This window comes from Aquabacterium sp., assembly GCF_035476535.1.
Taxonomy (GTDB): domain Bacteria; phylum Pseudomonadota; class Gammaproteobacteria; order Burkholderiales; family Burkholderiaceae_C; genus Pseudaquabacterium.
This window is the reverse complement of record NZ_DATILJ010000325.1, coordinates 1-55351: the sequence shown is the minus strand read 5'-3', so window position 1 is coordinate 55351 and position 55351 is coordinate 1. Positions and strand designations below refer to the sequence as shown.

General features: G+C 69.1%; 46 protein-coding genes and 1 pseudogene. 18 read left to right on the top strand and 29 right to left on the bottom strand.

The features are described from left to right. The 5 genes and pseudogenes from VLK61_RS31220 to VLK61_RS31200 form a co-directional block, all read right to left on the bottom strand. A partial coding sequence (locus VLK61_RS31220) for an urease accessory protein UreF (RefSeq protein WP_414636893.1) occupies positions 1-225 on the bottom strand: 225 nt, incomplete at its 3' end. Next, positions 212-706 (bottom strand): annotated as a pseudogene (gene ureE / locus VLK61_RS31215) (urease accessory protein UreE); the annotation flags it as partial. The pseudogene ureE and the gene VLK61_RS31220, both read right to left, overlap by 14 nt. Before the next feature lie 9 nt (positions 707-715). After that, on the bottom strand, positions 716-2443 hold the full coding sequence (gene ureC / locus VLK61_RS31210; protein ID WP_325427483.1) for an urease subunit alpha: 1728 nt from the start codon (positions 2441-2443) through the stop codon (positions 716-718). A gap of 1 nt (position 2444) precedes the next feature. Beyond that, positions 2445-2750, bottom strand: coding sequence for an urease subunit beta (locus VLK61_RS31205; protein ID WP_325427480.1), 306 nt, complete (start codon positions 2748-2750; stop codon positions 2445-2447). 21 nt (positions 2751-2771) lie between these two features. Further along, entirely contained in the window at positions 2772-3074 is a 303-nt protein-coding gene (locus tag VLK61_RS31200) for an urease subunit gamma (protein WP_325427478.1), read from the bottom strand. A gap of 160 nt (positions 3075-3234) precedes the next feature. Here VLK61_RS31200 and VLK61_RS31195 point away from each other — a divergent pair, with 160 nt between their 5' ends. From VLK61_RS31195 to VLK61_RS31170, 6 genes are all read left to right on the top strand, one after another. Further along, positions 3235-6723, top strand: coding sequence for an ATP-binding protein (locus VLK61_RS31195; RefSeq protein WP_325427476.1), 3489 nt, complete (start codon positions 3235-3237; stop codon positions 6721-6723). Continuing rightward, the gene (locus tag VLK61_RS31190; RefSeq protein WP_325427474.1) at positions 6716-7672 is read left to right on the top strand and encodes a response regulator transcription factor; all 957 of its coding nucleotides are present in this window, start codon (positions 6716-6718) and stop codon (positions 7670-7672) included. Before VLK61_RS31195 ends, VLK61_RS31190 begins: the two co-directional genes overlap by 8 nt. Before the next feature lie 207 nt (positions 7673-7879). Beyond that, complete coding sequence (locus VLK61_RS31185) at positions 7880-8695, top strand: DUF72 domain-containing protein (protein ID WP_325427472.1); 816 nt, start codon at positions 7880-7882, stop codon at positions 8693-8695. A gap of 250 nt (positions 8696-8945) precedes the next feature. Continuing rightward, positions 8946-10769: a GspE/PulE family protein gene (locus VLK61_RS31180; RefSeq protein WP_325427470.1), complete on the top strand. Its 1824-nt coding sequence runs from the start codon at positions 8946-8948 to the stop codon at positions 10767-10769. A 117-nt stretch (positions 10770-10886) separates the two neighbouring features. Next, positions 10887-11351 (top strand): tripartite tricarboxylate transporter TctB family protein, encoded by a 465-nt coding sequence (locus tag VLK61_RS31175; RefSeq protein ID WP_325427468.1) that lies wholly within the window; start codon positions 10887-10889, stop codon positions 11349-11351. Positions 11352-11361: 10 nt separating this feature from the next. Next, positions 11362-12867: a tripartite tricarboxylate transporter permease gene (locus VLK61_RS31170; RefSeq protein WP_325427466.1), complete on the top strand. Its 1506-nt coding sequence runs from the start codon at positions 11362-11364 to the stop codon at positions 12865-12867. A gap of 3 nt (positions 12868-12870) precedes the next feature. Here VLK61_RS31170 and VLK61_RS31165 read toward each other — a convergent pair whose 3' ends face one another. Beyond that, entirely contained in the window at positions 12871-13749 is an 879-nt protein-coding gene (locus VLK61_RS31165) for a LysR family transcriptional regulator (protein WP_325427464.1), read from the bottom strand. 118 nt (positions 13750-13867) lie between these two features. Here VLK61_RS31165 and VLK61_RS31160 point away from each other — a divergent pair, with 118 nt between their 5' ends. Beyond that, complete coding sequence (locus tag VLK61_RS31160; protein WP_325427462.1) at positions 13868-15514, top strand: gamma-glutamyltransferase family protein; 1647 nt, start codon at positions 13868-13870, stop codon at positions 15512-15514. Positions 15515-15560: 46 nt separating this feature from the next. Here the strand turns inward: VLK61_RS31160 and VLK61_RS31155 are convergent, their stop codons facing one another. Beyond that, positions 15561-17966 (bottom strand): response regulator, encoded by a 2406-nt coding sequence (locus VLK61_RS31155; RefSeq protein ID WP_325427460.1) that lies wholly within the window; start codon positions 17964-17966, stop codon positions 15561-15563. A 148-nt stretch (positions 17967-18114) separates the two neighbouring features. Here VLK61_RS31155 and VLK61_RS31150 point away from each other — a divergent pair, with 148 nt between their 5' ends. From VLK61_RS31150 to VLK61_RS31130, 5 genes are all read left to right on the top strand, one after another. Next, positions 18115-19035: a DMT family transporter gene (locus VLK61_RS31150; protein ID WP_325427458.1), complete on the top strand. Its 921-nt coding sequence runs from the start codon at positions 18115-18117 to the stop codon at positions 19033-19035. A 22-nt stretch (positions 19036-19057) separates the two neighbouring features. After that, complete coding sequence (locus tag VLK61_RS31145; RefSeq protein WP_325427456.1) at positions 19058-19846, top strand: SDR family oxidoreductase; 789 nt, start codon at positions 19058-19060, stop codon at positions 19844-19846. A 210-nt stretch (positions 19847-20056) separates the two neighbouring features. After that, the gene (locus VLK61_RS31140; protein ID WP_325427454.1) at positions 20057-21208 is read left to right on the top strand and encodes a tetratricopeptide repeat protein; all 1152 of its coding nucleotides are present in this window, start codon (positions 20057-20059) and stop codon (positions 21206-21208) included. A 106-nt stretch (positions 21209-21314) separates the two neighbouring features. Further along, positions 21315-22184 carry an archaetidylserine decarboxylase gene (gene asd / locus VLK61_RS31135; protein ID WP_325427452.1) on the top strand — a complete coding sequence of 290 codons (870 nt, stop codon included), beginning with the start codon at positions 21315-21317 and terminating at the stop codon, positions 22182-22184. A 9-nt stretch (positions 22185-22193) separates the two neighbouring features. Then, positions 22194-22832: a glutathione S-transferase family protein gene (locus tag VLK61_RS31130; protein WP_325427450.1), complete on the top strand. Its 639-nt coding sequence runs from the start codon at positions 22194-22196 to the stop codon at positions 22830-22832. 72 nt (positions 22833-22904) lie between these two features. Here the strand turns inward: VLK61_RS31130 and VLK61_RS31125 are convergent, their stop codons facing one another. Next, positions 22905-23519 (bottom strand): histidine phosphatase family protein, encoded by a 615-nt coding sequence (locus VLK61_RS31125; protein WP_325427448.1) that lies wholly within the window; start codon positions 23517-23519, stop codon positions 22905-22907. A gap of 140 nt (positions 23520-23659) precedes the next feature. Next, the gene (locus VLK61_RS31120) at positions 23660-24424 is read right to left on the bottom strand and encodes an SDR family oxidoreductase (protein ID WP_325427446.1); all 765 of its coding nucleotides are present in this window, start codon (positions 24422-24424) and stop codon (positions 23660-23662) included. Positions 24425-24600: 176 nt separating this feature from the next. Between VLK61_RS31120 and VLK61_RS31115 the strand changes: the two genes are divergently transcribed. After that, positions 24601-25584: a quinone oxidoreductase family protein gene (locus VLK61_RS31115; protein ID WP_325427444.1), complete on the top strand. Its 984-nt coding sequence runs from the start codon at positions 24601-24603 to the stop codon at positions 25582-25584. A 17-nt stretch (positions 25585-25601) separates the two neighbouring features. On the opposite strand, the gene VLK61_RS31110 is transcribed toward VLK61_RS31115, so the two are convergent. The 6 genes from VLK61_RS31110 to ileS all read right to left on the bottom strand — a co-directional run bounded on the left by VLK61_RS31110 (position 25602) and on the right by ileS (position 34984). Continuing rightward, positions 25602-26321 (bottom strand): glutathione S-transferase N-terminal domain-containing protein, encoded by a 720-nt coding sequence (locus VLK61_RS31110; protein WP_325427484.1) that lies wholly within the window; start codon positions 26319-26321, stop codon positions 25602-25604. A gap of 115 nt (positions 26322-26436) precedes the next feature. Continuing rightward, entirely contained in the window at positions 26437-27951 is a 1515-nt protein-coding gene (locus VLK61_RS31105) for a hybrid sensor histidine kinase/response regulator (RefSeq protein ID WP_325427442.1), read from the bottom strand. Between the two features lie 81 nt (positions 27952-28032). Further along, positions 28033-29718, bottom strand: a complete 1686-nt coding sequence (locus VLK61_RS31100; protein WP_325427440.1) for an ABC1 kinase family protein — start codon at positions 29716-29718, stop codon at positions 28033-28035. A 24-nt stretch (positions 29719-29742) separates the two neighbouring features. Then, positions 29743-30255 carry a signal peptidase II gene (lspA, locus tag VLK61_RS31095; protein WP_325427438.1) on the bottom strand — a complete coding sequence of 171 codons (513 nt, stop codon included), beginning with the start codon at positions 30253-30255 and terminating at the stop codon, positions 29743-29745. Between the two features lie 38 nt (positions 30256-30293). After that, positions 30294-32123, bottom strand: coding sequence for an ATP-binding protein (locus tag VLK61_RS31090; protein ID WP_325427436.1), 1830 nt, complete (start codon positions 32121-32123; stop codon positions 30294-30296). An 8-nt stretch (positions 32124-32131) separates the two neighbouring features. Continuing rightward, the gene (gene ileS, locus VLK61_RS31085; protein ID WP_325427434.1) at positions 32132-34984 is read right to left on the bottom strand and encodes an isoleucine--tRNA ligase; all 2853 of its coding nucleotides are present in this window, start codon (positions 34982-34984) and stop codon (positions 32132-32134) included. A 198-nt stretch (positions 34985-35182) separates the two neighbouring features. Between ileS and VLK61_RS31080 the strand changes: the two genes are divergently transcribed. After that, the gene (locus VLK61_RS31080; RefSeq protein ID WP_325427432.1) at positions 35183-36037 is read left to right on the top strand and encodes a MipA/OmpV family protein; all 855 of its coding nucleotides are present in this window, start codon (positions 35183-35185) and stop codon (positions 36035-36037) included. Here VLK61_RS31080 and VLK61_RS31075 read toward each other — a convergent pair. The 8 genes from VLK61_RS31075 to VLK61_RS31040 form a co-directional block, all read right to left on the bottom strand. Next, positions 36034-36996 carry a bifunctional riboflavin kinase/FAD synthetase gene (locus tag VLK61_RS31075; protein WP_325427430.1) on the bottom strand — a complete coding sequence of 321 codons (963 nt, stop codon included), beginning with the start codon at positions 36994-36996 and terminating at the stop codon, positions 36034-36036. The genes VLK61_RS31080 and VLK61_RS31075 overlap by 4 nt on opposite strands. Before the next feature lie 28 nt (positions 36997-37024). Further along, complete coding sequence (locus tag VLK61_RS31070) at positions 37025-37741, bottom strand: pseudouridine synthase (RefSeq protein ID WP_325427428.1); 717 nt, start codon at positions 37739-37741, stop codon at positions 37025-37027. Continuing rightward, positions 37738-39102, bottom strand: coding sequence for a twin-arginine translocation pathway signal (locus VLK61_RS31065; protein WP_325427426.1), 1365 nt, complete (start codon positions 39100-39102; stop codon positions 37738-37740). Before VLK61_RS31065 ends, VLK61_RS31070 begins: the two co-directional genes overlap by 4 nt. Positions 39103-39127: 25 nt before the next feature. Then, the gene (locus VLK61_RS31060) at positions 39128-40108 is read right to left on the bottom strand and encodes a P1 family peptidase (RefSeq protein ID WP_325427424.1); all 981 of its coding nucleotides are present in this window, start codon (positions 40106-40108) and stop codon (positions 39128-39130) included. 119 nt (positions 40109-40227) lie between these two features. After that, positions 40228-41349, bottom strand: a complete 1122-nt coding sequence (locus VLK61_RS31055) for an acyl-CoA dehydrogenase family protein (protein ID WP_325427422.1) — start codon at positions 41347-41349, stop codon at positions 40228-40230. Positions 41350-41351: 2 nt separating this feature from the next. Further along, positions 41352-42533 carry an acyl-CoA dehydrogenase family protein gene (locus VLK61_RS31050; protein WP_325427420.1) on the bottom strand — a complete coding sequence of 394 codons (1182 nt, stop codon included), beginning with the start codon at positions 42531-42533 and terminating at the stop codon, positions 41352-41354. Positions 42534-42723: 190 nt separating this feature from the next. Further along, positions 42724-43386: a retropepsin-like aspartic protease family protein gene (locus VLK61_RS31045; RefSeq protein WP_325427418.1), complete on the bottom strand. Its 663-nt coding sequence runs from the start codon at positions 43384-43386 to the stop codon at positions 42724-42726. A gap of 2 nt (positions 43387-43388) precedes the next feature. Next, positions 43389-43889 (bottom strand): YajQ family cyclic di-GMP-binding protein, encoded by a 501-nt coding sequence (locus VLK61_RS31040; protein WP_325427416.1) that lies wholly within the window; start codon positions 43887-43889, stop codon positions 43389-43391. 100 nt (positions 43890-43989) lie between these two features. Here VLK61_RS31040 and murB point away from each other — a divergent pair, with 100 nt between their 5' ends. After that, positions 43990-45039 (top strand): UDP-N-acetylmuramate dehydrogenase, encoded by a 1050-nt coding sequence (murB, locus tag VLK61_RS31035; protein WP_325427414.1) that lies wholly within the window; start codon positions 43990-43992, stop codon positions 45037-45039. A gap of 53 nt (positions 45040-45092) precedes the next feature. Here the strand turns inward: murB and VLK61_RS31030 are convergent, their stop codons facing one another. Both VLK61_RS31030 and VLK61_RS31025 read right to left on the bottom strand, forming a co-directional pair. Continuing rightward, entirely contained in the window at positions 45093-47387 is a 2295-nt protein-coding gene (locus tag VLK61_RS31030) for an ATP-binding protein (protein ID WP_325427412.1), read from the bottom strand. Positions 47388-47505: 118 nt separating this feature from the next. Then, complete coding sequence (locus VLK61_RS31025) at positions 47506-48018, bottom strand: hypothetical protein (RefSeq protein ID WP_325427410.1); 513 nt, start codon at positions 48016-48018, stop codon at positions 47506-47508. A 137-nt stretch (positions 48019-48155) separates the two neighbouring features. On the opposite strand from VLK61_RS31025, the gene VLK61_RS31020 reads away from it, so the two are divergent. The 3 genes from VLK61_RS31020 (at position 48156) to VLK61_RS31010 (ending at position 52336) form a co-directional block, all read left to right on the top strand. Continuing rightward, positions 48156-50144 (top strand): serine/threonine protein kinase, encoded by a 1989-nt coding sequence (locus VLK61_RS31020; protein WP_325427408.1) that lies wholly within the window; start codon positions 48156-48158, stop codon positions 50142-50144. Positions 50145-50286: 142 nt separating this feature from the next. After that, positions 50287-51981: a long-chain fatty acid--CoA ligase gene (locus tag VLK61_RS31015; protein WP_325427406.1), complete on the top strand. Its 1695-nt coding sequence runs from the start codon at positions 50287-50289 to the stop codon at positions 51979-51981. Between the two features lie 100 nt (positions 51982-52081). After that, positions 52082-52336, top strand: coding sequence for a cysteine rich repeat-containing protein (locus tag VLK61_RS31010; protein WP_325427405.1), 255 nt, complete (start codon positions 52082-52084; stop codon positions 52334-52336). A gap of 65 nt (positions 52337-52401) precedes the next feature. Here the strand turns inward: VLK61_RS31010 and VLK61_RS31005 are convergent, their stop codons facing one another. The 4 genes from VLK61_RS31005 to VLK61_RS30990 form a co-directional block, all read right to left on the bottom strand. After that, positions 52402-52863 carry a VOC family protein gene (locus tag VLK61_RS31005; protein WP_325427403.1) on the bottom strand — a complete coding sequence of 154 codons (462 nt, stop codon included), beginning with the start codon at positions 52861-52863 and terminating at the stop codon, positions 52402-52404. A gap of 91 nt (positions 52864-52954) precedes the next feature. Continuing rightward, on the bottom strand, positions 52955-53788 hold the full coding sequence (locus VLK61_RS31000; RefSeq protein WP_325427401.1) for a DUF6597 domain-containing transcriptional factor: 834 nt from the start codon (positions 53786-53788) through the stop codon (positions 52955-52957). A gap of 5 nt (positions 53789-53793) precedes the next feature. Further along, entirely contained in the window at positions 53794-54402 is a 609-nt protein-coding gene (locus tag VLK61_RS30995; protein ID WP_325427399.1) for a DUF924 family protein, read from the bottom strand. Positions 54403-54436: 34 nt separating this feature from the next. Beyond that, a partial coding sequence (locus VLK61_RS30990; protein WP_325427397.1) for a prolyl oligopeptidase family serine peptidase occupies positions 54437-55351 on the bottom strand: 915 nt, incomplete at its 5' end.

Sequence of the window (55351 nt, the reverse complement as noted above, 5' to 3'; positions counted from 1 at the left end):
GCGCCAGGCGGCAATGGCCTGCGCCATCACGGCGAGGTCGGCCCGCGACCAGGTCAGGTGCAATTGCTCGACAAGCCAGTGGGCGGCGGTTTGCTCGTCGCTGATGAAGCCGCGATCCACGGCAGCCTCCAGGCCTTCGGAGTATGAGAAGCCTCCCACGGGCAAGGCCGGCGACGCCAGCCATACCAGGCCCAGGAGGTCCGCATCAGTGATGGTCGTGCCCATCATGTGAATGCCCGCCATGCGCGCCGTGCCCGCCATAGGCCCCGCCTTCGGGCTCGAACGGGCCTCTCGTTTCCCGGACGATCAGGTGCATGTTGCGCAGCATCTGCGCCAGCACGTGATCGGGTTCTATCTTCAGGTGGTCGGCCTTGAGCTCGATGGCCACATGCCGGTTGCCCAGGTGATAGGCAGCACGTGTCAGATCGAAGAGTGTGCCGTGCTCCTTGCAATGCGTGATCACCAGCACCGGCTGCGGAGCGGCGATCACCTTGATCAGCGAGCCATCTTCCGCCACCAGCACGTCGCCGCCGCGCACCACGGTGCCGCGCGGCAGGAACACGCCGAGATGGCGGCCTTGCGAATCGCTGCAATCGAAGCGGCTCTTCTGGCGAACGTCCCAGTCCAGTTCCACCGTGGCCGCGCGCTTGAGCAAAACCGGCGCGAGACCGTGGCCGCCGGCCAGGAGTTTGGAAACCTGCAGCATGGGACGGCCCTAGAAGAGGAAGTAGCGCTGCGACATCGGCAGCACGGTCGCCGGCTCGCAGGTCAGCAATTGACCATCGGCCCGAACCGCATAGGTCTGCGGGTCGATCTCCATCTTGGGCAGGTAGCTGTTGTGGACCAGGTCGCCCTTGCGCACATTGCGGATGTTCTTCACCGCGCTGAGGTTCTTCGCGAGGCCAAAGCGCTCCTTGATGCCGGCTGCCAGCCCGGCTTGCGATACGAAGGTCAGAGAGCCGCGCGCGACGGCACTGCCGAAGCTGCCGAACATAGGACGGTAGTGCACCGGCTGCGGCGTCGGGATGGATGCGTTCGGGTCGCCCATCGCCGCCATGGCGATGAAACCGCCCTTGAGGATCAGCGCCGGCTTGACGCCGAAGAATGCTGGCTTCCAGACCACGAGGTCGGCCCACTTGCCCTGCTCGATGCTGCCCACCTCGTGGCTGATGCCGTGCGAGATGGCGGGGTTGATCGTGTACTTGGCAATGTAGCGCTTGGTGCGGAAGTTGTCGTGGCGTTCACCGTCGCCGGGCAGTTTACCGCGCTGCAGCTTCATCTTGTGCGCGGTCTGCCAGGTGCGCATGATGACCTCGCCGACGCGGCCCATGGCCTGGCTGTCGCTGGACATCATGCTGATGGCGCCCAGGTCATGCAGGATGTCCTCGGCGGCGATGGTTTCGCGGCGGATGCGGCTCTCGGCGAAGGCCAGGTCCTCGGCGACGCTGGCGTCCAGGTGGTGGCAGACCATCAGCATGTCCAGGTGCTCGTCCACCGTGTTGACGGTGTAGGGCATCGTCGGGTTGGTCGACGAGGGCAGGAAGTTCGGTTCGCCGACCACGCGCATGATGTCCGGCGCGTGGCCGCCGCCAGCGCCCTCGGTGTGGAAGGCGCAGAGCGTGCGGCCCTTCGTTGCGGCGACGGTGTCTTCGACGAAGCCGCTCTCGTTCAGCGTGTCGCTGTGGATCGAGACCTGCACGTCGTGTTGTTCGGCGACGTCCAGGCAGGTGTCGATCGCCGCCGGCGTGGTGCCCCAGTCCTCGTGCAGCTTGAGCCCGATCGCACCGGCTTCGACCTGCTGCTGCAGTGCCTCGGGCCGGCTGGCGTTGCCTTTGCCGAGAAAGCCCAGGTTCATCGGGAAAGCATCGGCGGCCTGCAGCATCAGCCGCAGGTTCGTCGGCCCGGGCGTGCAGGTGGTGGCCAAGGTGCCGGTGGCCGGGCCGGTGCCGCCGCCCAGCATGGTCGTTACGCCGGACATCAGCGCCTCTTCGATCTGCTGCGGGCAGATGAAGTGCACATGCGTGTCGATGCCGCCGGCGGTGACGATCAAACCCTCGGCCGAGAGGATCTCGGTGCCCGGGCCGATGGGGATGTCCACGCCCGGCTGCACGTCCGGATTGCCGGCCTTGCCGATGGCCACGATGCGGTGGCTCTTGATGCCGATGTCGGCCTTGACGATGCCCCAGTGGTCGACGATCACCGCGTTGGTGATGACCAGGTCGGCGGCTTCGTGGGCGCCGGGGCCGTTGGGCAGCTGGCTCTGGCCCATGCCGTCGCGGATGGTCTTGCCGCCGCCGAACTTCACCTCTTCGCCATAGCCGCCGGCGCGCAGCGTGTAGTCGTCTTCGATCTCCAGCACCAGGGCGGTGTCGGCCAGCCGCAGCCGGTCGCCGACCGTGGGGCCGAACATCTCGGCGTAGGCACGTTTGCCAATGACAGCCATGTCAGAGTTTCCCTTGCACGAGGCCGCGGAAGCCCCAGACTTCACGGCCGCCGGCGTAGTCCACCAGTTCGATGGTGCGCTGCTGGCCGGGCTCGAAGCGCACGGCGGTGCCGCTGGCGATGTTCAGCCGCATGCCGCGCGCGGCCGCGCGGTCGAAGCGCAGGCCGGCATTGGTTTCGGCGAAGTGGTAGTGCGAGCCGACCTGGATCGGCCGGTCGCCGGTGTTCTCGACCACCAGCGTGGTGGTGCGGCGGCCTGGGTTCAGCGGCAGGTCGCCGGCATCGGTGAACAGTTCACCTGGAATCATGTTGGTGCGTCCCGGTTGTTGTCATGGGATGGGTTGGTGCACGGTCACCAGTTTGGTGCCGTCCGGGAAGGTGGCTTCGACCTGGATCTCCGGGATCAGCTCGGCAATGCCCTCCATCACATCGGCGCGCGTCAACACCGTCTTGCCTTCGCTCATCAGCGCGGCGACGGTCTTGCCGTCGCGAGCGCCTTCCATGATGGCCGCGGTGATCAGCGCCACCGCCTCGGGGTAGTTGAGCTTCAGGCCACGGGCCTTGCGGCGCTCGGCCAGCAAGGCCGCGGTGAAGATCAGCAGCTTGTCTTTTTCGCGCGGTGTCAGGTCCATGCGGTCGATTCTGGCGCAGCGGTGGGCACCGGGGCCCTGGGGCAAGTGCCGTGCCGGCGCACGATGCGCTGCGGCGACACTGGTGCCTCCGCTCGCGCCCAAGCCCTGCAACAACGGCGCCGCATCGCCTTGGTGCGTTTCTTGAACAGCAAGACCCTTGATGTCCACGCCTGCCGTCACGCCGCCTTCGCCCGCCATGCCGCAATCACCGCCGCAGCGGGTGGTCACCTTTCGCCGTGACTACAACAGCTGGGTGGCGCGCGAGACGATGGAAGACTACGCGCTGCGCTTCACGCCGCGCACCTTCCGCAAGTGGTCGGAATGGCGGGTGGCCAACACCGCGTTCGGGGCTGCGTCGTTCCTGATCCTCGAAGCGGTGGGCGCCACGCTGCTGGTGCAGCACGGTTTCACCAATGCCGCGCTGGCGATCCTGGCGACCGGGCTGATCATCTTTCTGGCCGGCCTGCCGATCAGCGTTTACGCCGCACGCCACGGCGTCGACATGGACCTGCTGACGCGCGGCGCTGGCTTCGGCTACCTCGGCTCGACCATCACCTCGCTGATCTACGCCAGCTTCACCTTCATCTTCTTCGCGCTCGAAGCCGCGGTGATGGCCTATGCGCTGGAACTGGCCTTCGACATCCCGCCGGCCTGGGGCTATGGTTTGTGTGCGCTGGTGGTGATTCCGCTGGTGACGCACGGTGTCACGGCGATCAGCCGGCTGCAGGTGTGGACGCAACCGCTGTGGCTGGTGCTGCTGGTGTTGCCGTTCATCTTCGTGCTGTGGAAGAGCCCGGGCGAACTGGCCGGCTTGACGAGCTATGGCGGCACCAGCGGCCAGTTCAAGGGCTTCAACCTGCATGCCTTCGGCGCCGCTTTGACCGTCGGCATCGCGCTGATCACGCAGATGGGCGAGCAGGCGGACTATCTGCGCTTCATGCCCGAAATGAAACCCGGCCATCGTGCCCGCTGGTGGGCTGGCACCTTGCTCGGTGGCCCCGGCTGGGTGCTGGTGGGCGTGGCCAAGATGATGGCCGGCGTGGTACTGGCCTACCTGGCGCTGACGCACATGGTGCCGCCGGAGCGCGCGGTGGACCCGAACCAGATGTACCTGGCGGCCTGGGAATACGTGTTCCCGAACTACAGCCTGGCGGTGGCGGCCACGGCGCTGTTCGTCGTCGTCTCGCAGCTGAAGATCAATGTCACCAATGCCTATGCCGGATCGCTGGCCTGGAGCAATTTCTTCTCGCGGCTGACGCACAGCCACCCGGGACGCGTCGTTTGGGTGGTATTCAATACGCTGATCGCGCTGGTGCTGATGGAGATGAATGTTTTCCAGGCGCTGGGCCATGTGCTGGGCTTGTACAGCAACATCGCCATCGCCTGGATGATGGCCGTGGTGGCCGACCTGGTGATCAACAAGCCGCTGGGCTTGTCGCCGCCGGGCATCGAATTCCGCCGGGCGCACCTGTACGACATCAACCCGGTCGGCGTGGGTGCGATGGGCATTGCCTCGGTGCTGTCGGTGGCGGCGCACCTGGGGGCGTTCGGCGATACGGCGCAGGCCTTTTCGGCCATGATCGCGCTGGTCACCGCGATGCTGGCCTCGCCCTTGATTGCCTGGCTCACCGGTGGCCGCTATTACCTGGCGCGCCGCACCGCCGAGGACGAATCGGTCGGCCGCTACCTCGGGGCCGACAACGGCGCGCGCATGGTGCGCCGCTGCGTGATCTGCGAGCGTGAGTACGAGCAGGAAGACATGGCCTCCTGCCCGGCCTATGGCGGGCCGATCTGTTCGTTGTGCTGCACGCTCGATGCGCGCTGCGACGACTTGTGCAAGCCCGATGCGCGGCTGTCGGCGCAATGGCTGGCGCTGCTGCGGCGTGTGCTGCCGGTGCGCATGGCGCCGCAACTCGAAGGCGGCCTGGCGCATTACCTGCTGCTGATGCTGGGCGTGGTGCCGCTGCTGGCAGCCTTGTTCGGCGGCCTGTACCTGCTGGGCATGCGCACGATGGGCGCGGAGGCCGCGTTGATCGCGCCGCTGCTGCGCGCCGGCTTCGTGCAGGCCTTCCTGGTGCTGCTGCTGGTGGCCGGCATGGTGGCCTGGTGGCTGGTGCTGGCGCAGCGCAGCCGGCAGGTGGCGCAGGAAGAATCGCGCCGCCAAACCCAGGCGCTGCAAGAGCAGGCCGAAGCGCTGCAACGTGAAATCACCTCGCACCAGCGCACCGATGCGCAGCTGCAGCAGGCCAAGGCCGCTGCCGATGCCGCGAACCAGGCCAAGAGCCGCTACATCACGACCATCAGCCATGAGCTGCGCACGCCGCTGAACTCCATCCTCGGTTATGCGCAGTTGCTGGAAGACGATCCCGCCGTGCCGGCGCATCGGCGCGGCGCCGTGCAGGTGATCCGGCGTGGCGGCGACCACCTGCTGAGCCTGATCGAAGGCACGCTGGACATAGCACGCATCGAGAGCGGCCGCCTGGCATTGGAGCCTTCGGCGATGCGCTTCGCCGAGGGCCTGGACGAGATCGCACGCATGTTCGAGTTGCAAGCCGCGGCGCGCGGCCTGGGCTTCGAGCACCAGCGACAGAGCAGCCTGCCGGCGCTGGTGCGGGCCGACGAGAAACGGCTGCGCCAGATCCTGATCAACCTGCTCGGCAACGCGGTCAAGTTCACGCGCAGCGGCCGCGTCATGCTGCGCAGCAGTTATTCGGGCGAGATGGCGCGTTTCGAGATCGAAGACACCGGTCCCGGCATGACGGAAGATGAATTGCAGCGTGTGTTCGAGCCTTTTGTGCGCGGCACCTCGGCAGGCGGCAATGCCACGGGCGGCACCGGGCTGGGCTTGACGATCTCTCGCATGCTCACTGATTTGATGGGCGGTGAACTCACGGTGCGCAGCACGCCAGGCGTGGGCACGCGCTTCGCGATCAAGCTCTACCTGCCCGAGCTGGCCGCCGGTGGCCGTCATGGGCAGGAGCGCCTGGCCAGCCGCCGGCCGGTCGGCTATGCCGGACCGCGGCGGCGCCTGCTGGTCGTCGACAACGAAGAGGCTGACCGCCGGCTGCTGGCCGACCGGCTGTCACCGCTGGGCTTCGAACTGTTGCAGGCCGCTTCCGGCGAAGAGGCGCTGGAGGTGCTGGCGCACGAGGCTGTCGATGCCGTCTTTCTCGACCTGGCGATGCCCGGCATCGACGGCTGGACCACGCTGCGCCGCCTGCGCGACCAGGGCCTGAGTGAGGCGCCCGCGGCCATCGTCTCGGCCAATGCCTACGACAAGGGGCTGGAGAATGAGTTGGGCATTGCCGGCAGCGACTTCCTGGTCAAACCGGTGCGCATGGATGAACTGCTGGGCTGGCTTGAGCGCCGCCTGGCGCTGCAATGGCTGCTTGCCTTGCCCGAGCCGGAGCCGGTCGACGCAGCGGCGGTGGCGGTCTGCGCCCCGCCGGCGGACGCCCTGCGTGAACTGGATGAATTGGTGCGGCTGGGTTATGTGCGTGGCATCCTGAAGAAGCTCGATGCCATCGCGCTGGCGCATCCGCAAAGCGCAGGCTTTGCCGAACGCCTGCGCACCATGGCCCGGCGCTTCGAGCTCGATGCCATCACACTGCAGTTGAGAGTGGCATTGCAGGAGGCCAGCGATGCGTGACCCGCTGATGCCGCTGGACCGTGCCACCGGTGAGGTGGTGCTGATCGTCGACGATGTGCCGGACAACTTGTCGCTGCTGCACGACGCGCTCGACGAGGCCGGCCACACCGTGCTGGTGGCCAGCGACGGCCCGAGTGCGATCGCCCGCGCGCAGCAGGCCAAGCCGGATATCGTGCTGCTGGATGCCTTGATGCCCGGCATGGATGGCTTCGAAGTGGCGCGTCGCTTGAAAGCCGACCCCGAGACCGCCACGATCCCGATCATCTTCATGACCGCGCTGACCGAGACCGAGCATGTGGTGGCTGCCTTCGGTGCCGGCGGCGTCGATTACGTCACCAAGCCGATCGATCCGCGCCAGGTGCTGGCGCGCATCGCCGCACACACGCAGACCGCGCGCGTGCAGCGTCAGGCGCGCAATGCGCTGGACGCCTTCGGCCATGCCACGCTGGTGGTGCGGCCGTCCGACGGCAAGCTGCTGTGGCAGACCGCGCTGGCGCGCACGCTGCTGCGTGAGCACTTCGGCAGCGAAGGCAGCGCTGCGCCGGTGCCGCTGATCGACTGGGTGCGGCGCGAGGTGGCCGCGCATGGCGCCGGCGCGGCCCCGCAGCCGCTGGTGGCCGCACGCGGGCCACGCCGGATAACGCTTGAACTGCACGGCATGACCGGCGACGATGTCAGCGACAACCCGGCCGAAGCCGAATGGCTGATCGTCGCCAGCGAAGCCGATGACGGCGCAACGTTCGAGGCGATGATGCGCAGCTTCGGCCTGACGGTGCGGGAGGCCGAAGTGCTGTACTGGGCCGCGCTCGGCAAGACCAACCGTGACATCGGCGAGATCCTGGGCGCCAGTCCCCGCACCGTGACCAAGCACATGGAGCACATCCTGCAGAAGATGGGGGTCGAGACGCGCACCGCCGCGGCGGCCCGTGTGCTGAAACTCATCGGATGAAAGGGTGCCCCGGCCGCATGGTGGCGCCTGGGCCGCTGCGCGTCCTGTTCCCTTGCCGGGGACGAAGTCAATCGGCGAGTCTGGCATCGGCAGGTGACATGAGCATGGCGGTGGTGATTCAATGGATCGAGCGGCGTCGAACCTTGCCGAGGCGGCGCACTCTGCACGACCATCGCATGGTGCCAGACACCCCATCGAGGAGAATCCATGACCGAACCCATGAGCAGCACGCAGCCGGCGATCCGTGTCGGCATTGGCGGCTGGACCTTCGAGCCTTGGCGCAGCAACTTCTATCCCGCCGGCTGGCCGCACAGCCGTGAACTGGAATACGCCAGTCGTCGGCTCAGCGCCATCGAGATCAATGGCACGTACTACAGTTCGCAGAAGCCGGCCACCTTCGCGAAGTGGCGGGACGAGACGCCGGACGACTTTGTCTTCTCGCTCAAGGCCTCCCGCTTTGCCACCAACCGCCGCGTGCTCGCCGAAGCAGGCGAATCGATCGAACGCTTCGTCAACAGCGGCATCACCGAACTGGCACACAAGCTCGGCCCCATCGTCTGGCAGTTTGCACCGACCAAGCGCTTCGACCCGGTGGACTTCGAAGCCTTCCTGAAACTGCTTCCCAACAAAGTGAGCGGCTTGTCCTTGCGTCATGTGGTGGATGTCCGGCACGACAGCTTCATGAGTGCCGACTACCTGGCACTGGCCCGTCGACATGGCGTTGCGACGGTGTTCACCGATTCCGACGAATATCCCGCCATGGCGGACGTCACTGGTCAATTGGTTTATGTCCGCATGATGCGCACGGATGCCAAGCTGCCCGAGGGCTGTGCGCCGTCCGTGCTGGACCGGGTGGCCGCCTGCGGGCAGGTCTGGCGAGACGGACACGAGCCGTCAGACCTGCCGCGCGTTGAGCCACCACCGCCCGCCACGGCGCCGCGGGACGTGTTCATGTTCTTCATCAGCGGTGCGAAGGAGAAGGCACCTGCTGCGGCAATGGCGCTGCTCAGGAGGTTGCCTTGATCAGGGAAGGGCAAGGCGATGGGGGGGCAAAGCATCGCATCGGTGGCCAGGACGCTGGGCGTGTCGATCAGACCTTGTTCAGCGAGACGAACAGCGACGTCAGCTCAAGTGACCCCGGCCCACCAGATCTTGAAAGCCTTGGAAACGGCACTGAACGATCGCCTCGTTCAGTTGCCGTTTTTTCTTTCGACCAACCGTCGACCCAGCCGCTACCATGGCCGCTACCCGCAGCTGCCTTGGGGCCACGCGCATGAGCGTCTCCGCCACCCGTCATTCCCCGCCTTCACAGCCGGCATCGCCCGCACTTCCGAAGGGCCGCCTGGATTGGCGCCAGCTGCTTGACTGGCTGCGCACCGACGGCTGGGTGACGCCGGCGGATGCCGAGCGGGTGATCAAGCGCTTCGGCGCCGGTGATTCCAGCCTGCATGCGATGGTGCGCCTGGGGGGCGCCGGGCTGCAGCGCAATGGGCGCGCGCTGGACACCGAAGTGCTGACCGAGTGGCTGGCCACGCGCAGCAAGCTGCCCTACCTGCGCATCGATCCGCTCAAGGTCGATGTCGGCCGCGTGGCCGATGTGATGAGCGTGCAGTACGCCGAATTGCGCAAGGTGCTGCCGGTGATCGTCGGCGCCGCGGAAGTGACGGTGGCCACCAGCGAACCCTTCGATACCGGCTGGATCGCCGAGATCGAATCGCACTCGCGCAAGCGCGTGAAGCTGGTGCTGGCCAATCCGGAGGACATCGCGCGTTACACCACCGAGTTCTATTCGCTCGCCAAATCGGTGCGGGCGGCGCAGAAGACCGGCGAGACCTCCAGCGTCTCCAGCTTCGAGCAACTGGTGGAGCTGGGCAAGAGCAACAAGCAGCTCGATGCCAACGACCAGGGGGTCGTGCAGGTGGTCGACTGGCTGTGGCAATACGCCTTCGACCAGCGCGCCAGCGACATCCACCTCGAGCCACGGCGCGACATGGGCGCGATCCGCTTTCGCATCGACGGCGTGCTGCACACCGTCTACCAGGTGCCGCTGACGGTGATGAACGCGATGACCGCGCGCATCAAGCTGCTCGGCCGCATGGATGTGATCGAGCGCCGCCGCCCGCAGGACGGCCGCATCAAGACCCGCCGCCCCGACACCCCCGATGCGCCAGGGGGGGGTGAGGTGGAAATGCGCTTGTCGACGCTGCCCACGGCCTTTGGCGAGAAGATGGTGATGCGGGTGTTCGACCCCGAAACCGTGGTGAAGACGGTTGAAGCACTGGGTTTCTCCACGCATGACGGCGAACGCTGGAAAGACCTGATCGCCCGGCCGCACGGCATCGTGCTGGTCACCGGCCCCACCGGCAGCGGCAAGACCACGACGCTGTATTCGACGCTGAAGTCGCTGGCCACCGATTCGGTGAACGTCTGCACCATCGAGGACCCGATCGAGATGATCGAGCCCTCGTTCAACCAGACCCAGGTGCAGGCGGCGCTGGACATGGGCTTTGCCGAAGGCCTGCGCGCACTGATGCGGCAGGACCCGGACATCATCATGGTCGGCGAAATCCGCGACCTGGCCACCGCCGAGATGGCGATCCAGGCCGCGCTGACCGGCCACCTGGTGTTCAGCACGCTGCACACGAACGACGCGGCCTCGGCGATCACCCGCCTGGCCGACCTGGGCGTGCCGACCTACCTGATCACCGCCACCGTGGTCGGCGTGCTGGCGCAGCGCCTGGCGCGCACGCTGTGCCCGGCCTGCAAGGCCCGCGATGAAGGCCTGACGCGTGAAACGCTGGACGAGCTGTCCCGGCCCTGGCGCCTGTCCGGCGGCGTGCGCCCCTACAAACCTGTGGGCTGCCTGGAATGCCGCCACACCGGCTACCGCGGCCGCGTCGGCCTCTACGAGCTGATGCTGATCAGCGAAGATGCTCGCCGCGCGATCCACCCGACGCTGGACACCGCCGCCTTGCGCAAACTGGTGGTCAAGGAAGGCATGCGCCCGCTGCGCCTGGCCGGCACGATGAAAGTCGCCGAAGGCGTTACCACCATCGACGAGGTGCTGCGCACCACGCCCAACTGGCACGACGCATAAAGAAACCCGCCAAGCTCCGCGGCCGGGGCTTAACGTTTACGTGGAAACCACAGCGCTCGACGGCGGGTCGCTCCCTAGAATCGGTCGCAAGTATCGAACCGCTTTCGAGGAGACACAGTGAAGATCAAGAGCCAGAAGGACTTCTGGTCGGGGTTGATGTTCATGGCCACAGGCATCGGTTTTGCCTGGGGCGCCACGAACTACAGCTTCGGCGTCGCGGCGCGTCCCGGGCCGGGCTACTTCCCGTTCGGGCTCGGCATCCTCCTGGCCTTGCTGGGAGCGTTCATCCTGTTCGAGTCACTCGTGGTCGAGACTGAAGACGGCGAACCAATCGGCGCCTGGGCATTCAAGCCCCTGGTCACGATCGTCGTGGCGGTCACCGTGTTCGGTCTGATGCTGCCGAGGCTGGGTCTGGTGATCTCGTTGCCGATCCTGATCGGCATCGTCAGCCTGGCCGGCGACGAGTTCCACTGGAAGGAAGTGCTGCTCAACTCCATTGTGCTCACTGTCGGGTCGTGGCTCATCTTCATTCTTGGCCTGAAGCTGGTGATTCCCGTGTGGCCTCCATTCATCACCGGCTGAGGGACAGACCATGGATCTCCTGAACAATCTTGCGCTGGGCTTCAGCGTTGCGTTCACGCTGCAGAACCTGGCCTATGCCTTCGGTGGCGCGCTGCTGGGCACGCTGATCGGCGTCTTGCCCGGCCTCGGGCCGGTGACCACCATCGCCATGCTCCTGCCGTCGATTTATGCGCTGGATGCAACGCCGGCGCTGATCATGCTGGCCGGCATCTACTACGGCGCGCAATACGGCGGCTCCACCACCGCGATCCTGATCAACGTGCCGGGCGAATCGAGTTCGGTGGTGACCGCGATCGACGGTTACCAGATGGCACGCCAGGGCCGCGCGGGGGCCGCGCTGGCCGCAGCCGGCCTGGGTTCGTTTTTCGCCGGTTGCGTCGGTACGATCATCATCGCGGCGTTTGCGCCTCCGCTGACCGAACTGGCCTTCAAGTTCGGTCCGGCTGAGTACTTCTCGCTGATGGTGCTCGGCCTGGTCGGCGCGGTGGTGCTGGCCTCGGGCTCGCTGATCAAGGCGATCGCGATGATCCTGCTCGGCCTGTTGCTGGGCCAGATCAATACCGATGTGATCTCCGGCGTGCCGCGTTACAGCTTCGACATCCCCGAACTGACCGACGGCCTCGGCTTCGTCGTCATCGCGATGGGCATCTTCGGTTTCGGCGAGATCGTGGCCAACCTGGGCCGCCCGGCCGAGCACCGCGAGGTGTTCACCAAGGAGGTCAAGGGCCTGTGGCCTACGCGCCAGGACTTCAAGCAAGCCTGGCCGGCAGTCCTTCGCGGCACCGCACTGGGGTCGATCCTCGGCGTGTTGCCTGGCGGTGGCGCGCTGCTCTCGTCGTTCGCCGCGTACACGCTGGAGAAGAAGATCGCCGGCAGCGATGGTCGTTTCGGCAAGGGCGACATCCGCGGCGTGGCCGGGCCGGAGTCGGCCAACAACGCTGGCGCCCAGACTTCGTTCATCCCGATGTTGACGCTGGGCATCCCGCCCAATGCAGTGATGGCGCTGATGGTCGGCGCGATGACGATCAAGGGCATCCAGCCCGGTCCTCAGGTGATGACCAGCAATCCGCAGCTGTTCTGGGGTCTGATCGCTTCGATGTGGGTCGGCAATGCGATGCTGATCGTGCTGAACCTGCCGCTGATCGGTATCTGGATCAAGCTGTTGACGGTGCCCTACCGCTTCCTGTTCCCGGCCATCGTCACGTTCTGCTGCATCGGCAGCTACACGCTGAACAACAACAGCTTCGATGTCTACATGACGGCGATCTTCTGTGTTGTCGGCTACCTGTTCTACAAGCTTGGCTGCGAACCCGCGCCGCTGCTGCTGGGCTTCATCCTCGGCCCGATGATGGAAGAGAACCTGCGCCGCGCCCTGCTGCTGTCGCGCGGCGACTGGATGACGTTCGGCACGCGGCCGCTGTCGGGTGCGCTGCTGCTCGCTGCGGCGGCGATGATCGTGGTGGTCACGCTGCCATCGATCAAGGCCAAGCGCGAAGAAGCCTTCCAGGACGATTGATCGTCAAGGGCGCAGCGCCGCGATGATGGCCTGCGCCGGCACGGCGGCGCGGTCGCGGCGCTGTAGCAGGCCGATCTCGCGCTGCAGTGCGGGGCCCGGCAGGCTCAGCAGGCGCAGTGCGGGATCCTCGTCCCAACGGGCATGCGCCAGCTGCGGCAGCAGCGTCACGCCGACGCGCTGGCGCACCAGTTCGACGATCGCCTCGATCGAGTTCAACTCCAGAAACTCCTGCACCTTGACCCGATGCTGGCGCAGCGCACGCTGCACCAGCGCACCGGTGCGCTGCTGGCGCTCGAAGCGCAGGAACGGATGCTCGGCCAGCTGCCGCAGCGCATCGCGGCCACGCACGCCGGCATGGGCGGCGAGCACCAGCGCTTCGCTGTACAGCGGTGTCCAGGCCAGCCCGCGCGCCGGCCGCGCGTCACCACGTACCAGCACCGCAGCGTCCAGCGCGCCCGAGGCGCAGGCGGCGGCCATGTCGATCGAGCGCGCCACGCTCAGCGTGACCTCCAGTTGCGGGTGCTCCCGTTTCAGGCCGACGACCACGCGCGACAAGGGCGCGACCGCGGAGACGATGCTGCCGACCCGGTAGGTGCCGACGATGGGCGTGCCGGCGCTGGCGGCGCGCTGGGAGGTGATGCTGCGCATCTCGTCGTGCAGCGCCACGAGGCGTTCGGCCCATGGCAGCAGCTCGCGGCCGGCATCGTTGAGCACCAGGTTGCGGCCGCCACGCAGGAACAGCTCGCGCCGGAACTCCGCCTCCAGCGCGCGCAGCTGCAGGCTGACCGCCGCTGCTGTCAGCGCGATACGGTCGGCCGCCACCGCCAGGCTGCCGCTGCGCGCCACGGCGACAAAGCTGCGTAGGTTGCGCAAGGTGTTCATTCAAGTTTTCCTTGATCGACAGGCAAGAAGGTTTCGATTTTCTTGGGAACGCGTCGGTCGCACAATGACTGAACGCCCACCAGGCTCGGCACCCGTCTGAAACCAGGATCACTCCGCGATGAACACCCCTCACAACGCCTTTCACTGGGGCAACGGCTACCCCTCCGCCCGCCTGCCGGTGTTTGCCCGCAACGTGGTCGCCACCTCGCACCCGCTGGCCGCGCAGGCCGGGCTGCGCATGCTGGCCGCTGGCGGCAATGCGGTGGATGCCGCGATCGCGACCGCCGCGGTGATGACCCTGGTTGAGCCCTGCAGCAACGGGCTGGGCTCGGATGCCTTTTGCATCCTGTGGGACGGCACGCAGTTGCATGGCCTGAATGCCTCGGGCCGTGCCCCTGCGGCCTGGACGCCCGAGTACTTTCGGCGCAAGCACGGTGCCGATGTGCAGCAGATGCCGGTGCGCGGCTGGGACAGCGTCACCGTGCCCGGCGCCGTGGGGGCCTGGGCGGCGCTGAGCGAGCGCTTCGGCCGCCTGCCTTTCGCCGACCTGCTGGCCCCGGCGATCGACATCGCCGAGCGCGGCTACATGGTGCCGGTGGTGGTGGGCGACAAGTGGGCCGCGGCGGCCCAGGTCGAAGCCTTGACCGCGCAGCCGGGTTTTGCCGAGACCTTTCTGCCGCGCGGCCGCGCGCCGGCGGTGGGCGAGTTGTTCCGCATGCCGGGCGCCGCGCGGGCCTTGCGCCTGATCGCCGAGACCCGCGGCGAGGCCTTCTACCGCGGCGAGATCGCAGCCGCCCTGGTGCGCCAGGCTCAAGCCCAAGGCGGCGCCCATGCACTCGCTGACTTGGCCGCTTATCAGCCCGAATGGGTGACGCCGCTGGCGCAGAACTACCGCGATGTGTCGCTGCACGAAATTCCGCCCAACGGGCAGGGCATCGCCGCACTGATCGCGCTGGGCATCGCCGAACACTTCGACCTGGCCGCTCTGCCCATCGATGGCCCCGAGGCGCAGCACATCCTGATCGAAGCGATGAAGCTGGCCTTTGCCGATGTCTACCGCTACGTGGCCGAACCGGCCAGCATGCGCGTGACCCCGGCGCAGATGCTGGACCCGGCCTACCTGGCCCAGCGCGCGAAGCGGATCGACCCGAAACGCGCCCAGGCCTTCGAGGCCGGCAGCCCGGCCGATGCCCACCGGCGCGGCGGCACCATCTACCTCACTGCGGCCGACGAACGCGGCATGATGGTCAGCTTCATCCAGAGCAACTACATGGGCTTCGGCTCCGGCGTGGTGGTGCCCGAGTACGGCGTGTCGCTGCAGAACCGCGGCCACGGCTTCAGCCTCGACGCCGGCAGTGCGAATGTCGTGGCGCCGGGCAAGCGGCCGTTCCACACCATCATTCCGGCCTTCGTGATGCAGCAGGGCCAGCCGCTGATGAGCTACGGCGTGATGGGCGGCAACATGCAGCCGCAGGGCCACTTGCAGACGCTGGTGCGCATGATCGATCACCGCCAGAACCCGCAGGCGGCCTGCGATGCGCCGCGCTGGCGCTTCAACGAAGGCCTGTCGATCAACGTGGAATCGGCGATGCCGGCCGCCACCGTGGCAGCGCTGGCCGAGCGCGGCCATGCGATGGAGGTGCTGCAGGACAGCTACCAGGACTTCGGCGCTGGCCAGTTCATCTGGCGCCTGGGCGAGCCGGCCCGTGAAGGTTACGTGGCCGCCAGCGATCCGCGGCGTGACGGCCAGGTGGCCGGCTTCTGATCTCGCCGATCGGCCTCCGCCGCGGGGCGTGGCGAGGCGGGGCGGATCAGATCAGTTCGTCGATCGCCGCCAGCAACTGCCGTGCATCCAGCGGCTGCGACAGGTAGCTGCGGGCGCCGGCACTGAACGCGGCGTCGATACGGTCGGGCCGGGGGTCGTCGGACAGCACGATCACCGGGATCGCCCGCGTGCGTGGGTCGCGGCTCAGCTGCTTCAGGGTTTCCAGCCCGTCGCCGTCAGGCAGCGCCAGGTCGAGCAGCACCAGGTGCGGTGCATCGGTTTCGGCGCGCACCAGGCCTTCAGCGGCGCTGCCGGCATGGCGCAGCTGGACCTGCGGCCGGTCGTGCAAGGCTTCGGCCAGGAAATCGGCGCGGCCCGCATCGGCGTGGATGCACAGGATGCGCTGCGGCGCCGCGACGGCCACCGTGCCGGTGCTGCCGCTGCTCGCCGGGCTGGTCGAGGGGCCGGGCAGCGGGCTGCTGGCCGTGGCCGGCTCGGCTCGCGACAGGTCGAGCACGTTGCCCAGCACCCGTTCGGCCTGGCGGCGGCGCAGGCTCTCGCTGAGGTCGTGCAGCGCACACACCGCAGCGCTGGCGCGGCCGTCCCGTTCCCGCAGCACCCGTAGCGTCAGCAGTGCCGGCACCACGCGGCCGCCGGCCAGGCGCAGGCGCAGCGAGTTGTGCTGCAGCTCGTCGCCGGATTGCTGGATCAACCCGACGATGCGGTTCGGGACGGGCTGGTCCTCGTCCTGCAGCAACTCGTCGATCGTGCGTCGCCGCAGCTCGGCCGGCGTGCTGCCGACGAGGTCGGCAAACGCCGCATTGACGCGCTGGATGCGGCCATCGGGATCGATCAGCGCGAGACCGCTCTGCACGGTGTCGAACACGCCATCCAGCGATCGTTCCTGACGCTGCAGCTGCGACCGCAGCTGGTCGATATCGCGCTGCATGTCCATGCTGCGCTGCCGCCCTTCGGCTTCGATGCGTTGCACGCGGCCGGTCACCGTCAGCAGCAGCGCCGCCAGCAGGCCGCCCCCGGCCAAGGCGGGCAACGCAAACAGCCACACACCGCCTTGCGTGCGAACCGGCTGGCTGATGCGCATGGCCCACTTGCGGCCCGCGAACTCGAAGCCGCCTTGGCGGCTGAAGCTGTTGTCGCGCGCACCGGCGGTCTCGCAGCCGTTCGGGCCGTAGAGGCGGCGGCGCTCGACGCGCGGGTCGGCGTCGAACAGGCAGGCTTGCAGCGCATCGGTGCGTGCGGCCATCAGCGGGGTCAGCAGGCGGTCGACCAGCACCGTGGCAAACACCACCTGGCGCTGCGGCGCGCCGGGGTCGGCCATCAGCGCCTGGTAGACGACGAAGGCGGTGCGGCCCTCGGCACCGTCGGGTGTGATCACCGGCGAGACCACGGCGCTGTCCTGCGCCAAGGCCTTGTTCAGCGTGGCGCGCAACTGCGCGGAGCTGGCCAGCGTTTCGCCGGCGCCGGCCGGTGCGCCGGCCGCAGCCGTCAGCGCGCTGAGCAGGTGTCGGACAGGGGCGTTGACGGTGCCGCTATCACCGCGCGCGGCCTCGAGCCAGCCGATCTCGGCCACGCCGGTGGTCCGGGTGAGCCAGGGCCGCGCCAGCGCATCGAAGGGCGCACCCGACAAGGGCACAGCACTGGCCTGCATCGCACCCTGCACGGCCAACACGGCTTGTACCGGTGCATCGAGCAAGGCCTGGGTGCGCGCAAACACCACATCGGCGTCGCGTTCGAAGCGCGCCAGGGCGTTCTGGCGATCCCGCTCGTCCACCGCGGCCAGTGCGGCCAGCAGCAGCAACGACGACAGGCCCAGCGGCAGCGCCACCGATCGCCGCCGTGCCAGCCAACGCGCACGCTGCGGCGCGGTGAAAGCCAGGATCACCGGCACCAGCAGCAGCACCGTGGCGGCATCGGCCGTGCCACGCACCAGTGCCGCGACGACCGGCCGCGTCACCGCCGACGAGGCCAGCAGCAGGTCGGCGGCCAACTCCGCCACGGCACCCATCATGCCGCTGACCAGCGCCACGGCGATCAGCCGGCGGATGGCCGGGTCGGTGTCCAGCGCCAGGTCGTCCGGCCGGCCGGACCGGCGCATCAACAGGCCGCCGAAAGCCGCTTGCGACAGCAGCACCAGGGCGTCGAAGAACTGCCCGGCACTGGGCTCGCCGAAGGGCCAGGCCCAGGCGCCCAGCGCGGCGCCCACGGCCACCGCAGGCAGCGCACGCCAGCCGATGCGGGCGGTGGCGGCCAGCGCCAGGGCCAGAGCCGGCATCAGCGGCGGAATCAGCGTGTTGGCCACTTCGTACTGCGGCGTGAGCTGCCACAGCAGCGGCAGGCCCAGCAGCACCAGCAGCATCAGGCCATAGCGCTGCCAGCGTCGGGCGTTGGCGGGGACAGGCAGTGGGGCGGGGGAAGCGGAGGAGATCGGCATGCGCTGGCGCGAAGAAGATGGCGCGACGGGAGAACGCGGGAGCCTAGCACTTGCAGCGCACGACCCGCATCCGCAGTACCCAGCGAATGCCGTGCCAGCGGCCCCCGGATTGCGGGAGGCTGCAGGCCGCCCTTCCTAGAATGCCCCGATGACTTCACCCCAGCCGGGCCATCCGGCGCCTGCCCGTCCCGCCGTGCGCCTGTGGCCGGGCTTGCCGATGGCGCTGGGCGGCGCCATTGCGTTCTCCGGCAAGGCCATCATCGTCAAGCTGGCCTACCGGCATGACGTGGATGCGGTGGTGCTGCTGATGTACCGCATGCTGTTCGCGATGCCGCTGTTCGTGCTGCTGGCCTGGTGGGCCGGACGCGGCCGGCCGCGCCTGGACCGGCGCGACCTGCTGGGCGTGGCCTGGCTCGGATTCTCGGGCTTCTACCTCGCAAGCTACCTGGACTTCATCGGCCTGCAGTACATCAGCGCCAGCCTGGAACGGCTGATCCTGTACCTGACGCCCACGCTGGTGCTGCTGATCGGCTGGCTGCGCCACGGCTGGCGGGTCAGCGGGCGGCAGATGCTGGCCTTGGCCATCAGCTATGCCGGCGTGCTGCTGGTGTTCGGTCATGAATTGGCGCTGCAGCGGCCGCATGTCGCGATCGGCGCCACGCTGGTGCTGCTGAGCACGCTGAGCTACGCGGTCTACCTCGTGTACAGCGGCGAGCTGGTACTGCGCCTGGGCGCCGCGCGCATGACCGGGCTGGCCAGCTCGGTGGCCTGCGTGCTGTGCATCGTGCAGTTCCTGCTGCTGCGGCCGTTGGGCGACGCGCGGGTGGCGGCGCCGGTGATCGGCCTGTCGGTGCTGAATGCGGTGCTGTGCACGGTGACGCCGGTGCTGCTGATGATGATGGCGATCGAGCGCCTGGGCTCGGCGCTGACCTCGCAGATCGGCATGGTCGGCCCGGTCAGCACCATCCTGCTGGGCGTGTGGCTGCTCGGCGAGCCCTTCACCGCATGGACCGCGGCGGGTACGCTGTGTGTGCTGATGGGCGTCTGGTTTCTGGCGCGCTGGCGATGACGCAAAAACAAGGAGCAGGAGCATGGATCTGGGCATTGCAGGCAAGTGGGCGCTGGTGTGCGCGGCGAGCAAAGGGCTGGGCAAGGGCTGCGCGCAGGCGCTGGTGCGCGAGGGCGCGCAGGTGGTCATCACCGCGCGGGGCGTCGAGGCGCTGGAAGCCACTGCGGACGAACTGCGCCTCGCGCATCCGCGCAGCGTGGTCATCGCGGTGGCGGGCGACATCACCACGCCCGAAGGCCGCGCTGCGGCACTGGCCGCCTGCCCGCAGGTAGACATCCTGGTCAACAACGCCGGTGGTCCGCCGCCGGGCGATTTCCGCCAGTGGGACCGCGACGCCTGGATCAAGGCGCTGGACGCCAACATGCTGACGCCGATCGAGCTGATCAAGGCCACCGTCGACGCGATGGCCGAGCGGGGCTTCGGCCGCGTCGTCAACATCACCTCGGGCGCGGTGAAGGCGCCGATCGACACGCTGGGCCTGTCCAACGGCGCGCGCAGCGGCCTCACCGGCTTCGTGGCCGGGCTGTCGCGCCAGCCCCGCCTGGCCGGGCGCAACGTGACGATCAACAACCTGCTGCCGGGTTCGTTCGACACCGATCGACTGCAAGCCAGCTTCCGCGGTGGTGCGGCGAACGCCGGCCAGGCGATCGAAGAGCTGGTCGAGCGCCGCCGGCGCACGATTCCTGCCGGGCGTTTCGGCAACGCCGCCGAGTTCGGCGAGTTCTGCGCCTTCCTGTGCAGCCGCCAGGCCGGCTACCTGACCGGCCAGAACCTGCTGATCGATGGCGGCGCCTATCCGGGCACGTTCTGAGCACCCCCAAACCTGCCGCTTCGCGTCAGGCCCCCGATGAGGTCAGGCAAAGTGGCAGAGCCACATTTGCTTGAGAAGGCCCGAGGCCAGCCGTCCGCCGAGGGATCCAGGAAAGTGGCAGGGCCACAGGGCGCTGAGAAGGTCTAAGCTTCGGATCTGTACTCGCGCGGCACGGGTGGCGGTGCCGCGATGCTGCGATGGAGGCCGATCATGGCGCGTTGGGTGATGCTGCTGCTGGCGTGGTGTTTCGCGGGCTGCGCCAGCCCGCCGGTGGTGATCAACAGCGATCACCTGTTTGCTGATGCGCTGTTCAAGCCGCCCACGGTGACCATCGCCGCCGAAGAGGTGCTGCGCTTGAGCCCGGCGATGCGGAGCTTCCTGCGGCATGACATCGGCGCCGGCGCTCAACGCCGGGCGCCGAACCTTGTGCTGCTGGATGCGCTGTACACCCGCAACCAGCTGAAGCTGCGCTACGACACGACGATGACCCGCAATGCCGTCGAAGCCTTCGACGCGCGCGCGGGCAACTGCATGTCGCTGGTGATCATGACGGCCGCATTCGCCCGCGAGCTGGGGCTGCCGGTGCGCTACCAGAGCGTCTACACCGATCCGAACTGGGGCCGCCGCGGCAACCTCTATTTCACGATCGGCCACATCAACCTGTCGGTGGGCCGGCCGCGCGACCTGACGCGTGCATTCGGCGACTCGGCCGACTGGGTGACCGTCGATTTCCTGCCGCAGCGCGACCTGCTGGGCCAGCGCTTCCAGGTCATCGAAGAGCCGACACTGATCGCGATGTACATGAACAACAAGGCCGCCGAAGCGCTGAGCGCCGGCCAACTGGATGACGCGTACTGGTGGATCAAGGCCGCGCTGCAGCAGGACAAGCAACTGCTCTTTGCCTACAACACGCTGGGCGTGATCTACCAGCGACATGGCAACCTGGCGCAGGCCGAGCAGACGCTGCGCTTCGCGCTGGCGCGGGACCCTGACAGCGTGCAGGTGGTGGGCAACCTGGCGCAGCTGCTCACCGACCAGGGGCGCAGCACCGAGGCGCAGCCCTTGTTCGCCCGGCTGGCGCGGCTGCAGCCCGACCCGCCGTTCAAGTTCTTCGAGCTCGGCCGCACGGCGATGCAGCAGGGTGAGTACCGACAGGCCAAGGCGCTCTTCGAGCGCGAGCTGGCGCGTGACCCGGACTACCACGAGTTCCACTTCTGGCTGGCCCTGGCCTACCTGAAGCTCGGCGACAGCGGCCGCGCCGCGCGCCACCTGGCCGCGGCCCGCGACAACAGCAACTCCGGCGAGGAGGAAGCCCTGTACGCGGCGAAGCTGGCGCGCCTGAAGGCCGAGACGGTTCACTGAGCCGCCGCCTGTCGCACGGTCGGCTGGGCCGCCGCCTGTCGCACCGGCGGCCGGGCCGCCGCCTGTCGATACACTGCGGCCCTCCCAGACCACCGCTCCCGCCGCCGTGTCCGACCGCCTTGCCGTGCTGCCGCAATACCTGCTGCCCAAGCAGGCCCTCACCGCGCTGGCCGGAGCGATCGCCTCGCGCCCCTGGGGCGGGCTGACGACGCGCAAGATCCGCTGGTTCGTCGGCCGCTATGGCGTGAACATGGCCGAAGCGGCGAACCCCGACATCGCCAGCTACGCCACCTTCAACGCCTTCTTCACGCGGCCGCTGAAACCCGATGCGCGGCCGCTCGCCGACGCCGCGCTGATCTGCCCGGTGGATGGGGCGATCAGCCAGTTCGGCGCCATCGCGCGCGACCAGATCTTCCAGGCCAAGGGCCATGCGTACACCACCACCGCACTGGTCGGCGGCGATGCCGCGCTGGCGGCCGACTACCAGGACGGCCACTTCGCCACGCTGTACCTCAGCCCCAAGGACTACCACCGCATCCACATGCCTTGCGACGGCCGGCTGCGCCGCATGATCCACGTGCCCGGCGCGCTGTTCTCGGTCAACCCGAGCACCGCGCGCGGCGTGCCCGGCCTGTTCGCGCGCAACGAGCGCGTGGTCTGCGTCTTCGACAGCGCCGCCGGGCCCTTCGTGCTGGTGCTGGTGGGTGCCACCATCGTCGGCAGCATGGCCACCGTCTGGCATGGGGTGGTCAACCCGCCGCGCCCGGGCCGGCTGCGCGACTGGGTCTACACCGGTGAGCAGGCCATCACGCTGAAGCAGGGCGACGAGATGGGCCGCTTCCTGCTGGGCTCGACAGTGGTGATGCTGTTCCCCAAGCAATGGGCCGGCGCACCGCTGGCCTTCAACCCGGCCTGGGCGCCGGGCCAGGCGATCCAGCTGGGCGAGGCGATGGCCAGCGCGCGCGCTTCTCGCTAGCATCCCGCCATGGCACTCACCCTCTACGGCTACACCGGCAGCGGCTCCGCGGCTGCCGAGGCGGGGTTGCTGCTGGCCGGCCTGGCGTTCCGCTCGGTCCAGGCGGCCAGCTGGGATGAAAAGTCGGCGCTGGCCGAACTGCGCGGCGTCAACCCGCTGGCGCAGATCCCGACGCTGGTGTGGGACGACGGCACGGTGATGACCGAAAGCGCCGCGATCCTGATCGAGCTGGGCCTGCGCTACCCCGACAGCGGCCTGCTGCCCACCGAGCCCGCCGAGCGCGGGCGCGTGATCCGCGGGCTGGTCTACATCGCCGCCAACTGCTACGCGATGATCGGCATCATCGACTACCCCGAGCGCGTGCTCGCCGAACCCAGCGAAGGCGAGAACAAGCGCGTGATCCAGCGCAGCCGCGCCCGGCTGCACGAGCTGTGGGACCAGTTCGCCGACCAGTTTCCGGCCACGCCCTTCCTCGGCGGCGCCGCGCCGAACGCGCTGGATGTGCTGGCGGCGGTGGTCTCGAAATGGTCGGGCACGCGCAAGCACCTGGCGGCCTCGCGGCCCGCGTTTTCGCAGGTGCTGGCTCGCATCGAACAGCATGCGGTGCTGGCACCGGTGTTCGCGCGGCATTGGCCGCCGGCGGCCTGAGCACGGCCGTCAGGCGCTGGCCTTCTTGGGGAGCTCATAGCGCCGTTCTGGTCGTGATGCGGGCGCTCAGGCTCAGCCGCCGGACAGGCTGTGGTGATCGTCGCGCAAGGCGCCGGTCAGGTGCACGGTGCAATCCACCCGGTCCACCGCATGGGGTGGCGTTGCCGCGGCCTCGGTCACCGAGGCATTCGACAGGCGCGCCGGCAGCGCCATGCCGAGCGGAAGCTGCAGCGGGTGTTGCAGCCATTCGCGCAGCACCAGGCCATGCGTCACGACGGCCAGCGGCCCGCCCAGGCGCTGCTGCAAGGCCAGCAGCTCGGCCCAGGCCAGCGCGCAGCGCTCGCTGAACATGGCCTGCGATTCACCGCCGGGTGGCGCTTCGACCATCGTCAGCGGGTTGAAGCCCAGATCGTCGTAGGCCTGGCCGCGCAACTCGCCGTAGTTGCGTTCGTGCAGCAGCGCCGAGGTGCTGATGGGCAAGCCGGTCAGGCGGCCGAGCGCGGCGGCGGTCTGCAGCGCACGCGGCAGGTCACTGGCCAGGATGCCGGCCAGCGGCTGCGCCGCCAGGCGCTGGGCCAGCGCTTCGGCCTGGGCCAGGCCGCGTGGGCTCAACGGGGTGTCGGCCGGTTGCAGCACGCGGGCGGCATTCAGCAGGGTTTCGCCATGGCGGATCAGCAGCAGCGTCATTCGAAGTCCTTCAGCGCGTGCGCGCGGCAGTGGGGTGCCGAACTATTTTTGCCGGCGCATGACGCCTGCGGTCAAGAGCCGCTTGCACCGCGCGCACCAGCTCGCTCGCGAGCACTTACTGGCGTCAGCGGCGCAAGGCCTCATCGGGCCAGGGTCACGCCACCATCGACCGTCAGCGTCGTGCCGACCACATAGTCTCCGGCGCGCGACGCCAGGTAGATCGCCGCGCCAGCCATGTCGTCGTCATTGCCGATGCGGCGAGCGGGAATGTGCTCGGCGATCTCGTCGCCGTGGTCGCGCGCGTCGCGGTTCATCTCCGACGCAAACGCGCCGGGCGCAATGGCGCTGACGACGATGTTGTCCTGCACCAGGCGCAGCGCCATGCGCCGGGTCATGTGGATCAGGCCGGCCTTGCTGGCGGCGTACGAATAGGTTTCCTGCGGGTTGACCGACTGGCCGTCGATCGACGCGATGTTGATCACCTTGGCCGGCTGTGCCTGCGCGCCTTTGATCAGCAGCGCGTGCAGGGCCTGGGTCAGGAAGAAGGGCGTCTTCAGGTTCAGGTTCACCACCTTGTCCCAGCCGCTTTCCGGGAACTCGTCGAAGGCCGCGCCCCAGGCTGCGCCGGCGTTGTTGACCAGGATGTCCAGATGCGATTCGCGTTCGGCATAGGCCGCCGCCAGCTGCTTCACGCCGGCGGCTGTCGACACATCGGCCGGCAGCGAGACGCAGGGCCCCAGCGCCGACAACTCGGCCGCGGCGGCGTTGCAGGCCTCGGCCTTGCGCGCCGAGATGTAGACCCGGGCGCCGGCTTGCAGGAAGCCGGCGGCGATCATGCGGCCGATGCCGCGCGAGCCGCCGGTGATCAGGGCCGTGCGGCCGGCGAGCGAAAAGAGGGTGGACATGCAGAGTCTCCGAAGGCTTGTTGTGGACTGGCGGCGATCATCGCCGTCAATGCCGCCGGGTGCAGTCGCGCAGGTGCCAGTGAGGCCAGGGCAGTGGCCGGATGCCGGCCCAGGGTTTTTCGAACTTCACGTAGGCTGCGCGGCATTCATCCACAACACGCGGCGGAGCAAGCGACATGGTGCAAGCAATCCAGATCCAGCAGTACGGCGGCCCCGAGGTCATGCAGCTCTTCGATGTCGCCGTCGGCGAGCCCGGACCGGGCGAGGTGCGCATCCGTCATCACGCGGTCGGCCTGAATTTCATCGATGTCTACCAGCGCACGGGGCTGTACCAGAACCCGCTGCCGCTGACCCTCGGCATGGAAGGCGCCGGCGTCATCGAGGCGGTGGGCGAAGGCGTCACGCACCTGGCGGTGGGTGACCGCGCGGCCTACGCCAGCAACCCGCCCGGCAGTTATGCGCAGGCCCGCGTGATGCCGGCCAAGTGCGTGTGCAAGCTGCCCGATGCGATCTCGTTCGAAACCGGCGCGGCGATGATGCTGAAGGGCCTGACCGCGCAGTACCTGCTGAAGAAGACGCAGCCGCAGGGCGGGCTGCAGGCCGGTGATCACGTGCTGTGGCATGCCGCGGCCGGCGGTGTCGGGCTGATCGCCTGCCAGTGGGCCAAGGCGATGGGGCTGCAGCTGATCGCCACTGCGGGCAGCGATGCCAAGTGCCAGCTGGCGCTGGCGCACGGCGCGGCCCATGCCATCAACTACCGGACCGAGAACTTCGTGCAGCGCGTCAAGGCGCTGACCGGCGGCGCCGGCGTCAAGGTGGTCTACGACTCGGTGGGCAAGGACACCTTCGAAGGCTCGCTCGATGTGCTGCGCCCCTTCGGCCTGCTGGCCAGCTTCGGCAATGCCTCGGGGCCGGTGCCGCCGTTTTCGCCTGGCATCCTGGCCGCCAAGGGCTCGCTGTACATCACGCGGGCCACGCTGTTCACGCACATCGCCACGCGTGAGGCCACGCAGGCCATGGCCGACGATCTGTTCGGCGTGGTCAGCAGCGGCGCGGTGAAGATCCGCATCGACCAGCGCTTCGTGATGGCCGAGGTGGCGCAGGCTCACCGTGACCTGGAAGCGCGCCAGACCACCGGTTGCAGCATCCTGTTGCCTTGAGCCACCGGCCGGGCTGATCAGCCGGCGGCCGGGATCGTCAGGCCGCGCGCCACCGCCGGCCGCGCGATGAAGTCGGCCAGCGCCCGCGTGACGTGGGGGAACTCGGCGATGCGCACCAGCTCGCCGGCGTCGTAGAAGCCGATCAGGTTGCGCACCCAGGGGAAGGTGGCGATGTCGGCAATGCTGTAGGCGTCGCCCAGCAGCCAGCGCCTGTCGGCCAGCTGGCCGTTCAGCACCGCCAGCAGGCGGCGGGATTCGTCGATGTAGCGGTCGCGCGGCCGCTTGTCCTCGTAGGCCTTGCCGGCGAATTTGTGGAAGAAGCCGACCTGGCCGAACATCGGGCCGATGCCGCCCATCTGGAACATCAGCCACTGGATCGCTTCGTAGCGGCCGGCGGCGTCCGGCGGGATCAGCTGCCCGGTCTTCTCGGACAGGTACAGCAGGATGGCGCCGGATTCGAACAGCGGCAGCGGCCGGCCGCCGGGGCCGTCGGGGTCCAGGATGGCCGGGATCTTGTTGTTCGGGCTCAGCGACAGGAACTCGGGCGACAGCTGGTCCTGGCGATCGAAGGCGACGCGGTGCACCTCGTAGGGCAGGCCGATTTCCTCCAGCATGATCGAGACCTTCACGCCATTCGGCGTGGGCAGCGAATACAGCTGCAGGCGCTCGGGGTGGCGTGCGGGCCACTTCCGGGTGATCGGGAAGGCTGAGAGCTGGTGGGCACGATCGGCGGACAGGGCGCTCAAGGCATACCTCGGAAAGTTGGCGGGTGCGGGCCGCGCAGGTTCGCACAGATGGCGAAACCCGATGCCGCGTGCGGTTTCAGGCCGATGGGTCAGCGACCGGCTGGCTTCAGCCTGTCGATCCGATGCCCGGCAGATCCACCGGCACGATGAAGCGGAAGCAGCTGCCCTGGCCGGGCTGGCTGTCGACCTCGATGCGCCCGCCCATCAGCTGCACCAGCCGGCGCACGATGGCCAGGCCCAGGCCGGTGCCGCCGTAGCGCCGCGTCACGCTGCCGTCGGCCTGCGTGAAGGGCTCGAAGACGATGGCCAGCTGATCGGGCGTCATGCCGATGCCGGTGTCGCGCACGCTGCAGGCCAGCAGCAGGTGGTGGGCGTCGCCGGTGACTCGTTCCACATGCACCTGGATGCCGCCCATGGCGGTGAACTTCAGCGCGTTGCCGGCCAGGTTCAGCAGCAATTGGCGCCAGCGCGGCGCATCGGCGATCACGTCGTCGGGCACGTCGGCGGCAATCGTCCAGTCGAAGTCCAGGCCGCGCTGCAGGGCCTGCACCTGCAAGGGCGCCAGCGCCTGGTGCAGCGTCTCGGCCAGCGACATCGGCAGCGGCTGCAAGGTCAGCTTGTCCGCCTCGACCTTGGACAGGTCCAGCACGTCGTCGATGATCTGCATCAGCCCTTGCGCCGAATTCAGCACCAGCTCCAGGTAGTGGCGTTGGCGCTCGTCGAGCTCGCCGTTGAGCAGCAGCCGCGTCAGGCCCAGCACGCCATTCATCGGCGTGCGCAATTCGTGGCTCATGTTCGCGAGGAAGGTGCTTTTGGCGCGGTTGGCCGCTTCGGCGGCGTCGCGCGCGGCTTCCAGTGCCGCCAGTGCGGCTTTCAGGTCGCTGATGTCGCGGGCATTGAACTGCAGCATCGCCGCGCCGGTGACCGGGTCGCGCACCGCACGCGCGTCGATGGCGTGCCAGCGCTGGCCCTGGCGCGTGCGCAGCAGCGCTTCGCCGGCATGGCCGCGGCCGGCGCGCACGGTGACGACGATGGCGCCGGCCAGTTCGGCATCGTCGAACAGGTCGGCAAAGTCGTCCGCTGCCTCGGTCTCGATGCCGCCGAAGGCCGCCACCGCGGCCGGGTTGCGCATCAGCGCCGGGCCGCCGTCGATGCGGTGCATCGCCACCCGCACGGGGGTGTGGCGCATGGCCTCGATGCCGCGCAGCATCGCCGGGTCGTAGCTCGCGGCCAGCGGCTCCGACGCAAACAGGATCGCCTGCTGGCCATTGCCCAGCCGGATGCCGCGCGACAGCAGCTGCGAGGTCATCGGTTCGTCGCGCGGGTACAGCGTCCAGGCCTCGCGCACCAGCCGGCCCATCGCATGCTGCTGCATGCTGACCAGCAGCCGGGCCCGGGCGGGCAGCGAGATGTCGGAATAGTCGCGTGTGGTGAGTTCGGCCAGGTCATCCGCGCGCCAGAAGCCCAGCGCCGCGGTGTTGGCCCAGACGATGCCGGGGCGGTCGACATCGAACACCCACATCGGCACGTTCAGCCAGGCGTAGTGCGGCAGGTCGGCGGCGTCCAGCATGGGCGCCAGGGCCTCCGGCTCGGTCAGCGAGGCCCCGTGTTCCGGTGTCATGGCGCAGCGGTGTTCATCGGCGCCTAGCCTAGGCGGCTGGTGTCGCGGCGTCCACCCGGGCTGTCCCGAGGCGGCGGCCGCTCAGCGGCCGTTCCGGCCACGTCCTTTGAACACCAGCCACAGGGCTCCCAGCACCGCGCCGACATAGCCGATCAGCCCGAAAGCCGGCAATCCGAGCAGCTGGGGGCCACCGCCCACCGTCATCACTATTGATGAGCCGATGATCAGCGCGGCCACCACCAGGCCGACGGCGATGCGCTGGGCGGCGCGGTCCAGCTGGTCGACCACCGGGCGCAGGTCAGTGACGTCGATCTGCACCTGGATGCGGCCGCGGCGCACCGTGCGCAGCAACTGCGCCAGATCATGCGGCAGGCCGCCGATCAGCGTGGCGACGCGGCGCAGCGAGCCCCAACTGCGCCGGGCCAGCTCCTGCGGCGCATAGCGGTCCTGCAGCGCCTGGCGCAGCAGCGGCTGGGCCTCGGCGGCCATGTGGAAACTCGGGTCCAGACTGCGGCCCAGGCCTTCGAGCGTGATGAAGACCTTGATCAGCAGCGCCAGGTCGGCCGGCAGCGCCAGCTGGTGGCCGCGCAGGATGGCGGTGACATCGCCCAGCATGGTCCCCAGGCTCAGCTCGGCCAGCGGCACGCCGTGGTAGAGGTCGACAAAGGCCTCGATGTCGGTGCGCAACGCCGCGTCGTCGACCGGCATCTCGTCGCCGGCCCAGTCCACCAGCACCTCGGCCACCGCGCCGGCATCGCGCTGTACCAGGCCCAGCATCAGTGTCAGCAGCTCGTCGCGGCGCTGCGGCGAGACGCGGCTGATCATGCCGAAATCGATGAACGCGATGCGGTTGCCGGGCAGGAAGAACAGGTTGCCGGGGTGCGGGTCGGCATGGAAGAAGCCGTCGCGCACGATCATCTTCAGCACCGCGTTGGCGCCGCGCTGCGCGATCAGCCGACGGTCCAGCCCGGCGGCGTCGATCCCGGCCAGATCTTCGGCCGGCACGCCGCGGATGCGCTGCTGCACATTGACGCGCCGGCTGGTGTGCTGCCAGTACACGCGCGGGATCACGATCTCCGGCTGACCGGCAAACGACGCGGCAATGCGCTCGGCGTTGCGGCATTCGGTGGCCAGGTCCAGCTCGCGGCGCAGCGAGCGGGCCAGCTGGCGCGCCAGCTCCACCGGGCGGTAGGGCGCCAGTTCGGGCCAGTGGCGCTCGGCCATGCCGGCCAGCCGTTCCAGCAAGCGCAGGTCGGCGTCGATGGTGGCCTCGATGCCGGGCCGGCGCACCTTCACGATCACCTCGGTACCGTCGACGAGCGTGGCGGCGTGCACCTGGGCGATCGACGCGGCGGCCAGCGGCGCATCGTCCCAGTGCAGGAACACCTGCTCGGGCGGCGCACCCAGGTCGTCGCTCAGCTGCGCGCGCAGCGCGGCCATGGCCACCGGTGGCGCGCGGCTGTGCAGCTTCTCGAGCTGGGCGATCCAGCGCGGGCCCATCAGGTCGGCACGGCCGGCGAGGATCTGGCCCAGCTTGACGAAGGTGGGGCCCAGCTCTTCCAGTGCGCAGCGCAGCTGCTCCGGCGGGCTCAGCCGCGCCAGGTCGGCAGCATGGGCCAGGTGCAGCGCCTGGCCGGCCTTGTCCAGCGCGTCGGCCCAGCCCAGCCGGTGCACCATGTCGCCCAGGCCATGCCGCACGAAGACCGCGGCAATGTGCTGCAGCCGGCCCAGGTCGCGGGTGTTGAGCACGGCTTGCAGCGCGGTCATTGCCGGCGGGAGCTGAGGGCGCCGTCAGGAACGCCGCACGCGGCGCAGCTCGTCGATCACCAGGCAGATGGCGCCGAGGGTGATCGCGCTGTCGGCCAGGTTGAATGCCGGGAAATAGCCGCCGGGGAACATCGGCGCCAGCCAGCTCCAGTGGAATTGCAGGAAGTCGACGACGTAGCCATGCAGCAGGCGGTCGATGACATTGCCGAGCGCGCCGCCCAGGATCATCGTCACTGCGAAGCAGAACAGCTTCTGCGTTGGATGCGTGCGCAGCATCCACACGATGAACACCGAGGCGAACACGCCCAGCCCGACAAAGAACCAGCGCTGCCAGCCGGCGGCGTCGGCCAGGAAGGAGAACGCCGCGCCGGTGTTGTGGGCCCGCACCAGATTGAAGAAGGAGGTGACGGTGCGGCTGTCGTGCAGCCGAAAGTCGCCCATCACCAGCACCTTGGTGAACTGGTCGAGCAGGATCACCACCGAGGCGAGGCCCAGCCACAAGGCGAGCGGCGTGGCGGAAGACTTGGAAGAGGGCATGACGGGGAGACGAGGGCTGTGACGGTGCGGGTGGGCCGCTACTGTAGCCGCAGCGCTTTGGCCAGCTGTTCCAGCGTGAAGGGCTTGGGCACCACCGCATCCATGCCGGCGGCCAGGCATTCGGCCTGGTCCGCCGCGGTGGCCGTGGCCGTCAGCGCGATCACCGGAATGCGCGGCAAGTCCAGCGTGCGTTCCTGCGCACGGATCTCGCGCGTGGCGGCCAGGCCGTCGAGCACCGGCATGCGGCAATCCATCAGCACCAGCTGCGGCCGCTGGGTCTCGCGCAAGGCGCGGCTCACTGCCTGCTTGCCGTCGGGCACGTGTTCGTGCGGGATGCCGAGTTTGTCGAGGAAGCTGCAGACGATCATCGCGTTGACCTCGTCGTCTTCGGCCACCAGCACCCGGCCCGGCAGCGTGCCGGGGTCGGGCGGGCCGGCGGCCTCGGCCTGCACGTCGGCCACCACCGGCAGCAGCGCACTGAAGACGAAGCTCGATCCGCGGCCGGGCTCGCTGTGCACCACGATGTCGCCGCCCATGGTCTGCGCGATCTCGCGCGCAATCGTCAGGCCGAGTCCGACACCGTCGGTCGGTATGTCGCCGTCCCGCTCGGACTGGTGGAAGGCCTGGAAGATGCTCGCGCGCTCGGCCTCGCCGATGCCGGGGCCGGTGTCGCGCACCTCCAGCCGCATGTGCTCGCCGTCGCAAGACAGGCTCAAGCGTACCTCGCCCTGCGGCGTGAACTTGATCGCGTTGCCCAGCAGGTTGTGCAGCACCTGGCGCAGCCGCACCACGTCGCCTTGCACCCAATGCGGGCGGCCCACGCTGCAGTGCCAATGGAAGCCCAGGCCGGCATCGGCGGCGCGCAACGCAAACACCTCGGCCACCTGCTCGACCTGCGAGACCAGATCGAAGCGCTCGGCGTGCAGCACGAAGCGGCCGGCATCGGCGCGCGAGACATCCAGCAGGTCGTTGATCAGCCCCAGCAGGTGCGTGCCCGAGGATTCGATCAACTCGACCCGGTGGCTGAGCTCGGCATCGCGGGACTCCAGGTGCATCAGCCGCGCCAGCCCGAGCATGCCGTGCAGCGGCGTGCGCAGCTCATGGCTGAGCTTGGCCAGAAACTGCTGACGCAGCGCAATCTGCTGCTGCGCCAGCTGCAGCGCGGCGTCCTTCTGCGCCACCAGGTCCTGGGCCTGCAGCCGCAGCAGCATGCCGGCGGCCAGCCGGCGCGAAGTGCCGCGCGCGGTGGACAGCAGCAGCGCCAGCAGGATGAGCTGGCTGCTGGCGGTGATGCCGGCAACGTCGTCGCCGCGCATCGCCAGGCCGACGGTGCTGAACAGCAGCATCGGCGCGACATACGCGGCGCTGGAGGCCAGGTGCACCTGCAGCCCGAAGGTGGCCACGCAGCTCACTGCGTCCACCGCGGCCATCACCAGGGCGGTGGTGGCCACCGGTTCGCCCATCATGCGCATCGCGCCGATGCCCCAGACCACGCCGTCCAGCACCAGCAGCCACAGCGTCCATCGCTGCCAGCGCCGGCCGTCGCTATCGCCTGAACTGAGCGTCTCCGGGCCCTGGGACAAGCGCCGGCTGTGCCGCTGGTAGGCCTGGGCCAGCAGGATGCGGGCGCCGGCGACCAGCAGCTTGGCAGCGATCCAGGCGCCCACCTGCAGCAGCGGCACGCGGTCGCGGAAATGCCAGGCCATCATCACCGCGAAGAGCGTGGCGGCGAGGGTGCCGGCGCGCGTGTGCGTCAGCACCATGCGCAGCTGCTCGTGCGCCACCTGCATGCGCAGCGCCGGTGTCAGCGCGATCCCCAGCTCGCCCGCGACGCGGTCCAGCATCGAGGGGCGCTGCCGGGGATCCATGCCCCATCTTATGCGTGGGCGCGCGCCTCGCCATCGCCAAACAGGTTGTCGGTGCAGCGGCGGCAGATCGACGGGTGCGCCGCGTCGTGGCCGACGTCGTCGCGCCAGTGCCAGCAGCGCTCGCATTTCTGCGCCGCCGAGGGCGTGACCTCGACGCCGAGTGTTTCACCCGTCAGCAGTTCGGCGGCCGAGGTGATGAAGACGAACTTCAGGTCCTCGCCCAGTTCGGCCAGCAGCGCGTGGGTCTCCGGCGGCGCGGTGACGCGCACGGTGGCCTGCAGCGACGAGCCGACGCCGCCGGTGCTGCGCACGTCCTCGATGGCCTTGTTGACGGCCTCGCGCACTTCGCGGATGCGGCCCCAGGTGCTCAGCAGCGCGTCGTCCGGCGTCTTCAGCGGCCAGTAGGTCTCGACGAAGATGCTGCGGCCGCCGCCGTCGAACACCGCCCAGGCCTCTTCGGCGGTGAAGCTCATGAAGGGCGCCATCCAGCGCAGCATGGCCTGGGTGATGTGCCACAGCGTGGTTTGCGCGCTGCGCCGCGCCAGGCTCTTTGGCGCGGTGGTGTAGAGCCGGTCCTTCAGCACGTCGAGGTAGAACGCGCCCAGGTCTTCCGAGCAGAACACCTGCAGCTTGGCCACCACCGGGTGGAACTCGTAGACCTGGTAGTGCGCCAGGATCTCGGCCTGGAACTGCGCGGTGCGCGACAAGGCCCAGCGGTCGATAGCCAGCAGCTGATCGTCTGGCACTGCATCGGTCTTGGGGTCGAAGTCGCTGGTATTGGCCAGCAGGAAGCGCAGCGTGTTGCGGATGCGGCGGTAGGCATCGACGACGCGGGCCAGGATCTTGTCGTCGCCGGCGATGTCGCCCGAATAGTCGCTGGCCGCCACCCACAGGCGGATGATTTCGGCGCCCAGCTTCTGGCTCACCACCTGCGGCTCGATGCCGTTGCCCAGGCTCTTGCTCATCTTGCGGCCCTGGCTGTCGACCGTGAAGCCATGCGTCAGCAGGCCGCGGTAAGGCGCACGGCCTTCGAGTGCGCAGGCGATCAGCAAGGACGAGTGGAACCAGCCGCGGTGCTGGTCATGGCCTTCGAGGTAGAGGTCGGCCTCGGGGCCTTCGTCGTGGTGGCCGGGGCTGCCGTACTGGTCTTGATGCGTGCCGCGCAGCACATGGCGGAAGGTCGAGCCGGAATCGAACCAGACCTCCAGGATGTCGCTGCTCTTGGTGTAGTGCGGCGCGTCTTCGGCGCCCAGGATCTCTTCGGCCGTCACGCGGCTCCAGGCCTCGATGCCACCGGCCTCGACGATGCCGGCGGCCTGGTCCAGGATCTCCATCGTGCGCGGGTGCAGCTCGCCCGAATCCTTGTGCAGGAAGAACGGGATCGGCACGCCCCAGCTGCGCTGGCGCGAGATGCACCAGTCCGGCCGGTTGGCGATCATGTCGCGCAGGCGGGCCTGGCCGTTCTCGGGGTAGAAGCTGGTGTGGTCGATGGCCTCCAGCGCCATCTGGCGCAAGGTCTTCGGGGCCTTGTCCTTGGTGAAGACACCGTCGCCCTCGTCCATGCGCACGAACCACTGTGCGGCGGCGCGGTAGATCACCGGCGTCTTGTGGCGCCAGCAGTGCGGGTAGCTGTGGGTGATGGTCTGGGTGGCAAACAGGCGGCCGGCATCTTTGAGCGCCTCGATGATCACCGGCACGGCCTTCCAGATGTTCTGGCCGCCGAACAGCGGGAAGTCCGGCGCGTAGCTGCCGTTGCCCTGCACCGGGTTCAGGATCTCGTCGTAGCTGACGCCATGGGCGATGCAGGAGTTGAAGTCGTCCACGCCATAAGCCGGTGACGAGTGCACGATGCCGGTGCCGTCGTCGGCCGTGGCGTAGTCGGCCAGGTAGACGGGGCTCAGGCGGTCGTAGCCGGCGTCGACATGGGCCAGCGGGTGGCGGAAGTTCAGGCCGCCGAGCTTTTCGCCCAGCGTGGTGGCGAGCACGGTGCCTTGCAGGCCATAACGCGTCAGGCACGCGTCCACCAACGAGGCGGCCAGCAGCAGCAGTCCGCGTTCGGTGTCGACCAGCGCGTACTCCAGCGCCGGGTTCAGGTTCAGCGCCTGGTTGGCGGGCAGGGTCCAGGCGGTGGTGGTCCAGATCACCGCGAAAGCGTCTTTCTGCAGCCCGGGCAGGCCGAAGGCGGCGGCCAGCTTGTCCGGCTCGGCGCAGAGGAAGCCGACGTCCAGCGTCTGGCTCTTCTTGTCGGCATACTCGATCTCGAACTCGGCCAGCGAGGAGCCGCAGTCGAAGCACCAGTACACGGGCTTCAGGCCGCGGTAGACGAAGCCGCGCTCGATCACCCGCTTGAAGGCGCGGATCTCGCCGGCCTCGTTGGCGAAGTCCATCGTGCGATAGGGATGATCCCAGTCGCCCAGGATGCCCAGGCGCTTGAAGTCGCTGCGCTGCAGGTTGATCTGCTCGGTGGCGTAGGCGCGGCTCTTGGCCTGCATGTCGTCGCGGCTCAGGTTGCGGCCGTGCTTCTTCTCGATCGCGTTTTCGATCGGCAGGCCGTGGCAATCCCAGCCCGGCACGTACTGCGCGTCGAAGCCGGCCAGCTGGCGGGCCTTGACGATCATGTCCTTCAGCACCTTGTTGACGGCATGGCCCATGTGGATCTGACCATTGGCATACGGCGGGCCGTCGTGCAGGATGAACTTCGGCGCGTGGCAGCGTGCGTCGCGCAGCTGCTTGTAGCGGCCTTGTGCGTCCCAGTCCTTGACCCAGCCCGGTTCACGCTTGGGCAGGTCGCCGCGCATCGGGAACGGGGTGTCGGGCAGGTTGAGCGTGCTGCGGTAGTCGGGGGTGCTCGAATCGGTCATGGCCTGTCGCGCCGCGTTGGCGGCGCGCTCGTCGCTGGATGAAGAAAAGACGGGGAAGAAGGCGTGCCGCGGCGCGGGGGCGGCGGCAGCGGGCAGGTGTCAGTGGACCGAGCGCTGAATTCGGTCGCGCGTGGTCTGCCGCCGCGTGGCGGCGTGCCCGCGAGGGCCTTGACGATGAAACCAGCACAATGCCATGCCATGGATTCTACTGAAGCAGTGCCCCGGGCCCGGCTGGCGTTTCGCAGCCGCTGCCTGCCGGCTGTCGCGCTGCTGCTGGGCGTGGCGCTGGGCGCCGGCGCTGCTGAAGGCCAAGAGCCCGCGCCGGCACAGCCGGTGTGGGAGGGCGCGGTCGGTGTGTTGTTCCGGTACGGGCCGGCCTACCAGGGCTCGGAATCCAGCCGCCTGAGCCTGCGGCCGGGCCTGTTCCTGCGCTATGGCCGTTACTCGGCGACGACCACCGGTGGCTTCGTGACGCGCAGCAACGACGAGGTGCCGCGAGGTGTGTCGGCCGAATTGGTGGCCCGCGACGACCTGCGCGTGAGCCTGTCGCTGCGGCTGGACGGTGGCCGCGACGACGGCGACGACCCGATGCTGCAGGGGCTGGGCAATGTGCGGGCCACGGTGCGTGGGCGCTTGTCGGCGGTGAAAGACTTCGGATCGGGCTGGAAGCTCAGTGCCGGCCTGAGCCCGGACGTGCTGGGTCGCGACGGCGGCATCGTGCTGGACAGCAGCCTCAGCTACGAATGGCGGCTGTCGCCGACGCTGCGCGCGAATGCCGGGGTGTCGCTCACGGCAGGCGACCGCCGCTACATGCAAAGCTATTTCGGCGTGACCGCCGAACAGCGCCAGCGCTCCGGCCACCCGGTCTACGAGCCCTCGGCCGGCCTGCGCGACCTGGGCTTCGGTTTCGGCCTGCGAGCTGACCTGGGCCCGCACTGGCTGGGCTTCGTCAATGCCAGCACGTCGCGCCTGCAGGGGCCGACGCTGGACAGCCCGCTGACCCGCCGGCGCGATACCTGGGGTGTCGGCGGCGGCCTGGCCTGGCGGTTCTAGGCCTGCTGGGTGAACCAGGCCCGCGCCGCAGCCGTGTCGCGGGCGATGCCTTCACGCAACGCGTCCAACGATTCGTAGCGCAGTTCGTCGTGCAGCTTGTGCAGCAGCTCGACCTTCAGCACCTGACCATAACCGGCTTCCGGGCCCAGTGAAGCCGGCCATTCGAGGCAATGGGTTTCGAGCAGCACGCGGCCGGCGTCTTCGATCGTCGGCCGCACGCCCAGGCTGGCGACGCCAGGCACGGGCTTGTCGGTGAGGCCGTGCACCTGCACGACGAAAATGCCCATCGCGGCCGGCTTCGGATGCACGAAGCGCAGGTTCAGCGTGCGAAAGCCCAGCTCGCGGCCGAGCTTCTTGCCATGCACCACATGGCCGCTGATGCTGTAGGGCCGGCCCAGCAGTGCGCTGGCGCGGGCCATGTCGCCGCCAGCCAGCGCCTCGCGCACGGCCGAGCTGGAGACGCGCAGGCCGTGCACTTCGTAGCTCATCATGCGGGCGACATCGAAGCCCTGGCGCTGGCCGGAGGCGTCGAGCATCGCGTAGTCGCCGGCGCGCTTGGCGCCGAAGCGGAAGTCGTCGCCGACCAGCACGTAGCGTGCATGCAGGCCCTGCAACAGCACATCGTCGATGAAGGCCTGCGGGCTTTGCGCGGCAAACGCGGCATCGAAGCGCAGCACCACCACCTGGTCGACGCCGCAGCGCTCCAGCTCGGAGAGCTTGTCCCGCAGCGTCGCGATGCGCGCCGGGGCACTGGCAGCTTGGCCCGCACGCCCCGCGAAGTAGTCGCGCGGATGCGGCTCGAAGCTCATCACACAGCTGGCCAGGCCGCGGTGCCGTGCTTCATTGATCAGCAGCGCCAGCATGGCCTGGTGGCCGCGGTGCACGCCGTCGAAGTTGCCGATGGTCAGCGCGCAGGATGGCGCCAGCCCGGGATGGTGAAAGCCTCGGAAAACCTGCATGCGGCGGATTATCGTCAGCCGGCGCTCTTCAACCCGTGATGGCCTGGGGTCCTTCGACCCAGGCCCATTGCCCTGGCGCCAGGTCGGTCGGCAGCACCAGTTTGCCGAAGCTGCTGCGGTGCAGCGCGGTGACATGGTTGCCCACCGCGGCCACCATGCGCTTGACCTGGTGGTATTTGCCTTGCACCAGCGTCAAACGCAGCGCGTGGGTGCCGGTGATCTCGCAGCCTTCGGCGCGCACCGGCATCGGCTCGTCGTCCAGCATCACGCCGAACAGCAACTGCTCGACCTGGCGCGCATCCACCGGCCGGTCGGTGCTGATCTCGTAGACCTTGGGCACCTGCTTCTTCGGCGACGTGAATCGGTGGATCAGGCCGCCGTCGTCGGTCAGCAGCAGCAGGCCGGTGGTGTCCTGGTCCAGCCGGCCCACCGGCTGCAGGCCGCGGCGGCGCAGCGCGGCCGGCAGCAGCAGCATGACGCTGGGCCAGGCCGAGGGCTTCTGCGAGCACTCATACCCGGCCGGCTTGTGCAGCAGCACCAGGGCCAGGTCGTGGCAGACCCAGGGCCGGCCTTCGACCTCGATGCCCAGGCCATCGGCCATGAAGGTCTCGCCCGGATCGCTGACCGTGGCGCCGCCCACGCGCACCAGCCCGACCTCGATCAGGCCGGCGCATTCGCGGCGCGTGCCGAAGCCCTGGTTGAACAGGATCTCGTCGATGCGCTGGGGCTTCTTCTTCAGGCTCATGGGTGGAGTTCGATCGTCACGACATGGTTGTCCCGGGCCGGCCAGGCGATGCCGACGATGCGCTCGGCCAGCTCGCCGCTGCGGTACTCGGCCACCACCGGCCGGCCAGGGCCGACCTGCAGCTTCAGCTTGCTGCTGGAGACGCCGGCCACGCCGGGCGGAATGCCGGGCGCGGGGCTCAGGCCGTCGAAGCTGATGCTGTCGCGCGGTAGGCCCAAGTAGCCGCGGGGGCGGGTCAGCGTGACGACCGAGGCGGCGCTCTTGTCGGCCTCGGCCAGGCGCTCGGCCCGCAGGTGCACGATGGCCGACGAGCGCGCAAATGGCGCGCGGTAGATGTGCGTCGTGGCGTAGCCGGGTGCACTGATGACGAACTCCAGCGGCGTCGCCGAGTCGGTGGAGAGCGGTCCCCATCGGCCATCGGCGCCGACCGCCTTGTCGACCAGCGCCGCGCCACGCCGCGCGCCGGTGGCGGCGTCCACCGCATACACCGCCACCTGGGCGCCGGCCAGCGGCAGGTTGGTCGGGCCACCGGCACCGATGCCCGAGACCTTGCCATCGAGCAGGACGCTCGCTTCTGGCGTTACCGTCGTGAGCGCCGGCGCCTGGCCGGTGATGAATTCATACGCTGCGGCGAAGGCTTGCGGGTGGTAGCTGACCTCGCGGTGGTCGCGCCCCGGCAGCACCACGTTGTGCGCGCCCTTCAGCGCCGGCCCCTCGGCGGTGACGTGGGTCGGTGTGCCCTTGGCGCCGATCCACACGCCATCGGGCTGCGCGAACTTGTCGTTGCTGTCCGAGCGGGTGGTCATCCAGCGCAGACCGGGCGTGACCTCGTCGGCGTTGGGCCCTTTCGGCGCGTTCAAGCCCGTCAGGAAGGCGCCGGCACCGTTGAACTCGTTGTTGGGCCGGAAGCCAGGGTTGGCCCACACGCCATGGTTGGGCGTGCCGCCGAGGAGGGCGTGCGAGACAGTCTTGTCGCCGCCGCCGTTCTGGATGTAGTTGCGGATGGCGTTGCCGCCGCGTGAGTTGCCGATCAGCACCACCTGGCTGGCGCCGGTGGCCTGGAGCACGCGCTGCACCTCGGCGGCCAGGAACTCGCGCTGTTCGGTGGCCGAGCTGCGGCCGTCCTGCGGCTTGGTGTCGTCGTCGCGCGCTTGCGGCAGCGGGAAGTCCACCGCATGCAGCCGCTCGCGCGGCCAGCCGTTGCTTTCGTAGCGCCACAGCGTCGTGGTCCACAGCGCGGCGGTGTCGCCATTGCCGTGCACGAAGACAATGGGCGGCGGCGCCGTGCCCGGCGTGCTGGCGCAGGCGGTGAGCAGCAGGCCGGAAGCGAACGCCAACAAGGCGCGGCGTTGCAAACGCATGGGGTGTCTCCTGGTTGTTGTGGAATCAGGCCAGGCCGAGATCGCCGGCCGAGGGCAGTGCGGGCTCTTTCAGGCCCTGGGCGGACCCCACGGCATTGAGCACGGCCCGTGCGGTGACTTCGGCGGCCAGCGCGCCCAGCACCGTCAGGTTGCCGGGCTTGCCGCTGCCGCCGGTGGCCAGTGCGAACAGCGTGTCGCCGTCGTGCTGGGTGTGCGCCGGGTTGATGCTGCGTGCCAGGCCGTCGTGCGCCATCGAGGCCAGCTTGTTGGCCTGTGCCTTGGTGAGCTGCGCATCGGTGGCGACGATGCCGATGGTGGTGGCCATGCCGGCCTGCAGCCGCTCGGGCAGCTCGCCACGGCGGATGGCGGCCATGCTGTCGCGTGGCGTGCGGCCATCGGCGGCGCGGGCCCCGGCGATGACGCGGCCGGTGGCCGGATCGACCACATCGCCGATGGCGTTCACCGCCACCAGTGCGGCGACGGTGATGGCGCCGACGCGCATCGATGCGGTGCCGATGCCGCCTTTCATCGCATGTTCGATGCCGAACAGTTTGCCCACCGTCGCGCCGGTGCCGGCGCCGACGCTGCCCTGCGCCGGCGGCTCGCTGCTGGCGGCCACGCAGGCCGCATGGCCGGCCGCGGCATCGGGCCGGATGCGGGCATCGCCGACCCACAGGTCGAACAGCACGGCGGCCGGCACGATGGGCACCCGCGCCGGACCCACCGGCAGGCCATGGCCATGTTCCTCCAGCCAGCGCATCACGCCGTCGGCGGCGGCCAGGCCGAAGGCGCTGCCGCCGCACAGCAGCACGGCATGCACCTGCTCGACGATGTTCTGCGGATCCAGCAGATCGGTTTCCCGCGTGCCCGGCGCGGCGCCGCGCACATCGACACCGCATACGGCACCCTGTTCGCACAGCAGCACGCTGCAGCCGGTGGGCCGGCGGGAATCGGTGAAGTGGCCGACCTTCAGGCCGGCGATGTCGGTGATGGATCCGGGATGCATGGCGCCTGGGGCAGCGAGCGAGGCCGCAGCCTACCACCGCGGAGCCGGGGCTCCAGCTTGGCCCGGTCCGGTTTCGTCAGCCCCTTGGGGACGGCCGCCAGGCGGCCGGGGCAAACGTTCTATGCAAACACGCCGGCCGAATCCTGCATGCGCGCCGACACCTCGCCCAGGTGGTACTGCGTGTCGCCGAGCGTGGTTTCCAGCAGCGTCAGGCGCTTGAAGTAATGGCTGCCGATGTACTCGTCCGTGACGCCGATGCCGCCGTGCAGTTGCACGCACTGCTGGCCGACGAAGCGCATCGAATGGCCCAGCTGCACCTTGGCTTGCGACAGCGCACGGCGGCGCTGGGCGGGCGCTTCGCCCAGCTTCAGGCTGGCGTAGTAGCTCATCGAGCGCGCCAGTTCGAGCTGCATCTTCACGTCGGCGATGCGGTGGCGCAGTGCCTGGAAGCTGGCGATCGCCACGCCGAACTGCTTGCGCGTGTTCATGTACTCGACGGTGATGGCCACCAGCTTGTCCATCGCGCCGACCGCTTCGGCGCACAGCGCGGCGATGCCGACGTCCAGGCCCAGCTCCAGCGCGGCCAGCCCGTCCGTGGTGATCAGCGTGGCCGCTGCGTTGGCCAGCTTCAGTTCTCCGGCGCGGCCGCCGTCCTGCGTCGGATAGGCGGCGACGGTGGCGCCGTCGGCACCTTTTTCCACCAGGAACAGGCCGATGGCATCGGCAGCGCCGGTGCGGGCCGAGACGATGAAGGCATCGGCCTCGTCAGCCGCCAGCACGACGCTCTTCTGGCCGCTGATGGTCCACCCGCTGCCGGAGGGCGTGGCCGTGGTCGAAACCCGTGCATGCTGGTAGCGCGCTCCGCGTTCCAGCCAGGCGGGCACCACCAGCGCCGTGGCATCGGCGATCTTCGGCAGCCAAGCCGCCTGCACCTCGGCCGGCGCGGCCTGCAGCATCGCCGGTGCCATCAGTGCAGCGGCGGCATAGGGCGCATTGACGAGGCCGCGGCCCAGCTCTTCCATCACCACCATGGCCTCGACAGCGCCGAAACCCATGCCGCCCTGGGCTTCGGGCACGGCCAGGCCGGTCAGGCCCAGTTCGGCGAGTTCGCCGTATACCGCGCGGGTCTTGCCGCCGGCCTTGGCCAGCGCATGCCGGCGTTCGAAGGCGAAGCCCTTCTCGACCCAGCGGGCCACCGCGTCACGCAGCGAGATTTGATCGTCGGTGAAGTTGAAGTCCATGGTCAGGCTCCCAAGACAGTTTGCGCAACGATGTTGCGTTGCACTTCATTGCTGCCGCCGTAAATGGTGGTCTTGCGATAGTTGAAGTACGTGGTCGCCAGCGGCGCGCACACCGCGGCGCCGGCGAAGTCGCCTTGCCAGCCGGCTTCCATCGCCTCGTGCACGCACAGGTGGCTGTAGGGGCCGGCGGCCAGCATCATCAGCTCGGTGTAGCGCTGCTGGATCTCGCTGCCGCGCAGCTTCAGGAGCCCCGCGATGTCCAGGCTCTGCTTGCCGCTCTTTTCGGCCGATAGCACGCGCAGCACCATCATCTCCAGCGCCACCACCTCTACTTCCAGCAGTGCGATCTGGTCGCGGAAGCGCGGGTCGTCGTAGACCCCTTCGGCGCGCGCGATGCGCTTGAGCCGTTCCAGTTCGCGTTTGGTGCGGTTGACGTCGGCGATGTTGGTGCGTTCATGCGCCAGCAGGTGCTTGGCGTAGGTCCAGCCCTTGTTCTCTTCGCCGATGAGGTTTTCGGCCGGCACTTCGACGTTGTCGAAGAACACTTCGTTGACCTCATGCTCGCCGTCCATCGTGATGATCGGGCGCACGGTGATGCCGGGTGACTTCATGTCGACCAGGATGAACGAGATGCCGGTCTGCGGCTTGCCTTCGTTGCTGGTGCGCACGAGGCAGAAGATCCAGTCGCCGTACTGGCCCAGCGTGGTCCAGGTCTTCTGGCCGTTGATCAGGTAGCTGTTGCCCTTGCGTTCGGCGCGTGTCTTCACCGAGGCCAGGTCCGAGCCCGAGCCCGGTTCGCTGTAGCCCTGGCTCCACCACACCTCGCCGGAAGCGATGCCGGGCAGGAAGCGTTTCTGCTGTTCGGCATTGCCGAAGCTCATGATCACCGGCGCCACCATCACCGGGCCGAAGGGCACGATGCGCGGCGTGCCAGCCTTGGCGCACTCTTCCTCGAAGATGTGCTTCTGGACCGCATTCCAGCCCGGGCCATCGAACTGCGCGGGCCAGCCGTAGCCCAGCCAGCCCTTGGCGCCGAGGATCCTGGCCCAGCGCTGCATGTCGTCGCGCGACAGGCGCAGCGCATTCAGCACCTTGTGGCTGATGTCCTTGGGCAGGCTCTCGGCCACCCATTGCCGGATGTCGGCTCGGAAGTTCAGCTCTTCCGCGGTGAAGTTCAGGTCCATGTTGGTGTGTCTCCAGGGCTATGACAGCAGCGTCTGCTTTTTAGCACGACCGTTCGCTTTCGGCTTGTCCCTGCCGCGACAAACAGAGGCCGGGTGCACGCTCGGATAGTGCGCCTTGATGACTTCTTCCGGTCCGGATTTCGCGCCATCGTCTCGGCGCGCCCGACTGCCGCGAGAGACTGCCGGTGCTCTACTTTCTTTCCAGGCGCATCACGTCACTGTCGCGGCGCATCGAAAAGCGCGACAGGAAGCTGTTGCCCAGCAGCACCATCGGCATGTCGGCCTGCAGCACCACGGCCTCGACATTGAACACCTCGACGTCACCGATGCGCACGGAAGTGAGGTTGACGCCGTAGACCGGCACCACGCCGCCCGCGGTATGCGACACGCCGCGCCGGCCGCGCTTCCAGTCGATGCCGATGCGGTCGGCATCCGTCTGGCTGATCGCCATCACGGTGGCGCCGGTGTCGACCATGAACTGCACCGATTTGCCGTTGATGCTGCCCGTGGCCATGAAATGCCCACCCGGACCGGCCGGCAGCACGATTTCGTTGCCACCGCCGCCGCCCGAGCCGCCGCCGACCTTGGCCGGCGCCGCGCCGAGGCGCAGCACATTGGAGCGGCCGGCCATCTCGACCTCGGCCTCACCATCGCCGACGCGCTTCAGCGTCACGCCCTTGACGCTGCTGCCCACGGCCAGCGTGTGCGGCTGGCCATCGATCAGCAGCAGCGCCTTGCTCGATCCCAGGCTGCCGGAGAGGCTGACGGTTTGTGCTCCCGCACCACCGGCCAGCGTCAGCGTCAGTGTCAGTGTCAGCGTCAACAGCGGCCAGCCCAGGCGGTGCGCGTGCAAGCTCAATCCCGGAAGTTGTTGAAGGCCAGCGGCACATCGGCCACTTCCTTGCGCAGCAGCGCGATGGCGGCCTGCAGCTCGTCGCGCTTGCCGCCGGTGATGCGCACGCTGTCGCCCTGGATGGCGGCCTGCACTTTCAGCTTGCTCTGCTTGACCAGGGTCTGGATCTTCTTCGCGGTGTCGCTGTCGATGCCCATCTTCACCGGCACGGTCTGGCGCACCTTGTCGCCACCGAGTTTCTCGAACTTCGCGCTGAAATCGAGAAAGCGCGCATCGACGCCGCGCTTGCTGAGCTTGGCCAGCAGGATGTCCTTGACCTGGGCGATCTGGAAATCGCTGTCGCCCAGCAGTTGCAGCGAACGCTCCTTCGCGGCTTCGACGCTTTCGATGTGGGCCGACGAGCCCTTGAAATCGAAGCGCGTGCCGATCTCCTTGTTGGACTGCTCGACGGCGTTGCGCAGCTCAACCAGGTTGGGTTCAAGGACGGTGTCGAAGCTCGGCATGGAGTCGGAAAGGGTGCAAAGGCGGGAGAAAAATTCTGCCATGCCGATGCTGCCTGCACTCGGGTGACATATCAAGCCGGCGTTCGGTGAAAATCGACGGATGGCAAGCACCTCGTCCGCTTTGGCGATTGAACACGGCGCCAGCCTGCGCGAGTTCAATACCTTCGGCTTGCCGGCCACTGCGCACACGCTGGTGCGCATCGCCGGGGACGCCGATGTGCGGCGCGTGCTCGACCACCCCGACCTCGGCCGCGCGCCCAAGCTGGTGCTGGGCGGCGGCAGCAACCTGATCCTCACGCGCGACCCGCAGGCCGTGGTGCTGAAGGTGGAGGTGACGGGCCGCCGGCTGGTGGAAGAGCGGCCGGACGCCTGGATCGTCGAGGTCGGCGCCGGCGAGACCTGGCACGACATCGTCGACTGGACGCTGTCGCAAGGCTGGCCGGGCCTGGAGAACATGGCGCTGATCCCCGGTACGGTGGGCGCCGCGCCGGTGCAGAACATCGGCGCCTACGGGCTGGAACTGCAGGAGCGCTTCGAATCGCTGGATGCCGTGGGTCTGGTCACTGGCCGCTGCGTGACGCTGGATGCCCAGGCCTGCGCCTTCTCTTACCGCGACAGCGTGTTCAAACGCAGCGGTTTCGGCGGTCTGGCGGGCAAGAGCCTGATCACCCGCGTGCGGCTGCGCCTGCCCCGGCCCTGGAGCCCGGTGCTGGGCTACCTGGATCTGGAGCGGCGCATGGCCGAAACCGGCAACCATGCCCCCGATGCGCGCACGATCTTCGACTGGGTGTGTGCGATCCGCCGCGCCAAGCTGCCGGATCCGGGGCAGATCGGCAATGTCGGCAGCTTTTTCAAGAACCCGGTGGTCAGCCCCGAACAATGCCGCGACATCATCGCGCGCGACCCCCACATCGTGCACTACACGCTGGCCGACGGCAGCTTCAAGCTGGCTGCCGGCTGGCTGATCGACGCCTGCGGCTGGAAGGGCAAGTCGATCGGCCGCGCCGGGGTCTACGAGAAGCAGGCGCTGGTGCTGGTCAACCGCGGCGGCGCCAGCGGCGCCGAGGTGGTGACGCTGGCCCAGGCGATCCAGGAGAGCGTCTACGGCCGCTTCGGCATCCGGCTGGAGCCGGAGCCGGTGGTCATCTGAGCTGACAGAGGCCGACTCTGGCGCGGTGGCGCCGCCGCTGTGTCACCACCCGGTCATTCGCTGATCAGGCCTTCGGCGGCGCACAGGCTGCGCGTGGCGTTGACCAGTTCTTCGTAACGCTGCACCGCGAGCGCCAGCTGCGCTGCGCTGAGCGTGCTGCCATCGCGGTTGAGCGTGGCGGCGGCATCGGCCAGCGCCGGCAGGCCGAGGTTCAGTGCCGCGCCCTTCACCGCATGCGCAGCGCGGCGCAGGCTTTCGGTGTCGGCATCGCGCATCGCTTCGCGCATGCGGCGGGCGGTGTCGCTGGCCTGTTCGAAGAAGCCGCCATAGAGCGCCGGCGAGCGGCCGGCACCCATCAGCTCGGTGACATCGGCGAGCGCGGCATGGTCGATCAGCATGGCCTCGCGCGGCGGGCTACCCGGCGCCGCGGCCGCGCCGACGTGAGCGACGGCATGGGCGCCGGCAGGCACCGCCGCGGCGGGCAGGCCGAACTGCTGAGACAGCAGCGTGGTCAAGGCCGGCAGGCTGACCGGCTTGGTGATGACCTCGTCGACGCCGGCGGCCATGCAGCGCTCACGCGTTTCGGCAAACACATCGGCGGTCAGCGCGATGATGCGCACCCGCGACGCCGGCGCCGGCAGGCTGCGGATGGCTTCGCTGGCGGCCACGCCGTCCATCACCGGCATGTGCACATCCATCAGCACCAGGTCGAAGCTGCGCTCGCGCATGGCCTGCACCGCTTCGAGCCCGTTGGTGACATGGTGGCCATGGTGGCCCAGCCGCTCCAGCAGCGCGGCCAGGTACATGCGGTTGACCGGATGGTCTTCGGCCACCAGCACGCGCAGGCCGTCCTGCGGCGGCGCCAGGGGGGGCGGCACCGGACCGGCGGCCGGGGCTGTGGCGCTGCCGTCGGCCGTCGCGCTGCCGGCCGAGGCGGCCGGGCCGGTTTCGTCGGCCGGTGGCGCATCGGGTACCAACGCGCTGCGGAAGCTGAACACGCTACCGGCGCCGGGCGTGCTGCGCACGACGATCTCGCCGCCCATCAGGCGCGCCAGGTTGCGCGAGATGGCCAAGCCCAGGCCGGTGCCGCCCTGGCGCCGGGCGCGGGGATCGTCGGCCCGGGCAAAGCGCTGGAACAGCCGCGAAACGGTGTGCGGGTCCATGCCGATGCCGGTGTCGCTGACATCGAACTCCAGCTGCGGCGCGCCCTCAGGCCCCGCCACCTGGGCGCAGCGCAGGATCACGCTGCCGTGGTCGGAAAACTTGATCGCGTTGTTGAGCAGGTTGAACAGCACCTGGCGCATGCGCGTGGGGTCCAGGCGCACATGGCTGGGCAGGGACTCGTCGTAGCGCAGCTCCAGCGTCAGCCCCTTGGCCTGGGCCTGCGGCTGCATCAGCGCATGCACCTCGTTGACCAGCCCGCGCAGCGCCACCGAGCGCGTCTGCAGCGCCAGGGCGCCGGATTCGAGCTTGGACAGGTCGAGGATGTCGTCCAGCAGGTGCAGCAGATGGGTGGCCGACTCATCGGCGGTGGTCAGCCAGTCGCCGGCCTGCGGGTCGCCGGGCGCCTCCTTCAGCAGCGACAGCATGCCCAGCAGCCCATGCAGCGGCGTGCGCAGCTCGTGGCTCATGTCGGCCAGGAACTCGCTCTTGGCATTGCTCGCGGATTCGGCCTCGATGCGGGCGTCGCGCAGCTGGTCGGCCAAGGTTTCCAGGTGCTGGCGGCGCTGCTCCAGCTTGCGCATCTGGCGCAGCGCGATCAGCGCGAAGACCAGCACCATGGCCGACAGGAAGCCGGTCAGCCCGAGGCCGATCTCGTTGTGCTGGCGCACCTTGTCCTGGCGCTCGGTGACTTGCGAAGCCACCTGGTGGGTGGCATCCAGCAGCAGCTGGTGGATCGGGTCGCCGAGTCCGATCAGGTCGGCCAGCAGCGCGCGCGCGGCCTGCGGGCTCAAGGGGCCGCGCGGTTCGCTGCTGAGGTACAGGTCGGCGCGGCTGCTGAAGCTGTCGATCTGGCGCAGCACCTGCTGGGCATTGGGCACGCGGCCGATCAGCTGCTGGGCCCGCTCGGCGCGCAGCAGCGCGGCGCGGGACAGGAAGATGTCGTAGCGCAGCTGCAGCGGCGCCGGGTTGCCGGCGGCCGTGTCCAGGTCCATGCGCCACTGCTCACGCAGGCGCAGGTATTCGGTTTCCAGCTGGTACAGGCTCAGCACCAGGTAGTCGTTCTGGTTCTGCACCGTCAGGTTCAGCAGTGCGTATTGGCGCACCTGAACGAAGGCCGCGGCCAGCAGCGTGGCCAGCAGCAGCAGCCCGGTGACGCCGAACCACGGCGTGACCCGCTGATTCACGACATGCCCCCCACACGTCGCAGTCCAACCAAGCGAGGGCCGCGGATCCGGCTCCGCCGGTCCGCTGGCGCTGCCCCCCTGGGGGGGAGGCGGCCGTTAGGCCGCTTCGGGGGGGGGCTCATTGGATATCGATGGCCTTGAGCTGCCAGGCGCAGCGCGTGTAGTAGAGCGCGCGGCGCAGCGTGTTGTTGCTGTCGAAGGGGTAGATGATGAACAGCGGGCCCTTGTCGCGCACCGACATCGGCTTGTCGTCGAGCAGGCGGGCCAGCAGCACGTCGTAGCGCTGCACGTCGTCGACGGGGATGTCGACGCGGTAGTCGTTCAACGCGGTGGCTTTCAGCGACTGGCCCTGTGCCATAGCGGCCGAAAGCACGTCGCGCACCAGCGGACCGGTGAACTTGCGCGGCTGGCTGTACCAGGGCGTGCGGGTGCTGAAGCTCTGCTGCGGCAGGCGCTCGAGCATGGCCATGTCGAACAGCGCCTGCGGTTCGCCATGAGCCTGGTGGTTGGGCGATCGCACCCGGCCGGTGAGCGTGAGCACCACCGAACCATCGGGCGTCTCCAGCGCGTGCGCGGAGCGTGCGGCCATCGAGCCCAGGGCAGCCAGACACAGCAGGTGGCGGCGTTGCATCGTGGCAGTGAAAGCGGGATGGCCTGAAGAAAGTGACTATGGTAACCGCCCCCCGAAGGCTTGCCCGTGAGGCTGTTCACCACAATGAGGGCGGCCACGCTGGGAAGCGGCGGTGCCGTAGGTTAAGCTTTTGGATTATGTCCAGCGCCGGCACCTTCACCACTGACGGGCACACCAATGCCCTGCCGCCGGGCACGCGGCTCAATGAATTCGAGGTGCGGCGGGTCATCGGCGTCGGCGGCTTCGGCATCGTCTACCTGTGCTTCGACCATGGGCTCGAGCGCGAGGTGGCGATCAAGGAATACATGCCCTCGTCGCTGGCCTCGCGCACGGCGACATTGCATGTCTCGCTGAGCTCGCCGAACAACGAAGAAACGTTCAAGCTCGGCCTGCGCTCCTTCGTGAACGAGGCCAAGATGCTGGCGCGCTTCGATCACCGCTCGCTGATCAAGGTGCATCGTTTCTGGGAAGAGCGCGGCACCGCCTACATGGTGATGCCGCTGCTGCGCGGCCGCACCTTGCGCGAAGCCCGGCGGGGGATGGGCGTGCCGCCCACCGAAGCCTGGCTGCGCGGCGTGCTCGACCCGGTGCTCGGCGCGCTGGAGGTGCTGCACCGCGAGGACGTGTTCCACCGCGACATCGCGCCTGACAACATCCTGATCGGCGACGACGGCGTGCCGATGCTGTTGGACTTCGGCGCCGCGCGCCATGTGATCCAGGGCCGCAGCCAGACGCTGACGGCCATTCTCAAGCCCAGCTACGCGCCGATCGAGCAGTACGGCGAAGCCGCCAACCTGCGCCAGGGGGCCTGGACCGACCTCTATGCGCTGGGCGCCACCTTCCATTTCCTGATCACCGAATCACCGCCGCTGCCGGCGACGGTGCGCACGCTGAGCGACGATGCCGCGCCGCTGGCCACCATGCCGCGGCCGGGGGTGTCCGACGATTTCCTGCGCACCGTCGACTGGATGCTGGCGCCGCGCCCGGCGGACCGCCCGCAGTCGGTGGCGGAGTTGCGCGAGGTGCTGTCCGGCCGCTTGCCGGTGCCGGTGCGCACTGTGGTCCCGGCTTCGCCTACGGCCTGGCAGCGCACCGAGGCGCAGATCACCGTCAAGCCCGATCCTGATCCTGATGCCGACATCGACCTCGGCGAAGCGTCGGTGCCGCCCCCGGCCTCTGCGGTGACCCGACCCCCACAGCCTGCAGCCCGCCCGGCACCGCCGATGCCACGCCCGGCCGTTGTGCGGGCCTCGCATCCGCCGGCATCCGTGCCCCCGAACGGGCAGGACGATGACGGCGAAGGCTGGTCGGCCACCGGAGACCGGGTGCTGCCGCCGCGCCCGTCCGGTCTGCCCGCACGCTCGCTGGCCCCGATGTTCGTGGGCGGCGGCGCCGTGCTGCTGATCGTCGGCCTGCTGATCTGGTACCTGCAGCGGCCGCCCGCCGAAGGGCCGCGCCCGGCGCAAGCGGCGCCGGCCGCCTCGGTGGCGGCGTCGGCCGCGCCGGCGCCAGCCGCTTCGGCTGTCGAGACGGCCGCGTCGCTGCCGGCCGCAACGGCGCCGGTGGCCTTGTCTGCGGCGTCCAGCCCGGTGCCGGCACCGGCACCGGCCGTGGTGAAGGCCCCTGCACCCACCCCTGCCGCGCCTGCACCGGCGACCGCACGCGTGCCTGCCGCGCCAAGTGGCCCGGCGACGCAGACCCCCGCGCCCGGGACGGCCCCGATGACGGTGGAGAGCGCCGCCTTGCGACCGCTGCCGGCTTCGGCCGCCGCGCCGGCTTCGGCGGCGCCGCGCAGCACGCCGAACAACCGGACCGCTGCAGCCGTCAACGAGCGTCGCCCCCCGGTGCTGCCCGGCCCGGCTGCCGACAGCTCGCCGCCACGCGCACCGGCGGAAACAGCAGCCCGGTCGCCGGCCAGCCCGCCGGCCGAGCGCAGCAACGACGGTGCCCTGACAGCCGTGCCGGCCGCCGGCCGCGACCCGCGCGAACAATGCGGCGGCCGCATGCTGCTGGCGCTGCACAAGTGCCTGGTGCGTGAGTGCGTGAAGCCGCAGTTCTACGACCACGGTGAATGCGTGCAGGTGCGCGCGATCGAAGAGCGCGCCCGCGTGCGCAACAGCCCGTAGGTCGAAGCGGCGGCGGCGCGCCCGCGCCCTGCGGGTGGCGCAGCCGTCTCGGGCGTGACAGTTCGCGGGTTCCCCGCGTTGCGGCTGCGGCGGGGCATCGGCTACACCGGGGCTGTCATCGGCTCACGGTCCAGCCCGCACCATGCCCCTGTCTGCCACTCGCCTGCATCACGCCATCTGGCCCAAGCGCCTGCCGCGTTCCCTGGTGTTGCCCGACACCAGCCTGTGGTTCAACCTCGAGGTCTCGGCGACCCGCTTCCCGGACCGCGCGGCCTACCTGTTCTTCGGCAGGCCGACCCGCTATGCCGAGATCAGGCAGCAGGCCGAAGCATTGGCCGGCTGGCTGCAAGCCCAGGGCCTGGCCAAGGGCGAGCGCGTCATCGTGTTCATGCAGAACTGCCCGCAGTTCGTCATCGCGGTGCACGGCGTGCTGCGCGCCGACGCGGTGGTGGTGCCGGTGAATCCGATGAACAAGGTCGACGAGTTCGGCCATTACATCAGCGATTCGGGCGCCCGCTTCGTGCTGACCACGGCGGACCTGGCCGGCATCGTTGCCGAGGCCGATGCGCAGCTGCCCGCGGCCAAGCGCCTGCGGCAGATCGTCGCCACGCGCTTCGCCGATGCCTTGCCGGAGGGCCCGCTGGACCCGGCCGAAGCACCGAACGACGCCGTCCTGGCCTGGCTGCGCGCCCACCCGCCGCTGCCGCCGGGCGCGCAGCGCTGGACCGAGGTGCTGGACAGCGGCCATCGGCCGGGCCCGCACACCGCGCGGCCCGACGACATGGCGCTGCTGCCCTACACCTCCGGCACCACCGGCATGCCCAAGGGGTGCATGCACACCCACCGCACGCTGATGCACAACGTCAGCGGTGCCGGCCAGTGGGGCCACGGCGGCCCCGAGACGGTGAGCCTGGGCGTGGTGCCGATGTTCCACATCACCGGCTTCATCTACGGCTGCATGGCCTCGGTGGCCGGCGGCGGCACCACGGTGATCCTGCCGCGTTGGGATCGCGAGCTGGCCGGCCGCTTGATTTCGCGCCACCAGGTCACGCACTGGACCTGCATCCCGACGATGATCATCGATCTGTTCGGCAGCCCGAACTACGCCAGCTTCGACCTGTCCAGCCTGCGCTACCTGTCCGGCGGCGGCGCGGCGATGCCGCAAGCCGTGGCCGAGCGGCTGAAGGCCGAGTTCGGCATCACCTTCGCCGAAGGCTACGGCCTGACCGAAACCGCCGCGCCCACCCATGCCAACCCGCCCGAGCGCGCCAAGCTGCAGTGCCTGGGCATCCCGGTCTTCGGCACCGACGCCCGCATCGTCGACCCCGAAACGCTGCAGGAATTGCCGATCGGCGAGACCGGCGAGATCGTGGTCAGCGGGCCGCAGATCTTCCAGGGTTACTGGGGCCACCCGGAGGCCACGCGCGCGGCCTTCTTCGAGCTGGAAGGCCAGCGCTTCTTCCGCACCGGCGACCTGGGCCGCATGGACGAGGAGGGCTACTTCTTCATCACCGACCGCCTCAAGCGCATGATCAACGCCAGCGGCTTCAAAATCTGGCCCAGCGAGGTGGAACTGCTGCTGTTCAAGTGCCCGGCGGTGCAGGAGGCCTGCGTGATCGCCAGCCGCGACGCGTACCGTGGCGAAACCGTGAAGGCCGTGGTGGTGCTGCGCGCCGACGCGCGTGGCAAGACCAGCGAGCAGGACATCATCGCCTGGTCGCGCGACCACATGGCGGCCTACAAGGTGCCGCGCATCGTCGAGTTCGTCGATGCGCTGCCGAAATCGGGCTCCGGCAAGGTGATGTGGCGGCAGTTGCAAGAGCGCGAAGCGCGCTGAGCCCGCCGGCCCGGTTCACAAGCCTTTACCTCGCCGCGGTCGGCGGCCTGGCGTTTGCTGGCGTTCAGGACAGATCCCGTTCAACCCTTGGAGTGTCTGAATGAAACCGACGCATGCCGCTTCCGCGCTGCTGCTCACGCTGTCCACGCTGCTCGCCGGCCCGGCCGCGATGGCCGCCGACCGCGCCAAGATCACCGACGCTTGCAAGGCCGACATCAAGAAGCTGTGTCCGGACGTCAAGCCGGGCGGCGGCCGCATCGCGGCCTGCATGAGGGAGAAGAAGGACCAGATGTCGAGCGAGTGCAAGGCCGACCTCGCCAAGCAGGCGGGCGAGAAGAAGGAGAGCAAGACCTGATGCGGTGCCGGCCGCTGGGCGGCCGCCGGCTTGCCGATCCGGCTTCGCCTTGCCCGGCCTGCCGATCAGGCAGTGCCCTGCATCAGCGCCGTGTAGCGGCGCTGCATTTCGTCCGGATCGAGTTTCTCGATCTCATGCCCCAGCAGCCACTGATGGCCGAAGGGGTCGCGCACGCGGCAGCTGCGTTCGCCATAGAACTGGTCGGTCGGCGTCATCTCCATCGTGGCGCCGGCGGCCACGGCGCGTGCGGCGCAAGCGTCGCAATCGTCCACATGCAGGTGGATCGACGCGCCCAGCACCGTGTCGCCCAGCGGCGCCAGCAGGCCGTACTCGGGGTACTCCTCACTGAGCATCAGCACCGTCGGCCCCAGCTGCAGTTCGACATGGCCGATGCGGCCGTCGGGCTCGACCAGGCGAAAGCGCTCCACCGCGCCGAAGGCCTGCGCATAGAACGCGATCGCTTGCGCTGCGCCCTTCACGCGCAGGTAGGCAAACACTTCGTGGATCACCGGGGGTGGGGGGCTCATCGTTCGCTCCAAAGCCAAGGAAGGCCTGCAGCTTAGGGGCGGCACCAAGCCCCTGTCTTGAACAAAATTTCCGGGCCCGCGCCTCGCCGCTTCAGCGGCAGGCCACGTGGCTCGCAAACGCCGTGGCGTTGCGCAGGTACTCGCCCGGCGTGAAACCGGCGAAACGGCGGAATTCGCGCACCAGGTGGGCCTGGTCGGCATAACCCGCATCGGCAGCGGCCGCGGCCCAGCCGTGCGGCTGCGGTGAATGGTCCAGCACCGCATTGAAGCGCATCAGTGCGGCGTGGCGCTTGGGCGACAGGCCGCACACCGCGCGGTAGCGCGCGATGAAGCGGGCCGGCGAACATTCGCTGGCGCGCTGCAGGCTGCCGATCGCCACGTGGCCACCGGCCAGCTGGCTGAGGGCCCATTGCACCATCGCATCGGCGGGGGCCTGCAGCCGCAGGCGCGCGCACAAGGCGCTCTCCAGCACCTGCAGGCGCAGGGCGGGCGAGGCCAGGCCAGCCGGGCCGATGAGGCGCTCACGCAACTGGTCGGTGAAGCCCGGCCACAGCGCCTCCAGCGGCAGGCTGCGATCGGTGAACTCGTCGGCTGGCGGTGCGAAGAAGCCGGCCAGGCCACCGGGTCGGAAATGAGCGCCGACGACGCACAGCGGGGTCGAGGTGTCGCGCAGCGTCGGGCCCTGCTGCGCGCCTTGCAGCAGGCCGCCGGCGAGCTGGCGGCCGTGCCGGTCGGTGGCACTGTCGAAGCGGCGCAGGGCGTCCTGCGTCAGCGGCACGATCAGGTCGGCGCTGCCGGTGGGCAGGTTCCATTCCCGGCTGTGCGGCAGCGCGGCGAGGCGTTCGCTGGTCCACAGCGTGTCGACGAAGCAGCCCAGCGGCGGCGCCGGGCGGCGGCTGAGCCAGGTTGATGGTGCTGAGGCCATACGGGTCAGAACCCCGAGCCCGGGGTCTGCAGGAAGGCCAGTTCCTCGGCCGTGCTGGGCCGGCCGAGGGCGGCGTTGCGGTGCGGGAAGCGGCCGAAGCGCGCGACGATCACCTGGTGCTTGTGCGCCCAGTCCTGCAGGCCGGCCAGCGTCGGTTCGTCCTGCTCGAGCTGGCCGAAGAGCTGCAGCGACTGTTGTTGTGCCGCCAGGTCCTCGGCATGTTCGAAGGGCAGGTAGACGAACTGTCGCTGCACGCCGCCGAGCTGGCGGTCCTGGCCGCTGGCTACCATGGCCCGTGCGGCGGCCAGCGCGCGGGCATCGCCGGCGAAGGCACGCGCCGTGTCGCGAAAACTGTTGCGCGTGAACTGGTCCAGCACGATCAGTTGCGCCAGCGCACCCTGCGCGCTGGCGGCCCAGCCGCTCAATTGGCCCGCTAGCGCCGATTCGATCAGTGCACCAAAGCGCTCACGGATCTGCGCGTCGAAGGCCGCGTCCTTGCGGAACCATTCGGCGCGCGGCTGGCCATGCTGCGGGTCATCCGGCGGGTCGAACCAGAAGTCCAGCACCGCCCGGGCATCCGGCGGCAGCGTGCTGGGCAAAGCGTTGGCGCGCATGGCGGCGATTGTGCGGCCGGGCGCCAAAACCTCGTCAGCGGCCCAGCTGCTGCCACAGGAAGGCGTAGCCCAGCGCCAGCAACTCGGCGCGCTGCGCGCTGTCGGCCGCGCCGGCGTGGCCGCCTTCGATGTTTTCGTAGTACAGCGGCGCGTGGCCTTGTTCCAGCATGCGCGCCACCATCTTGCGGGCGTGGCCGGGGTGCACGCGGTCGTCGCGTGTCGAGGTGGTGAACAGCGTGGCCGGCAGCTTCACGCCGGCTTTGAGGTTCTGGTAGGGGCTGTAGGCCGAGATCCAGGCCCATTCATCCGGCTTGTCGGGGTTGCCATACTCGGCCATCCACGAGGCGCCGGCCAGCAGCTTGTGATAACGCTTCATGTCCAGCAGCGGCACGCGGCAGACCACCGCGTTGAACAGCTCCGGCCGCTGCAGCATCACCGCGCCGACCAGCAGCCCGCCATTGCTGCCGCCTTCGATGCCGAGGTGGCGCGGGCTCGTCACGCGGTGGGCGATCAGGTCTTCGGCGACCGCCGCGAAGTCGTCGTAGCTCTTCTGCTTGTTCGCCTTGATGGCCGCCTGGTGCCAGGCCGGGCCGTACTCCGAGCCGCCCCGGATGTTGGCGAGCACGAAGGCGCCGCCGCGTGAAATCCATGCGCTGCCATAGGTCGGCAAGTAGCGCGGCAGTTGCGCGACTTCGAAGCCGCCGTAGCCGTACAGCAGCGTCGGGGTGCTGCCATCGGCCTTCGCATCCTTCGGCCAGACGATGAAGTAGGGCACGCGGGTGCCGTCCTTCGAGCTCGCAAAGCGCTGTTCGACGCGTGCCCCGCTGGCGTCGAAGAATGCCGGCAGTGACTTCACCGCTTGCAGCGTGTCCCGTGCGGCCTCGGCGATGTACAGCGTGTCCGGCGTCAGGAAGCCGCTGTGGTTGAGCCAGAAGGTCTCGGCCAGCGC

What these genes read in the sequence shown, in the direction of transcription:
- ureC (WP_325427483.1), bottom strand. Translation starts at nt 2,443, where the DNA reads ATGGCTGTCATTGGCAAACGTGCCTACGCCGAGATGTTCGGCCCCACG.
- VLK61_RS31205 (WP_325427480.1), bottom strand. Translation starts at nt 2,750, where the DNA reads ATGATTCCAGGTGAACTGTTCACCGATGCCGGCGACCTGCCGCTGAAC.
- VLK61_RS31200 (WP_325427478.1), bottom strand. Translation starts at nt 3,074, where the DNA reads ATGGACCTGACACCGCGCGAAAAAGACAAGCTGCTGATCTTCACCGCG.
- VLK61_RS31195 (WP_325427476.1), top strand. Translation starts at nt 3,235, where the DNA reads ATGTCCACGCCTGCCGTCACGCCGCCTTCGCCCGCCATGCCGCAATCA.
- VLK61_RS31190 (WP_325427474.1), top strand. Translation starts at nt 6,716, where the DNA reads ATGCGTGACCCGCTGATGCCGCTGGACCGTGCCACCGGTGAGGTGGTG.
- VLK61_RS31185 (WP_325427472.1), top strand. Translation starts at nt 7,880, where the DNA reads ATGACCGAACCCATGAGCAGCACGCAGCCGGCGATCCGTGTCGGCATT.
- VLK61_RS31180 (WP_325427470.1), top strand. Translation starts at nt 8,946, where the DNA reads ATGAGCGTCTCCGCCACCCGTCATTCCCCGCCTTCACAGCCGGCATCG.
- VLK61_RS31170 (WP_325427466.1), top strand. Translation starts at nt 11,362, where the DNA reads ATGGATCTCCTGAACAATCTTGCGCTGGGCTTCAGCGTTGCGTTCACG.
- VLK61_RS31165 (WP_325427464.1), bottom strand. Translation starts at nt 13,749, where the DNA reads ATGAACACCTTGCGCAACCTACGCAGCTTTGTCGCCGTGGCGCGCAGC.
- VLK61_RS31160 (WP_325427462.1), top strand. Translation starts at nt 13,868, where the DNA reads ATGAACACCCCTCACAACGCCTTTCACTGGGGCAACGGCTACCCCTCC.
- VLK61_RS31155 (WP_325427460.1), bottom strand. Translation starts at nt 17,966, where the DNA reads ATGCCGATCTCCTCCGCTTCCCCCGCCCCACTGCCTGTCCCCGCCAAC.
- VLK61_RS31150 (WP_325427458.1), top strand. Translation starts at nt 18,115, where the DNA reads ATGACTTCACCCCAGCCGGGCCATCCGGCGCCTGCCCGTCCCGCCGTG.
- VLK61_RS31145 (WP_325427456.1), top strand. Translation starts at nt 19,058, where the DNA reads ATGGATCTGGGCATTGCAGGCAAGTGGGCGCTGGTGTGCGCGGCGAGC.
- VLK61_RS31140 (WP_325427454.1), top strand. Translation starts at nt 20,057, where the DNA reads ATGGCGCGTTGGGTGATGCTGCTGCTGGCGTGGTGTTTCGCGGGCTGC.
- VLK61_RS31130 (WP_325427450.1), top strand. Translation starts at nt 22,194, where the DNA reads ATGGCACTCACCCTCTACGGCTACACCGGCAGCGGCTCCGCGGCTGCC.
- VLK61_RS31125 (WP_325427448.1), bottom strand. Translation starts at nt 23,519, where the DNA reads ATGACGCTGCTGCTGATCCGCCATGGCGAAACCCTGCTGAATGCCGCC.
- VLK61_RS31120 (WP_325427446.1), bottom strand. Translation starts at nt 24,424, where the DNA reads ATGTCCACCCTCTTTTCGCTCGCCGGCCGCACGGCCCTGATCACCGGC.
- VLK61_RS31115 (WP_325427444.1), top strand. Translation starts at nt 24,601, where the DNA reads ATGGTGCAAGCAATCCAGATCCAGCAGTACGGCGGCCCCGAGGTCATG.
- VLK61_RS31105 (WP_325427442.1), bottom strand. Translation starts at nt 27,951, where the DNA reads ATGACACCGGAACACGGGGCCTCGCTGACCGAGCCGGAGGCCCTGGCG.
- VLK61_RS31100 (WP_325427440.1), bottom strand. Translation starts at nt 29,718, where the DNA reads ATGACCGCGCTGCAAGCCGTGCTCAACACCCGCGACCTGGGCCGGCTG.
- lspA (WP_325427438.1), bottom strand. Translation starts at nt 30,255, where the DNA reads ATGCCCTCTTCCAAGTCTTCCGCCACGCCGCTCGCCTTGTGGCTGGGC.
- VLK61_RS31090 (WP_325427436.1), bottom strand. Translation starts at nt 32,123, where the DNA reads ATGGATCCCCGGCAGCGCCCCTCGATGCTGGACCGCGTCGCGGGCGAG.
- ileS (WP_325427434.1), bottom strand. Translation starts at nt 34,984, where the DNA reads ATGACCGATTCGAGCACCCCCGACTACCGCAGCACGCTCAACCTGCCC.
- VLK61_RS31080 (WP_325427432.1), top strand. Translation starts at nt 35,183, where the DNA reads ATGGATTCTACTGAAGCAGTGCCCCGGGCCCGGCTGGCGTTTCGCAGC.
- VLK61_RS31075 (WP_325427430.1), bottom strand. Translation starts at nt 36,996, where the DNA reads ATGCAGGTTTTCCGAGGCTTTCACCATCCCGGGCTGGCGCCATCCTGC.
- VLK61_RS31070 (WP_325427428.1), bottom strand. Translation starts at nt 37,741, where the DNA reads ATGAGCCTGAAGAAGAAGCCCCAGCGCATCGACGAGATCCTGTTCAAC.
- VLK61_RS31065 (WP_325427426.1), bottom strand. Translation starts at nt 39,102, where the DNA reads ATGCGTTTGCAACGCCGCGCCTTGTTGGCGTTCGCTTCCGGCCTGCTG.
- VLK61_RS31060 (WP_325427424.1), bottom strand. Translation starts at nt 40,108, where the DNA reads ATGCATCCCGGATCCATCACCGACATCGCCGGCCTGAAGGTCGGCCAC.
- VLK61_RS31055 (WP_325427422.1), bottom strand. Translation starts at nt 41,349, where the DNA reads ATGGACTTCAACTTCACCGACGATCAAATCTCGCTGCGTGACGCGGTG.
- VLK61_RS31050 (WP_325427420.1), bottom strand. Translation starts at nt 42,533, where the DNA reads ATGGACCTGAACTTCACCGCGGAAGAGCTGAACTTCCGAGCCGACATC.
- VLK61_RS31040 (WP_325427416.1), bottom strand. Translation starts at nt 43,889, where the DNA reads ATGCCGAGCTTCGACACCGTCCTTGAACCCAACCTGGTTGAGCTGCGC.
- murB (WP_325427414.1), top strand. Translation starts at nt 43,990, where the DNA reads ATGGCAAGCACCTCGTCCGCTTTGGCGATTGAACACGGCGCCAGCCTG.
- VLK61_RS31025 (WP_325427410.1), bottom strand. Translation starts at nt 48,018, where the DNA reads ATGCAACGCCGCCACCTGCTGTGTCTGGCTGCCCTGGGCTCGATGGCC.
- VLK61_RS31020 (WP_325427408.1), top strand. Translation starts at nt 48,156, where the DNA reads ATGTCCAGCGCCGGCACCTTCACCACTGACGGGCACACCAATGCCCTG.
- VLK61_RS31015 (WP_325427406.1), top strand. Translation starts at nt 50,287, where the DNA reads ATGCCCCTGTCTGCCACTCGCCTGCATCACGCCATCTGGCCCAAGCGC.
- VLK61_RS31010 (WP_325427405.1), top strand. Translation starts at nt 52,082, where the DNA reads ATGAAACCGACGCATGCCGCTTCCGCGCTGCTGCTCACGCTGTCCACG.
- VLK61_RS31005 (WP_325427403.1), bottom strand. Translation starts at nt 52,863, where the DNA reads ATGAGCCCCCCACCCCCGGTGATCCACGAAGTGTTTGCCTACCTGCGC.
- VLK61_RS31000 (WP_325427401.1), bottom strand. Translation starts at nt 53,788, where the DNA reads ATGGCCTCAGCACCATCAACCTGGCTCAGCCGCCGCCCGGCGCCGCCG.
- VLK61_RS30995 (WP_325427399.1), bottom strand. Translation starts at nt 54,402, where the DNA reads ATGCGCGCCAACGCTTTGCCCAGCACGCTGCCGCCGGATGCCCGGGCG.